The sequence below is a fragment of the Acrocarpospora corrugata genome (genome assembly GCF_009687845.1).
In the GTDB taxonomy this organism is placed as follows: domain Bacteria; phylum Actinomycetota; class Actinomycetes; order Streptosporangiales; family Streptosporangiaceae; genus Acrocarpospora; species Acrocarpospora corrugata.
In genome coordinates this window covers 1-57,671 of record NZ_BLAD01000089.1, presented here as the reverse complement: position 1 = coordinate 57,671, position 57,671 = coordinate 1, and the positions used below count along the sequence as shown (strand labels likewise).

Here is a 57,671-nt window from a genome sequence, read left to right as displayed (position 1 = left end):
CCCGGGTCTCCGAGCTGACTTCCGAACGGCCGTTGACAACCTTGGAGACGGTGGCCATTGAAACCCCGGCCAGCTCAGCGAGCTGAGCGAGGGTCAGCGCTTCAGAAGGAGCCGGATCGGCCAGGGGGACATCCTCGGTCGAGGTCATGCAGGAATTCTATCCAGGGCGCTTTCGGCCTTTGATCTCCCGTTTCTGCTGCTCCCCCGGCTTTCCGGCCGATCTTCCAGCGGAAGGAGCGCCCCCGGACTGAAATATATCGGAAGTTGATCAGAAACTATCTGGCTGATCGGCTAGGCCCCTTGACCGATGACGGCCGCACGGCCGCGAGGAAGTTAGCTGGATTCGGTCAGAAATTTGTGATTGCCAACAGGTAACTTCTGTGAAATTTTCACATGCGCGGGCAACAAGACGTGATCTCCGCGGGGACGAACGTCCAGGCCGGGAAACGTGCCAGGAGCACCGCCCAGGTCAGCGGGGGTTGTGACTCGTTGACGCCAGATCGGACAGTCGGATTTACTCCGCGACACACACCCACGGGAGCAGGCCATGGTGAGCCGAGATCAAGAATGTTAGCGATAACAGCTTCGGTGGATGCCGCCCTTCGACTGGCCAAGGAGCGTTGGAATGCCCCCTGCAGCACGACGGCTCCCGCCGCCTTCATTCTCAGGGTTACCTCATGGCCCTGATGTTAGCGCTAACAGTACGAACGTCCTGACCAGGTGCCGCGGTGACCACGACCGGTCACCTCACCCCCGCCTCCAAGGAGCTCCCCGATGTCCTTACGCCGTCACTTCCAGGTTCATCTGAGACGCGTGCTCGCCGTTCTCTCGTCATTGCTGCTCGTGGCCGCGTTTCTCACCGCCCAGGCCGCGAACGCGGCCACGGTCGACGTCAACGCGTGGTACGTGCTGGTCAACCGCACCAGCGGCAAGGCTTTGGACGTCTACAACCTGTCCACCGCCGACGGCGGGCGCATCACCCAGTGGACCCGTAACAACGGCAACCAGCAGCAGTGGCAGTTCGTCGACTCCGGCGGCGGCTACTACCGCGTCAAGTCCCGCCACTCCGGCAAGGTCCTGGACGTCCAGAACGCATCCACCGCCAACGGCGGCGCGGTCATCCAGTGGACCGACGGCAACGGCACCAACCAGCAGTGGCGGCTGACCGACAGCTCCGGCGGCTATGTGCGGTTGATCAACCGCAACAGCAACAAGGCGCTGGAAGTGCAGAACGCCTCCACCGCCGACGGCGCCAACATCGTCCAGTACGACGACTGGGGCGGCAACAACCAGCAGTGGCAGTTCGTCCAGGTCGGCGGCGGCAACCCCAGCCCCACGCCGACGCCCAGCCCTGGTGGCAACTACACCAACCCCGTGGTCTGGCAGGACTTCGCCGACGGCGACATCATCCGGGTCGGCGACGCCTACTACTACTCGGCCTCGACCATGCACTACTCGCCGGGCGCGCCGATCCTGCGCTCCTACAACCTGGCCGACTGGGAGTACGCGGGCCACTCGGTGCCGAGGCTGGACTTCAACTCCAACGCCTACGACCTGAACGGCGGCCGGGCCTACGTGAAAGGCATCTGGGCCTCGACGCTCAACTACCGGCCGAGCAACAGCACCTATTACTGGATGGGCTGCGTCGAGTTCAACCGCACCTACGTCTACACCGCCTCCGCCGTGGACGGCACGTGGACCAAGCGATCGCAGATCAACAACTGCTACTACGACGCCGGCCTGCTGATCGACACCAACGACACCATGTACGTCGCGTACGGCAACAGCACCATCAGCGTCGCCCAGCTCTCGGCCGACGGCCTCAGCCAGGTACGCGCCCAGCAGGTCTTCCAGACGCCGAGCAGCGTCGGCACCCTGGAGGGCGCCCGCTTCTACAAGCGCGGCAACTACTACTACATCTGGCTCACCCGCCCGGCCAACGGCCAGTACGTGCTCCGGTCCACGTCGCCGTGGGGCCCGTACGAGATGCGCCAGGTCCTGCTGAACATGCCGGGGCCGATCTCCGGAGGCGGCGTCCCGCACCAGGGCGGACTGGTGCAGACCCAGGCCGGTGACTGGTACTACATGTCGTTCGTCGACGCCTACCCCGGCGGCCGGGTTCCCGCACTCGCACCGATCACCTGGGCCGGCGACTGGCCGGCCGTCCAGACGGTCAACGGCGGCTGGGGGGTGAACTACCCGAGGCCGAACATCCAGACCAACCGCACGGTGGCCTCGATGATCGGCCCGGACACCTTCACCGCGGGCAGCCTCGGCCACCGGTGGGAATGGAACCACAACCCCGACACGAGCCGCTTCTCCACCGGCAACGGCCTGCGCCTGCAGACCGCGACGGTCACCAACGACCTCTACAACGCCCGCAACACCCTGACCCACCGCATCCAGGGGCCATCTTCCACAGCGACGATCGAGCTGGACTACGCGCAGCTGGCCAACGGTGACCGCGCGGGGCTGGCGATGTTGCGTGACCAGTCGGCCTGGGTCGGCGTCAGACGCGACAACGGCACGACGCGGGTCGTGATGACCAGCGGACTGACCATGAACAGCAGCTGGGCCACCACCGGCACGGGAGCCGAACAAGCGGGCGCGAACATCTCCGGCGGCCGTATCTGGCTGCGGGTCAACGCCGACATCCGGCCCGGCTCCGGCCGGCAGGCCCGCTTCTCCTACAGCACCGACGGCAGCAACTTCATCAGCCTCGGCCCGGCCTTCACGTTGAACAACGCCTGGCAGTTCTTCATGGGCTACCGCTTCGGGATCTTCAACTACGCCACCCAGGCCCTCGGCGGAGCGGTGACCGTGCGCCGCTTCGACCTCACCACTCCCTGACCGATGTCGGCTGTCCGGGCAACCGGCACCCCCAACGCAGAAAGGCAACCGAGCCGGCCGGCGCTCGGCTGATCAGCCGACACAGCGACAACCCTCCATGGAATCGGAGCACAACGTGAGATTCAGACCCTTAGCCATCCTCGCGACGGTGGCCACGCTGCTGGTGAGCCTGTTCGTGGCCACCCAGTCGGCGAACGCGGCAACCGTCGACACCAACGCCTGGTACATCCTGGTCAACCGCAACAGCGGCAAGGCTTTGGACGTCTACAACCTGGCGACCAACGACGGCGCCCGGATCACCCAGTGGACGCGTAACGACCAGAACCAGCAGCAGTGGCAGTTCGTCGACTCCGGCGGCGGCTACTACCGGATCAAGTCCCGCCACAGCGGCAAGGTGCTCGACGTCTACAACTTCTCCACCGCCAACGGCGGCGCGATCGTCCAGTGGGCCGACGGCAACGGCAACAACCAGCAGTGGCGGCTGGCCGACAGCTCGGGCGGCTACGTGAGGTTCATCTCGCGCCACAGCAACAAGGCGCTGGAAGTGCAGGGCGCCTCCACCGCCGACAACGCGAACATCGTCCAGTACGACGACTGGGGCGGCAACAACCAGCAGTGGCAACTCGTCCAGGTCGGCGGCGGCAACCCCACTACGACACCGACACCGACGCCGACGCCGACCGGTTCGTGCGCTCTTCCGTCGACGTACCGGTGGACGTCGACGGGCGCGCTGGCGCAGCCGAAGTCGGGATGGGTCTCGCTCAAGGACTTCACCGTCGCCCCCTACAACGGCAGGCAGCTGGTCTACGCCACCACGCACAACACGGGAACAAGCTGGGGCTCGATGAACTTCAGCCTCTTCACCAACTGGTCCGACATGGCCTCGGCCACCCAGAACACGATGTCCAGCGCCACCGTCGCACCCTCGCTGTTCTACTTCGCCCCCCGCAACATCTGGGTGCTCGCCTACCAGTGGGGCAGCACCGCCTTCTCCTACCGGACCTCCAGCGACCCCACCAACGCCAACGGCTGGTCAGCGCAGCAGACCCTATTCACCGGAAGCATCACCAACTCCGGAACCGGCCCCATCGACCAGGCGCTCATCGGCGACAGCAGCAACATGTACCTGTTCTTCGCCGGCGACAACGGCAGGATCTACCGGGCCAGCATGCCCATCGGCAACTTCCCCGGCAGCTTCGGCAGCACCTCCACCGTGGTCATGACCGACTCGACCAACAATCTGTTCGAAGCCGTCCAGGTCTACAAGCTCCAGAACGAGAACCGATACCTCATGATCGTCGAGGCGATCGGCTCACAGGGCCGCTACTTCCGCTCCTTCACCGCCACCAGCCTGGGCGGCTCATGGACACCGCAGGCCGCGACCGAGAGCAACCCCTTCGCCGGCAAGGCCAACAGCGGCGCCACCTGGACCAACGACATCAGCCACGGCGAACTCATCCGCACCAGCGCCGACCAGACCATGACCATCAACCCCTGCAACCTGCAACTGCTCTACCAGGGACGCAGCCCCAGCTCCGGCGGCGACTACGGCCTCCTGCCGTACCGGCCCGGCCTGCTGACACTACAGCGCTGACGACGTGACACAGGTCCGGCCCGAGCGCCCCATCGAACGAGCGCCAGCAGGAACGGGTGGACCTGCCGCGGCGGGCTCGGTGCAAGGCCGAGCCCGCCCGGGTCACGCGGAAATGTCACACAGCGACGAGTGCGGGGTCGGGCAACGCTCCCCAGCCTGAGGCCCAACGTCGAAGGGATCACCATGAGATCTGCACCATCACGCCGCCTGACCTGGATCATGAGCGTGCTCTGCCTCATGACCCTGCTGCCCGCGACAGCGGCCAAGGCCGACAACCCGATCGTCCAGACGATCTACACCGCCGATCCCGCGCCGCTCGTCCACAACGGCCGTGTCTACCTCTACACCGGCCACGACGAGGACAGCTCGACGTACTTCACCATGCGCGACTGGCGCGTCTACTCCTCCACCGACATGGCCAACTGGACCGACCACGGCTCCCCGATGAGCCTGGCCACCTTCGCCTGGGCCGACGCCAACGCCTGGGCCGGTCACGTCGCCTACCGCAACAGCAAGTTCTACTGGTACGTCCCGGTACGGAACCGGGCGACCGGCGGCATGGCCATCGGCGTCGCGGTCGGCGACAGCCCGACCGGGCCGTTCCGTGACGCGCTGGGCCGCCCGCTGGTCGAGAACAGTGAGATCGACCCCAACGTCCTCATCGACGACAACGGCCAGGCTTACCTGTACTGGGGCAACCCCCGCCTCTGGTACGTCCGGCTCAACACCGACATGATCTCCTACTCCGGCGGCCTGACCCAGATCCCGCTCACCACGGCGGGCTTCGGCACCCGCAACGGCAACGCCGGCCGGCCCACCCTGTACGAAGAGGGGCCCTGGGTCTTCAAGCGTAACGGTCTCTACTACAACGTGTTCGCCGCCGAGTGCTGCTCGGAGTTCATCGGCTACTCCACGGCTCCGAGTGCCACCGGGCCGTGGACGTACCGGGGAACGGTCATGCCCCGCCAGGGCGGCAGCTTCACCAACCACGCCGGGATCATCGACTACGCGGGCGGATCGTACTTCTTCTACCACAACGGCGCCCTGCCGGGCGGCGGCGGTTACACCAGGTCAGTGTCCGTGGAGAAGTTCACCTACAACGGCGACGGCACCATCCCGGCCATCAACATGACCACCGCGGGACCGCCCCAGGTCGGCACCCTTGACCCGTTCGTCCGGCAGGAGGCCGAAACCAGCGCCTGGTCGTCCGGGGTGGAGACCGAAGCCTCCAGCGAAGGCGGCATGAACGTCGGCTTCATCGAGAACGGCGACTACGTCAAGGTCAAGGGCGTCGCCTTCGGTAACGGGGCCACCACGTTCACCGCCCGCGTGGCCTCAGGCGCCGGCGGCGGCCGGATCGAAGTCCGCCTCGGCAGCGCCACCGGCACCCTCGTGGGCACCTGCACGGTCAACGGCACCGGCGGCTGGCAGAGCTGGACGACGGTCACCTGCCCGGTCTCCGGAGCGACCGGCACGCGTGACCTGTACCTGCGTTTCGCCGGGGGCGGCGGCTACCTGTTCAACGTCAACTGGTGGCAGTTCGCCGGCGGCGGCAGCGGCGGGAATCTGCTGAGCAACGGCACCATGGAAGACGGCACGACGGGCTGGACCAGCTCCGGCGGCACCTTGTCCGCGGCGACGAATGTGGCCCACGGTGGCAGCCGGTCCCTGCTCAACTCCGGCCGTACCGCTGCCTGGCAGGGTCCGCACCAGAACGTGACCGCGCAGCTCACCAACGGCAGGAGCTACACCACCAGCGTCTGGGTCCGCTCGCAGAGCGGAACCCCCAGCGCGAAGGCGACCCTGACCCTCACCGCCAGCGGCACCACGAGCTACCTCCAGCTCACCCCGGCACAGACGGTCAACGCCAACGGCTGGACCCAGCTCACCGGCGCCGCCACCCTCTCCTGGACCGGCACGCTGACCAGCGCCTCCTTCTACGTCGAGACGGCCGCCGGCACCGACGGCCTCTACCTCGACGACGCCTCCTTCCAATGACAGGACCCGCGCCATGCCAGGACACCGATCACTGCCAGGACACCGATCACTACTGGTCACGATCACGATCGCGGCCGTCATAAACGACCTTCGGCTTCCTCGCCAACGGCGCCCCGCCACCCCCACGGTCACCTGCGCCAGTTCGTGATCCTGGCACGTCCTTTCCGACCGCATAGACGTCGGGTCCACGGTGCGGCTGTGTACCCGCCCCGTGGGCCCGGCCTCCACCCGTCAAGGAGCGATGTCCATGAGAAGGAAACGAACACGCGCACTGCTGATCGCCGCGGTGGCGGCGATGGTGGCGGTCACCCCGGCCGTTCCCGCGCAGGCACTCAACAACGGCGTGGGCCGTACCCCGCCGATGGGGTGGAACACCTGGAACACCTTCGGCTGCAACATCAACGAGACCCTGATCCGGCAGACCGCCGACGCGCTCGTCAGCAACGGCATGCGCGACCTGGGATATCAGTACGTCGTGGTCGATGACTGCTGGTTCGACCCCAATCGCGACTCCGCCGGGAACCTCCAGGCCAACCTGTCGCGATTCCCGAGCGGAATGAAGGCGCTCGGCGACTACCTGCACGCCCGGGGCCTGAAGTTCGGCCTCTACCAGGTGCCGCTGGACCGTACCTGCGCCCAGTACTTCGGCTCCTACCCGGGCGCGACGGGCAGCCTCAACCACGAGGTCCAGGACGCCCGGCAGTTCGCGGCCTGGGGCGTGGACTATCTCAAGTACGACTGGTGCTCCCCCACCGGCACCATCGACGACCAGGTGCGCACCTTCGCCAAGATGCGGGACGCGCTGGCGGCGACCGGGCGGCCGATCCTCTACAGCATCAACCCCAACAGCATCCATGCCAAGACCGGCCCGCAGCGGAATTGGGGCGACGTCGCCAACATCTGGCGGACGACCGAGGACATCACCAACGTCTGGAACTCCGGTCAGACCAACGGTTACCCGATGGGCATCCAGAACATCGTCAACGTCAACGCGCCGTTGTCGGGCTACGCCGCGCCGGGGCAGTTCAACGACCCCGACATGATGGTGGTCGGCCGGGGCGGCATGACCGACACCGAGATGCGCAGCCACTTCGCCCTTTGGGCGATCATGGCCTCTCCCCTGATCGCCGGCAACGACGTCCGGAACATGGACAACGCGACCGCGACGATCATGAAGAACCAGCACCTGATCGCCATCAACCAGGACCCGCTCGGCCTCCAGGCAACCCAGGTCGGCAACGACGGCACCCGCAGGATCCTGGCCAAACGGCTGAACAACGGCGACGTCGCGGTCGCGCTCTTCAACCAGGGCGGCAGCACCGTCACGATCAGCACCACCGCCTCCGCCATCGGCCTGTCGGGCAACTCGTTCAACCTGCGGGACGCCTGGACGAACGCCGTCACCTCGACCACCGGGACGATCGCGGCGAGCGTGCCGTCCCACGGCACAGTCGTGTTCCGGGTCAGCGGCGGCACGCCCAATCCCACCCCCTCCCCCTCCGCCTCCACGAGCCCGATCCGGGGGGTGGGGTCGAACCGGTGCGTCGACGTCACCGGCGCCTCCCAGACCAACGGCACACAGGTGGTGATCTGGGACTGCAATGGCCAGAACAACCAGCAGTGGACCTCCACCACGGCCGGTGAGCTGCGGGTCTACGGCAACAAGTGCCTGGACGTCAACAACAACGGCACCGCCGACGGCAGCGGCGTCATCATCTGGGACTGCAACGGCCAGAACAACCAGAAATGGCGCTTCAACACCGACGGCAGCATCACCGCCATCGGCGCGAACAAGTGCCTGGACGTGGCCGGCAACGCCACGGCCAACAACGCCAGACTCCAGATCTGGACATGTACCAGCGCCGCCAACCAACGGTGGACTCGCTGACGCGCTCAATGTCCGATCTTCGTACCACGTGAGCCACTGGAGCCTGCTCGCCGCCGCCGCGGCCACCGCGGCGGCGAGCCAGTGGCCGGCCGACCGTGATCTCCATGAGAAAGAGAACCGAGATGTCTGATATCTCGCGCAGACAAGTCCTGAAACTCGGCGCCACCGGTGCGGGAGCCGCGCTGCTGCCGCTGCCATGGACGGCGGCGGCGAGGGCCGCCTCGGCGCCCCCGCCAGAAGTGGGCGCCGTCAACGATCTGGCCCTGTGGTACGACGAGAGCGCCGGAACCGACTGGCTGCGTGCGCTGCCGATCGGCAACGGCCGCCTGGGCGCCATGGTGTTCGGCAACGTCGACACCGAAAGACTGCAGCTCAACGAGGACACCGTCTGGGCCGGCGGACCGTACGACCAGAGCAACACCAGGGGCGCGGCGGCGCTCGGACAGATCCGGCAGCTCGTCTTCCAGAACCAGTGGAGCCAGGCCCAGACCCTGATCGACCAGAACATGCTCGGCAGGCCCGCCGGTCAGCTGGCCTACCAGACCGTCGGCAACCTGCGACTCAGCTTCGGCGGCACGACCGGGGTCTCGGAGTACATCCGCTACCTCGACCTGACCACCGCCACCACGGCCGTGTCGTACCTGCAGAACGGCATCCGGTACCGGCGCGAGACGCTCGCGAGCGCTCCGGACCAGGTGATCGCCATCCGCCTGACCGCCGACAGACCCGGCTCGATCACGTTCTCCGCGACCTTCGACAGCCCCCAGCGCGCCACTCGCTCCAGCCCGGACGGCGCCACGGTGGCACTCGACGGCATCTCGGGCGACATGGAAGGCGTGACCGGATCGGTCCGGTTCCTGGCCCTGGCCCGTGCGGTCACCGACGGCGGCACCGTCACCAGTTCCGGCGGCACCCTCCAGGTGAGGTCGGCCAGCAGCGTGACGGTGCTGATCTCCATCGGCTCCAGCTACCGCACCTACCGCGACGTCGGCGGAGACTACCAGGGGATCGCACGCCAGCATCTCAACGCCGCCGCCGGCCGGACCTACGACGACCTGCGGGCCCGGCACGTCACCGACTACCAGCGCCTGTTCGGCCGCACAACGCTCGACCTCGGCCGCACCGCGGCGGCCGACCAGCCGACCGACGTGCGGATCGCGCAGCACAACAGTGTCAACGACCCGCAGTTCTCGGTGCTGCTGTTCCAGTTCGGCCGCTACCTGCTGGTCTCCTCTTCCCGGCCCGGCACGCAACCGGCCAACCTGCAGGGCATCTGGAACGACTCGCTGACACCGAGTTGGGACTCGAAGTACACGATCAACGCCAACCTGCCGATGAACTACTGGCCGGCCGACACGACGAACCTGTCGGAGTGCTACGAACCGGTGTTCAGAATCATCAACGATCTCGCGGTCACCGGCGCCCGCACCGCCCGGGTCCAGTACAACGCCGGTGGCTGGGTGACCCATCACAACACCGACGCGTGGCGGGGCAGCTCCGTCGTCGACGGCGCCCTGTGGGGGATGTGGCAGACCGGCGGCGCGTGGCTGGCCACCCTGATCTGGGAGCACTACACCTTCACCGGTGACCTGGACTTCCTCCGGACGTACTACCCCGCCATGAAGGGCGCGGCGCAGTTCTTCCTGGAGACGCTCGTGCCGGAGCCGAGCCTCGGATATCTGGTCACGAACCCGTCGAACTCCCCGGAACTGGCCCACCACAGCGGCGTCAGCGTCTGCGCCGGCCCCACGATGGACAACCAGATCCTGCGTGACCTGTTCAACGGCTGCGCCAAGGCAGGCCAGGCGCTCGGCGTCGACGCCGAATTCCGCGCGCAGGTCCTGGCCGCCCGGGACCGGCTGCCGCCGATGAAGACCGGATCACGCGGCAACATCCAGGAGTGGTTGTACGACTGGGTCGAGACCGAACCCGCCCACCGGCACGTCTCCCACCTCTACGGCCTGCATCCCAGCAACCAGATCACCAAGCGCGGCACCCCGGCCCTGTACGCCGCCGCGCGGCGTACCCTCGAACTGCGCGGCGACGACGGCACCGGCTGGTCACTCGCCTGGAAGATCAACTACTGGGCGCGGATGGAGGAAGGCGCCCGCGCGCACACCCTGCTCCGGCTGCTGGTGACGACGGCCCGGCTCGCACCGAACATGTTCGACCTGCACCCCCCGTTCCAGATCGACGGCAACTTCGGCGCGACGTCCGGCATCGCGGAGATGCTGCTCCAGAGCCACAACGGCGAGTTGCACGTGCTCCCGGCGCTTCCGTCCGCGTGGCCGACCGGAAAGGTGCAGGGTCTGCGGGGACGCGGCGGATACACCGTGGACACGGCGTGGAGCTCCGGCACGGCCACCGAGATCCTGGTCAGGTTCGACCGCAACGGCACGGTCAACGTCCGCAACCGGATCTTCACCGGCACCTACCAGGTGGTCGACACCACGACCGGCGGCACCGTCACCGTCACCAAACCCGAGTCCGACGTCATCACCCTGACGGGCCAGGCGGGACGCACATACCGTCTGACCGGGACCGGCGCACCACCGGCGACCTACGTCCGGATCGCCAACGGGACCACCGGCCTGGTGCTCGACAGCGGCGGCAACGTCGCCTCCGGCTCGGTGGTCAAGCAGTGGAACTACGACGGCAGCACCAACCTGCAGTGGCAGCTCGTCGACCTGGGCAGCGGCTGGTACCGCATCGTCAACCGCAGCAATGGCATGGTCGTCGACAGCTGGGGCAACACGGCCAACGGCGCGAGCGCCCGGCAGGCCGCCTGGAGCGGCGGCAACAACCAGCAGTGGCGCCTCAACAGCACCGGAAACGGCCGCTACCAGCTCATCAACCGCGGCACCGGCACGGCGCTGGACGGCATGGGCAACGGCACCGCCGGCTCCACCGTGGCCATGTGGGCGCCGAACAACAACACCAATAACCAATGGACGATCACAAACGTGTGACCGCAGCACCCCCGTCCTCGGTCAGCCGGGTACGGGGGCCGTCCAGGCGCAGCCTCAACATCGGGGCCGGCGTCCCGCCGAAATGGGCCCGGTCGACCGGGCCCCGGTAGTCCAGGAAGCTGACCACGCGCAGGTCGCCGAGCACCATCCAGGCATAGGCCTGGTCGGGCTGATCCGCCGGGTTCCCGATGACCAGGCCGGAACCGTTCAAGGGTTCGTAGGGGCCCTCCAGGGTCGGCGAGACGAAGCCGTACAGGCCGGTCGGGGCGGCGCCCGCCGGTTCGAACGACTGGCGGTGGGTGCAGAAGAACAGGTAATGGAGGCCGTCGTGCACCACGACGTGGGGGCGTTCGATCTCACGGTTGATCCCGTCGGCGACCAGGAGCGGCGGGCGCGGCGGCCACCCTTCGGACTCGGGGCCGGTCAGCGCGATGGCGCCCATGTGGCGGTCCTCCCACGGGATCGAGGCCGCGATCAGCAGGCGGCCCCGGAACCAGGCCGGGTCACGGAAGGCCCGGATCCTCCCCGGCCCGCCCTCGACCTCGTCCGCCGGTAGATAGAACCGCCGGTCGGGAAGCACGATCTCCCGATGCTCGGCCGATCTGGATTGGCCGGGCGCGAGTGGCAGCCGGGCCTCGAACACCCGCTGAACGAAGGTGGGCCGCCTCTCGCCGCGATGCCCGGTCGCCGTGTAGAAGACCGAGACCGTGCCGTCCGCACGCCGGATCGCCGTGCCGGACCACTCGCGGCTGCCCGGCGACTCGCCGTCGGGGAAGAGGTTCCCGAGGTCGATCCACTTGCCTTCGTCCAGGGCGAGCAGCCGGATGCGGGCGACGTCGTGGCGGTCCTCCGGATGGCCGGCCGCCGGAGCGGTCAGGCCCATCCAGAGTTCGCGGCCGTCGAAGAGGGCGGTGGCGTTGTCCTCTTCCTGGATCGGCCACATGTCCCACAGGTCCAGTCCGGGCAGCGCCGCCTCGACGGGGCCGAGGATGGGCGGTGCGGTCGTCACGGGGTCCTCGGTGATCAGGTCGAGGTGGCGCCGCGTCCACCGGGTCGTCGTGCTCACTCGTTCTCGATTTCGTTGAGGGCCGCGCGGGCCAGTTCCGCCGCGCCGGTGACGCCGGACAGGTTTCCGAGTGCAGGCGGGATGATGACGGTGTCGAGCGGGTAGCCGCCGGCCAGTTCGGCCGCGCGTGCCCTGACCAGGTCGAGCAGACCGGGCCTGCCGCCGACCCCACCGCCGATGATCACCGCCTGCGGGGACAGGGTCGAGGCCAGATTGTGTACGGCCAGCGCCAGATATTCGGCCTCCAGCTCCCAGGGTTCGCCGTCCCCGAGTTCTGGTGCGGGCCGCCCCCAGCGCTGCCGCATCGACGTCCCCGACGCCAGCCCTTCGAGGCAGTCGCCGTGGAAGGGGCAGACGCCGGGAAAAGGGTCACGGGCGGTGTCGTGGGGGACGCGCATGTGCCCGGCCTCCGGGTGGGCGCGCCCGTGCAGGGGCCGCCCGTGCGCGATGACGCCCACCCCGATTCCGGTGCCGACCGTCATATAGGCGAGCGTGTGCAGTCCTCGCCCGGCGCCATGACGCCATTCGCCGACCGCCGCGCCGTTCACGTCGGTGTCGAGCGCGACCGGCACGCCCAGGCCCGCTCGGAACGGGGTCACGACGTCGGCCCCCGACCAGCCGGGTTTGGGAGTGGCGGTGAGGTGCCCGGTCGCCAGGTCGACGGGTCCGAAGGTGGCGATCCCGACCGCCGCCGGGGCCGGGTGGCGGCGGAAGAACGCGAGGGCCGCCGGGATCGTCTCATCGGGGGTGGTCGTCGGGACCACTTCGGTGGCCACGATCGTTCCTTCGGCGTCGACCAGCGCGCACACCCATTTCGTGCCGCCGGCCTCGACGGCTCCGTACATGTTCATCCCTTCAGTGAACCTTGGAGCAGGGCCGTGACGAAACGGCGCTGGAAGATCAGGAACACGGTGAGCGTCGGCGTCAGGATGAGCAGCGAGCCCGCGCACAGCAGGGGGATGTCGGTGCCCCACTGTCCCTGGAAGGCGCCCAGGGCACCGGACATCGTGCGCTGCAGCGGGTCGTCGACCAGCACGATGGCCAGCAGGAACTGGTTCCACGTCCACAGAAACAGCAGGATCGCCAGCGACGAGGTCGCCGGGGCGGCCAGCGGCACGTGCACCCGCCAGAAGAGCTGCCAGGTCCCGGCGCCGTCGATGCGGGCGCTCTCCGACAATTCCTCGGGCATGTTCACGAAGTGGGCCCGCATCCAGAACACCGAGAACGGCATGAACAGCCCGATCAGCGGCAGGATGATCGCCCATCGGGTGTTCAGCACGCCCATGTCGCGCACCAGGTAGTAGAGCGGCGTGATGATGCCCTCGAACGGCAACGTCAGCCCCAGCGCGAACGCCAGGAAGACGAACCGCCGCCCGGGGATGCGCAGATGCCCGATGGCGAATCCGGCCATGGTGGCCACGACCAGCGAGATCGGCACCACCCCGAGCACGATCAGCACGCTGGACTTCAGCAGTTCGGTCATCCGGGCGGCGGTGAACGCGGTGGCGAAGTTGCCCCACTGCGGGTCGTCGGGCCACTCCAGGCCCAGCGGGTAGCTGCCCGACGGGTGGAGCGCGGTGACGAGGAGGCTGAGGAACGGCATCAGCGTGGCCGCCATCAGCACCAGCAGCAGCACCCGGCCCGTCCATGCCTCACGGCGAGCGATTTTCATGATTCGCGGTCCCTGGTGAGCCACTGGATCGGCAGCGCGCACGCGATCACCAGCACGGTGAGGATCACCGCGAGGGCCGAGGCGAGGCCGACCTGGCGTTCGGAGAAGGCCAGGTAGTAGATCTCCAGGCCGGGCACCATGCTGGCGTTGCCTGGCCCGCCCTGGGTCGAGATGTAGACGATGTCGAAGCTGGCCAGCGCGGCCACGACCGTGACGGTGACGCAGACGCCGATCTCCTGCCGCAGGCTGGGCAGGGTGATCGAGAAGAACTCCCGGAACGCGCCGGCGCCGTCGAGGCGCGCGGCCTCGTACAGTGCCGGGTCGATCTTGCTCATCCCGGCCAGCAGCAGGAGCGTGCACAGTCCCAGGAGCACCCAGGCGCCGATCACCCCGACCGCCGGCAGCGCCGTCGAGAAGTCGCCCAGCCAGGCGCGGGTGATCTTCTCCAGTCCGATGGCCGTGAGGAGCTGGTTCACCAGCCCGGTCGAGGACAGCAGCCAGCTCCAGGTGATCCCGGCCGCGACCAGCGGGATCACCTGCGGCAGGAAGATGACCGTACGGGCCACCAGCGCGAGACGGGTGGCGGCGATGCGCCGGATCGTCGCCGCGATGGCCAGCCCGAGCACGACCGGGACCGCGCTGAAGAACACGATCAGTTTCACCGCGTTGAGGATCGCGGCGAACAGGTCGGGGTCGGTGAAGACCCGCAGGTAGTTCGCGACCCCGGTCCAGGTGGCCACGCCGATGCCGTCCCACTTGTAGAGCGAGTACTGCACCGTCATGACCAGCGGCTGGATCACGAACATGACGTAGAACGCGGCCGCGGGCAGCACGAACAACCAGCCGGCCCATCTCGACTCGTTCCGGCGTTTCACGGCCGCCTTCACCTCAGCCTCCCTTGACCTGGCTCTGGTAGTCGCTCTGCACGCTCTTGAGCAGGCCTTCGGGGGTCTGCTCCCCGGCCACCAGCTTCTGCAGGTTCGGGGTCCAGCTCTTGGCGTAGATCGCGCCGGTGGCGTTGGCGATGAAGTCCATCGCGCCGTTGTCCTGCGCGATCTGCGCGCCCGCCGCGAGGGTGCTCTCGGTGACGGTGCCCGCCGCGACCGGCGGCATCGGCCCGTCGGCCGGGCCCATCGGGTGGGAGCCGCCGACCTGGACGCCGATCGTGCGGGCCTGCGTGTCGGTGGCGACCCAGTCGAGGAACTCGGCGGCGCAGTCGGCGTTCTTGGCGTTCGCGCCGATGCCGAACGTCAGCGGAGCCGACATGGCGGCCCGCTTGCCGCCGGCCTGGGCCGGTGGCATCAGGAAGAAGCCGATGTCGCCCGCCAGCTGCTTGTCGAGATTGCCCGACTCCCAGTCGCCGTCGAACATGAACACACCGTCGCCGCCGATGAAGCGGCTCATCATCGTGGCGTAGTCGACGGCGTTGACGTCCTTCCAGAAGTACCCGGCCTTGATCCACTTCTGCAGGTGCTGAGTCGCCTGGAGGTTGGATGGGGTGTCGATGCTCGCGCCGGGCTTCTGGAAGATCCAGTCGTTGATCGGCGCGGACGGCCCGTAGGAGGCCATCAGGTTCTGGAGCGGGAAGGCCAGGCCGCCGGTCGCGCCGCCGTTGAACTGGGCGATCGGGGCCAGGCCCGCCTCCTTGGCCTTGGCCAGGGCGGCGTCGAGGTCGGCGAGGGTCTCCGGCGGAGCGGTCATGCCGATCTGCTCGGCCAGCTTCTTGTTGTAGAACACGCCGGTCATGGAGAAGTTCAGGCCCATGGCGTAGAGGGAGCCCTCACCTCGCACGGCCCCGCCGGGAGCCAGGCGCATCTGTTCGAGCTGGGAGGCGGGCCACTGGTCCCAGCCGTAGACCTTGGCGTACTCGTCGAGGTTCTTGAGGAGGTTGTTCTTGACCAGTTCGGAGACCTGGGGGAGGCGCATGAGGTCCGGCGGGTCGTCGGCCAGCACGCGCGGGGCGTTCTGGGTGATCACCGCGAACTGGTCTTCGCGGATGTCCCAGGTGACGTTCGGGTGTTGCTTGGTGAACTCGGTGGTGAGCGCCTTCGGCAGGGGGAATCCGGTTTCGAAGTAGCCCTTCAGCGTGACCGGCGCGGTGCCGCAGGTCGGCGCGGCCGACAACGACGACGCCGACGACGCCGGGGCCGTCGGTTGCGCGTTGCCGCTTCCCGGCGCCGCGCAGGCGGCGGCCAGGCTTCCCCCCAGGATGACCACCATCGCCATGCGGCTCCGGCGGGAGTGAACTCGACGAGACATAGCGCGTCTCCCTTTGCTAAATCGGATTAGCGATGCGATAGTCTCACCGTGCGTATCCGACGGTGTCAAGACCCCGTAATTCGGTTGGAATGTTGGAGGCCTCCCCCGTGAGTCGACCCCGGGTCACTTTGGCCGACCTGGCCCAGGCGGCCGGAGTGTCCCGTACCACCGCCTCGCTCGTGATGACGGGCAGGGGCCGTGAGCTGCGCATTTCCCACGACGTCGAGCAGAGGGTACTGCGTGCGGCGGATGAGTTGGGCTATCGCCCCAACGCGGTCTCCGTCGGATTGCGAACAGGAACGAGCCGGACGATCGGCTTCGTCTCCGACACCGTCGCGACGTCCCGCCTCGCCGGAGACATGATCAAGGGCGCCCTGGAGGCCGCCCGCGAACGCGGAGTGATGTTGTTCATCGGTGAGACCGAGGGCGATCCCGCACTGGAGCGCGGCCTGCTGCACGCCATGCAGGACCGCCAGGTAGACGGCATCATCCTGGCCGCCATGTACACCCGGACGATCAAGGTCCCGAAGGACATCGGGCCCGCCGTACTGCTCAACGCGCTGCCAAAGCCGGCCTCCGGCCTGCCCTCGATCGTGCCCGACGAGGTGGGGGCCGGGCGTTCGGCCGCCCGGCTGCTGCTGGAGGCAGGCCACCACGAGGGGGTCTACCTGATCGGGGCGGGTCCTAGGTTGCGCGACGGGCCCGCCGCCAGCGTCGCGGCGGTGGAACGCCTGGTCGGCATCAGAGAGACCGGCCTGAAGATCGCCGGAGCCCGCGCCTGCGCCGAGTGGCAGCCGGAAGAGGGCCTGGCCGCGACCCGGTCCCTGCTGGCCGACCACCGCCCCCGGGCGCTGATCTGCCTCAACGACCGGCTGGCCCTGGGCGCCTACCAGGCGTTGGCCGACGCCGGGCTCTCGGTTCCCGACGACGTGTCGGTGGTGTCGTTCGACGACCACCCCATCGCGTCGTGGATGCGGCCCAAGCTGACGACCGTGGCGTTGCCCCATTACGAGCTGGGGCGCAAGGCGGTGCAGGTGCTGTTCGACCAGATGGGCGAGGAGGCCGAACCCGGCCAGGTGCACCGGGTCGCCATGCCGGTACGGCACCGGGACTCGGTCAAGCCCCGGTGACCCGCGGGCGTCCAGGCAGGGGACGGTTGCGCAGTTCGGCTTTGCGGATCTTGCCCGAGCCTGTCTTCGGCAGCGCGTCGACGATCTCGAAACAGACGGGGATCTTGTACTTCGCGAGCCGAGGACGGAGGAAGGCCGTCAGTTCCCCGGGAGTGACGGCGGCACCGGGCCGGGGGACCACGAAGGCGCGGCCCACCTCGCCCCACTTCTGGTCGGGCATCCCCACCACCGCGGCCTCCGCCACGGCCGGATGCGCGAAGAGCACGCCTTCGACCTCCGCCGGGTAGACGTTCTCCCCGCCGGAGATGTACATGTCCTGGACCCGGTCGACGATGGTCAGATGGCCCTCGTCGTCCACGACCCCGATGTCGCCGGAGTGGAACCAGCCGTCTTCGTTCAGTACCGCGGCGGTCGCCTCCGGGTCCCGCCAGTAGCCGGGCGTGACGTTCGGCCCCTGGATGAGCACCTCGCCGGGCTCCCCGGCCGCCGCGGGAGTGCGGTCGGGACGGAGCACACGCACGTTGGCGAAGAAGACGGGGACTCCGGCCGAGCCCACTTTGCGCACGCTCTCGCCCGCGTCGAGGAAGGTCGCGCCGGGTGCGGTCTCGGTCAGTCCGTAACCCTGGCAGAAGACCAGGCCCCTGTCCTGGTAGGCGCGGATCAGAGTCACCGGGATGGCCGCGCCGCCGGACATGAGGGTGCGCAGCGACGAGAGGTCGGCGTCGGCCCAGCGGGGTGACCGGGCGAAGTCGGCGAACATCGTGGTGACGCCGAACATCCACGTGACGCGGTGCTTCTCGATCAGGTCGTAGCAGAGCCCGGCGTCCCAGGAGGGCATGATCACGGAGGTGCCGCCCTTGAGGAAGGTCGGCAGCAGCGTCTGGTTCAGGGCCGCGACGTGGAAGAGCGGCGCGCTGATCAGCGTCACCTCGGTGCTGGTCACGTCCACGCCGACCATCATGTTCAAGCAGTTCCACACCAGGTTGGCGTGGCTGAGCATGGCGCCCTTGGGACGGCCGGTGGTGCCGGAGGTGTAGAGGATCAGGGCGACGTCGTCGAGCGCCACCGGGACGTCGAGGGGATCGGGATCGCCCTGCGACGCCCAGGTCTCGAAATCGTGCTCCCCTGGGGCGGGCGACCGTAAGGCCACGACCGTGCGGGGACCGGGCAAGCCGCGCACCGCCTCCGCGCAGCCGGGGTCGTAGACGAGGAGGGAGGCGCCCGAGTGCCGAAGCAGGTAGGCGATCTCGGGCGCGGTCAGCCGGAAGTTCAGCGGGACGAAGACGCCGCCCAGCATGTGGGTGGCGAACATGGTCTCGGCGAAGGCGACGTGGTTGGGGCCGAGGTAGGCGACCCGGTCCCCCGCCCGGATCCCGGCCTCGCGCATCCGCGCCGCCAGGCGGGTCGCCCGCTGGTGGACGTCGGCGTAGCTGAACGACCGGTCCGCGAGGACGAACGCGGTGCGGCCGGGGCTCATCTGGGCCCGGCGGGCGGGCCAGCCGCCGAGGCCGGCGTTACGCATCGGTGGCGGCGGGGACCGCCGGGGTGTCCGAGGTGAGGTCGTCGGTGCTGGTCTCGCGCAGGGCCAGCACGCAGACGACGGTCAGCAGGCAGCAGCCGGCGATGATCACCGAGATCGTCGTCGTGCTGCCGCCTCCGGACGACGCGTCCAGCTGGGCGAACAGCAGTGGGCCCAGCCCGGCGCCGAGTCCGGCGAGCTGGTAGCCGAGCGAGGCGCCGGTGTAGCGGTTCCTGGTGGGGAAGAGTTCGGCGTACATCGCCGCGAGCGGGCCGTACATCAGCGGGTGGATGACCGCCTGGCCCAGCACCAGCGCGATGGTGAGCACGGCGACGCTGCCGGTGTTCACCATCGGGAACAGGACGAAGCCGAACCCGGCCATGAGCAGCGCGCCCGCCAGCACGACCGGACGGCGTCCGACCCGGTCCGAGAGGGCCGACCAGCCGATGATGCTCACCACGGCCAGCGCGGAGGAGAGCGTGAGGCCGTTCAGCACCGCCTGCCGGGTGAAACCGGTCCGGACGCCGTACGCGATGAGATAGGTGGTCAGCGTGCCCTGGGCCACGAAGGCGGCCAGTCCGACGCCCACCCCGAGAAGCAGCGTCCTCGGATGGTGGCGGAACACCTCCAGCAGCGGCATCCGGCCGGGACGGCCGGATGCCGCTTCGAACACGGGGGTCTCCTCGACCCGCAGCCGGACGAACAGGCCGACCGCCAGCAGGAGCACGCTCAGCAGGAACGGCACCCGCCAGCCCCAGCTCAGGAACGCCTCCTCGCCCAGGACGGCCGCGGCGCCGCTGAGCACGCCGGTGGAGAGCACCATCCCGAACGGGGCGCCGGCGTTGGTGAAGCTCGCCCAGAGGCCGCGGCGGCTGGTCGCGTGCTCGGCGGACATCAGCACGGCGCCTCCCCATTCGCCGCCGATGGCGACGCCCTGCAGTACGCGAAGGGCGACGAGGGCGATGGGGGCGAGGACGCCGATCTGCTCGTAGGTGGGAAGCACACCGATGAGGAAGCTGGCGAGACCCATCAGGGTCATGGTCAGGATCAGCATGCGCTTGCGGCCGAGCCGGTCGCCGAAGTGACCGAAGATCACTCCGCCGAGCGGCCTGGCGAGGTACCCCGTGGCGAAGGTGCCGAAGCTGGCGACCGTGGCCGTGAGCGGGTCGAGCGAGGAGAAGAAGACCTTGCCGAAGACCACCGCCGAGGCCGTGGCGTACAGCAGGAAGTCGTAGTACTCGATGACGCTGCCCAGGAAACTGGAGGCCACCGCGCGATGGAGCTGAACCTGGTTGGGGGGTGAGACCGGCGGGTTCGTCATGACCGAGCTCCTCAGTCCGAGAGTGAGCCGCTGCGCTTGCCTGCCCGGAGGTTAGGCACATTCATGACGGACGTCAATCCTTTGCCCAGCATTAGGAGGCGCCGAGCCCGAGCAGGCGTACGGCGTTGCCCTTGACGATCTTCGGGCGGACCTCGGGCTTGATGTCGAGGGCGTCGAACTCGGCGAGCCATCGGTCCGGAGTGATCATCGGGTAGTCGGATCCGAAGAGGACTCTGTCCTTCAGCAGCGTGTTGGCGTACCGGATGAGCTGTGGGGGGAAGTACTTCGGCGACCATCCGGACAGGTCGATGTACACGTACGGCTTGTGCGTGGCGACCGCCAGGGCCTCGTCCTGCCAGGGGAAGGACGGATGAGCGAGGATGATCCGCAACTCGGGGAAGTCCACGGCGACGTCGTCGACCAGCATCGGGTTGGAGTACTTCAGCCGGATCCCGCCTCCGCCGGGCAGGCCGGCGCCGATGCCGGTCTGGCCGGTGTGGAACAGTGCCGGTACGCCCATCTCCTCGATCGCCTCGTAGAGGGGGTAGGCCGCCCGGTCGTCGGGCGCCATGCCCTGCACGCTCGGATGGAACTTGAAGCCGCGCACGCCGTACTCGGCCACGAGCCGGCGTGCCTCGCGGACGCCCGCCCTGCCCTTCCACGGATCGACGCTGGCGAAGGGGATGAGCACGTCGGCGTGGGCGGCGCAACTCTCCGCGACCTCCTCGTTGGAGATGCGCGGATGCCCGGTGGCGTGCTCGGCGTCGACGGTGAACACCACCGCCGCCATCCTGCGCTCGCGGTAGTAGGCGGCCATCTCGGGGATGGTGGGCCGGGAGTGCCCTTTGAAGTACTTCGCCGAGGCGCCGGCCAGTCCGTCACTGAGCGAGGCGTGCCCGTCGGCGGAGACCTCCGCGTGCGTGTGCACATCGATGGCGACCAGTTCGTCGACGTTCATGAGCCCTCCTCGGGCATATATCTGACTTCCGTCAATTATGTGCCTGACATATGGCCCGTCTACGCTTTCAATGTGACCATCGGCGGCGAAGACGAACCGGCGGCGCCGTCCACGCGCCCGCAGTCCCTGATATTCAGCTTCCTCGGCATCTACGCGCTGGACCGCGGCACCGCCATCTCCTCGGGCAGCATCATCGACGTGTTCGCCCGCCTCGGCGTCTCAGAAGAGGCCGTCCGGTCCACGCTCGCCCGCATGGTGAAGCGCAATTTCCTGATCCGGTACCGGGTGGGACGCAGGGCGTACCTCGGGCTCACCCCGCACGCGGTGGCGGTGCTCAGGGACGGGCGCAGACGGATCTGGGAGACCGGCGCGGTGAACCGCGACTGGGACGGCACCTGGACGGTCGTCGGATTCTCGCTGCCCGACAGCCGGCGCAGCACCCGCCACGACCTGCGGTCCCGGCTCATCTGGGCCGGATTCGGCCCGCTGCAGAGCGGGCTGTGGATCGCGCCGGGCGCGAAGGAGGTCACCGGCGTGTTCGACGCGCTGGACGTGGACGACCACGTCACGGTCCTGACCGCCAGGGCGTTCAAACCCACCGAGGCCGCCGACCTGGTCGCCAAGGCCTTCGACATCGAGCAGATCGCCCGGCGCTATCGGGCGTTCCTCGCCAGGTGGGACGTCACCCGGCCACTTCCCGACGCACCGGACGATCTCGTACGGCAGCTGTCGCTGCACACCGACTGGCTGCAACTCGTCCGGCAGGATCCCCACCTGCCGGCCGAACACCTCCCCGCGGACTGGCCGGCGATCCGGGCCGAGCAGGTCTTCCACACCCGCGCGGAAGAGTACGAGCGACCCGCCCGGAACGTGGCCGACGGCGTCCTGGACGAACTCACCCCATGACGCAGGCGGTCCCGTTGAGCGCGAACGCGGCCGGAGCCGCGTTGGCGCCGCTGTACGTGCCCTGGAACCCGAAGCCGGTCCCGGCCTGCGGGGCGATGGCGCCGTTGTAGGAGAGGTTGCGCGCGCTGACCTGGGAACCGGACTGGGTAACGGTGGCGTTCCAGGCGCCGGTGACCCGCTGGTTCCCCGGCCATGTCCAGGTCACGGTCCAGCCGTTGACGGGTGTCGCGCCGGTGTTCGTCACAGTGACGTCGGCGGTGAAGCCGTTGTTCCAGGTGGTGGGAAGGTAGGTGACCCTGCACCCGGCCCCGGGGTTGGGAGACGGGGACGGCGAAGGGCTGGGGGACGGCGAAGGGCTCGGTGACGGGCTCGGCCCGCCGGTGAGGCCGAAGAACTGAATCGCGGCGGCGGCCATCCCGCTCATCGGCAGGCTGTGGCCGGCCCCCTGGATGCTGTACGCCTCGACCCGCGCCGTGCCCGATCCGTCGGCGTAGCGGCGGCGGTTCCAGTTCGGTTGCGGCGTGTCCGTGCTGGTGGGCGTCTGGCTCAGGCCGAATACGTTGGTCCACTGATCGATCGCCTGCTGATGGGTGGCGTAGTAGACGAGGTTGTCCGTGGTGCCGTGCCAGAGCTGGACGCGCGGCCTGGCGCCGCTGTACCCGGGGTAGGCGGCACGGACCAGGTCTCCCCACTGCTGGGGCGTCTTGCTGATCCGCCCGGAGGCGCAGTTGCTGGCGCCGGGCGAGGGAATGTAGTCGGACTCGCTCGCGAAGCAGCCGAACGGCACGCCCATGAACGCCGCCCCCGCCTTGAAGACGTCGGGATAGTTGCCGAGCATGATGTTGGTTTCCATACCGCCCGCGGACGTGCCGGTGACGTAAATGCGGCCGGCGTCGCCGTTGTGGCGCTGCCGTGTGTAGGTGATCATGGACAGCAGCGAGACCGGGTCACTGCCGCCGCCGCGTACCTGCGACGCGGCCGACCAGGAGTCGAAGCAGTTGCCCTTCTTGGACGCCGACGGGTAGATGACGATGAAGCCGTACTGGTCGGCGAGGGTCCGGAACTCCGAACCCGAGTAGAAGCCCGGGCCTGACCCTCCGCAACCGTGCATGGCGAGCACGATCGCGGGGCTGGGTTGCACATTGTCCGGCACGTAGAGGTGCATCCGCAGGTTGCCGGGGTTGGCGCCGAAGTTCGTCACCTCGGTCAGAGTGGCCGCGGCGGCGGGCTGTCCGGCCACCAGGATCGTGGCGGCGCACAGCACTGCGGCACCGGCGCCCGCGAGTACGGCGGTCAATCGCTTCATCGGCTCTCCCCTGCTTGATCTTGGCTCGCTACACGAAGCCGCGGCGCCGCCGACTCGTCCTGATGAGAGCCGGTATAGGAGCCCCGGCGGCGGGCGGTCAAGCCGCGCTCGTACGGGATCATGACGCTCCACCGGGGAAAAAGCGGTTCTTGCGCTGGTTATCAAGCATTTTGTTATCAAGTAGCTTGATATTGAGGACGCGAAACTTACATTGCCCGTTATGGTCATCCGGTGACCTCGCGCCGCACTCCTGCAGCCGACCAGCCGGTCAAGCCGGGCCCCCGCCTGAGCTACCTGGTCTACCGACTGGAGCGTCGCATCCGCGCCCGGCTCGACGAGGCGCTCGTCCGGTACGGCATCACGACGACCGAATACATGGCGCTCAGCGAGCTGCGCATGCGCGACGGGCTCTCCTCGGCCGAACTGGCCCGCATCGCCTTCGTCACGCCGCAGGCGATGAACCTGGTCGTCCGCGACCTGGAACAACGCGGCCTGATCCACCGGGACGCACACCCGGACGGCGGCCGGGTGCTCCGCGCCCATCTCACCCGTGAGGGACAGACGGCACTGCGGCGCTGCGACCGTTCGCTCGACGGCATCGAAGCGGACATGCTCGCCGAGATCGACGACGCCACGCGCGGCACGCTGACGGAGAGCCTCACTCTCTGCACGCGAGCCCTGCGCCCGCCCACCTCTGCCCCGCAGGGCGGGCCCGACTCCGTCGCCACGGACCGATAACGCATCCTGACCATTGATCCGTGGCGTCGGACGTCATGTCGCGGTCATACCCGGCTCCATTTCTGGTTCGTGCCGCCGTTGCAGGTCAAGATCTGCGCCTTAGTTCCGTTGGCGGTGCCGGACACGTTCAGGCACTTGCCGGCCCCGATGGCGGTGATGCTGCCGTCGGAGTTGAACCGCCACTTCTGGTTGTTCTGGCCGTTGCAGTCCCAGATGATCACCGCGGTGCCGTCGGCCGTCCCGGCCCCGTTCACATCCAGGCACTTGTTGCCGTACACCCGCAGCTCACTCGCGCCGGTCGAGGTCCACTGCTGGTTGGGCTGCCCGTTGCAGTCCCAGATCTGCGCCAGGGCGCCATTGGCCTGCGAGGCGCCGTTGACATCCAGGCACCGCGCCGACGCCGCGCCCCGCAGCGCACCAGTGCTCGCCGAAGGAGAAGGAGACGGGGAGGGCGAGGGGGTGCCGCCGCCCGCCGCGACGCCCTTGCCGATGAAGGTGATCGAGTCGACGTCGAACGCGTTCGCCGACGGCGCCTTGAACACGACGTAGAGATTGCGGGTGCCCCCGGGGACGGTGACTCGCACAGCGGACAGGGACACGTAGCTGTTCCATCCCCCGGTCGCCGGCACGGAAGTGGAGGCGATGAGCGTCCCGGTCGGCGAGTCGGCGTGCAACTCGATGGACGCCCCGGTGCCGGACGGCGCCGATACGCGGAAGGACACCGTGTCGATCCCGGACAGGTTGACCGGCGTGAAGGAGATCCAGTCGTTGTTGGAGATGTCGCCGACGCGTCTGCCGCCCTCGGCTCCCGGCTCGTCGACGATCCGGACTCCGGCGGAGCCGGTGAAATGCTCGGCCTGCTTGTGCTTGGGCTGCAGCGTGATGCCGGCGTCGCCCTTCAGGCCGCCCCTGTCGGTGTAGTCGGCGGCCAGGACATAGTAGACGTTGGACGCCTCGTCATGGCCGGAGGCGGTGGTCGTCACCGTCCCGGAGCAACCGGTGTACTGACCCGTGTCATGGGCGTGCTGGTCGTGGCCGAGCGCGGTGATCACGTTGACCTTGGTGCAGTCGACGGCGCCGTCCTCGGGGTCGGTGACGTTCATCGTGTAGGCCACCCGGTCGCCGAAGTCGATGAACCCGCCGTCGGGCGGAGCCGCGAAGACGACCTGGGGACGGGTGTTGCCGACGACGACGGGCAACGTGACACTGCCCGTTTTCCCACCTGAGTCCCGTACGGTCAGGCTGGCGGTGTAGGTGCCGTTGCTCTGGTAGGTGTGGGACGGGTTGGCACTGGTGGAGGTTCCGCCGTCGCCGAAGTCCCAGCTGTAGGTGATCGCGTCGCCGTCGGGGTCGGCCGAGCCGGCCGAGGAGAACGCCACCGTCAGCGGCGCACTGCCCGAGTCGGGGTTGGCGCCCGCCTTGGCGACGGGGGCACGGTTCCCGGCCACGTAGTCGACGCGGTAGATACCGTCGTCGGTGTTCGCGTGCCCGAAGCCGTTGCCCCAGTCGGCCAGGTACATGGCGCCGTCCGGGCCGAACTTCATGTCGATCGGCGCACGCGGGGCGAGCTGCGCCACCAAGGGGTTGATCTTCAGGAGGTTGCCGGAGGAGTCCAGGCGGAACTCCTTGACGAAGTTACGGCTCCATTCATAGAAGAACGGCGTGCCGTTGAAGTACTCGGGGAACTTGCGGTCGGAGGTGCTGGCCGGGTCGTAACGGTAGAACGGCCCGCCCATCGCGGCCGCGCCGCCGCAACAGTTGATCTCCGGAAACTCGGCCGAGGCGTGGTAGTTGTACCAGACGGTCGCGGGCTGTGCCGAGGGCAGGCTGGTCAGGCCGGTGTTGTTGGGCGAGTTGTTGACCGGCGCCGAGCAGGAGAACTTGCCCCCCGAGGTGTTGGTGGCGAAGTTGAAGTCGTTGAACGGGATGTTGTTGCCGACGCAGTACGGCCAGCCGTAGAAGCCCGGCTGCTTGATCAGATTCCACTCCACCGTGCCCTCTGGGCCACGGTTGGCATTGGCGCTCCCCGCGTCAGGACCATAGTCCCCCAGTGAGATCCAACCGGTGACCTTGTCGACCGAGAAACGGAACGGGTTGCGGAAACCCATCGCGTAGATCTCCGGCCGTGTCCTGGCGGTGCCCGGCGCGAACAGGTTGCCGGACGGAATCGTGTAGGTGCCGTCGGACTCGGGGTGGATGCGCAGGATCTTGCCGCGCAGGTCGTTGGTGTTCGCCGAGGACCGCTGCGCGTCGTAGTGCTCCCGGCCCTGCCGCTCGTCGATCGGAGCATAGCCGCTGGACCCGTTTGGATTGGTGTCGTCGCCCGGGCCGATGTACAGGTTGCCGCCGGGGCCGAACGCGAGGTAGCCGCCGGTGTGGCCGGGTTCGTCGACGTTGCGGTACGCCGGAACCTCGATGATCTTCTTCTCGTTCGGCAGGTCGAGGCTGGTGCCGTTGAAGGTGAACCGCGACACCCGGTTCACCTCACCGCCGCTGGACGGCGAATAGTTGATGTAGATCCAGCCGTTGGTGGCGAAGTTCGGATCCAGCGCCAGTCCGACCCCGCCGTCCTCACCGCCGTCGTACACCGACAGGGTGCCGATGACCCGGGTGCCTCCGCCATTGGCGGGGATCATGTTCACCTTGCCCGAGCGGGAGATGTAGAAGACCCTGCCGTCGGCGGCCACGTCCAGCTCCATCGGCTGGTCCGGCGCGCCGTCGAGGGTCACCTTCTGGAACCGGGCCGCGACCGTGCCGCCGCAGTCACCCGGCGCCGCGCCCGCCGCCCAGCTCACCGCGCCCAGCAGGTGCTGCTTGAACAGCGGCTCCGAGTAGGAGGACGCCTGGTGGCCCATCGCGGTGGCCCACACCCGGCCGCCCTCCGGGTTGTGACACCAGGAGATCGGGTGGTCGGCGCCCATCTTGCTGGACCCCGCGTCGTAGGTGGTCTCATCCGCGGTCACCAGCACGTGCACCGAGCCACGCAGGTTCTTGTCGAAGTTGTACCACTCCTCCGTGCGCACCCACCGATCAGGCAGCCCCCTGGTGGAGGGGTGAGCCTTTTCGGCCACCTTGGCGGTGCCCTGCACGATCGCCGAATGCGCGGTCATGTGCGCGCCGGCCAGCGCGACCTGGTCCCACCAGGGGAACTGCGCCTCGATGTTCATGTCGGTGGCGTTGTGGATCGCGACGACGCCGCGGCCGCCGCGCACATAGGCCTGGAAGGCCTGACGCTGGGCATCGTTGTCCCACACCATGCCGCTGGTCTGGAACATGATCACCGCGTCGTAGCTGCTCAGCGTCGCGGACGTGAAGACGGCGGAGTCCTCGCTGCGGTCGAGCTGGAAGTTGTTGTCGGTCGCCATCTGCTGGAACATCGCGACGCCGGCGGGGATGGAGTCGTGCCGATAGGCGCCGCTCGCGGTCTCGCTGAACAGCAGCACCTTGAACTGGGGAGCGGCCGCATGCGCCGTGAGCGGCACCGTGGACGGCAACAGCACCGACAGGGCGGCGGCCAGCGCGAACAGTAATCGTGATCGTCGCATGAAGGATCTCCTCGGGGGTCACCGGCAACGGCCGCCGCGGCACTTCGGTGCTTTTGGCGGCTCGCCGGTTATGGCGGATGGGCTCAGACGCGGGTCCATCTCTGGTTGCTCTGGCCGTTGCAGGTCCAGATCTGCGCCCTGGTGCCGTTGGCGGTGCCGGACACGTCCAGGCACTTGCCGGCCCCGATGGCGGTGATGCTGCCGTCGGAGTTGAATTGCCACTTCTGGTTGTTCTGGCCGTTGCAGTCCCAGATGATCACGGCTGCGCCGTTGGCGGTGCCGCCGCCGGACACGTCCAGGCACTTGTTGCCGTACACCCGCAGCTCACTCGCGCTGGTGGAGGTCCACCGCTGGTTGTTCTGGCCGTTGCAGTCCCAGATCTGCGCGAGCGCGCCGTTGGCCTGCGAGGCGCCGCTGACATCCAGGCACCTGCCCGACGCCACGCCCCGCAGCGCGCCGGCGCTCCCCGAGGGCGACGGAGAAGGCGACGGGGAGGGCGAGACGCTGGTCAGTTCCTTGACGCGGATGTTGCGGAAGGACGCCACGTCGCCGGACCCGTGGTTCTGGATGCCGAGGTAGCCCTGCTGGAGCGAGCGGACCGGATCGGTGTTGGTGAAATCGTTGATCCTGGTGCCGTTCAGGAACACCTGCAGCCGCTCACCCTCCACCAGCAGCTCATAGGTATTCCACTGACCCGGCGGATTGAGCGCCGCATCGCGTGCGGTGATGTCCGCCGGCTTGAAGCCGTAGATCGCGCCCGTCGTCTTGTCCGCGCTGTCGGTCGCGTCGATCTGCACTTCATATCCGGTGCTGAGCGCGGCGTTCGCATCGCTGGTGGCCGGGAATCCGACGATCACCCCCGAGTTGGAGTCGCCGGTCAGCCGCCAGTCGAGCTTGAGGGAGTAGGAACGGAACTCCTTGGCGCTGTACCACAGCATGCCCATGCCCCCCTGGGAGGTCAGCGTGGCGGCGCTGTTCGCGAACGACCCGGGCCCGGCCTGCGACCAGCCCGTCGTCGACCCGTTGTACAACGTCGTGTATCCGTTCTCCGGACGGCAGTCGGCGTTGGCCGCCTTGGCCGCGTACCGGATTCCGCCCAGCAGCAGGTTGCGGAAGTTCGAGTCCGCGTACGACTCCTGGGTGTGCCCCAAGCCGGTGTAGAACGCGCGGCCGGAGGACTGGGGATGGCACCACGTGATCGGATGGTCTCCCATGCCGCCGCCGCTGTAGCTGCTTTCGTCCAGGCTCTGCAGCACCCGCGCACTCGAACGGGGGTTGGTGCGGAAGTTGTACCACTCGTCGGTACGCGACCAGGTCGTCCCCAGCTGAGCGGTCGCGGCATGCGCCCGGTCCTCGTTCCGTACGGTGGCCTGCTGGATCGCCGGGTGGTTGTTGAACCAGGCTCCCATCAGCTGCCCGTAGTACGACCAGCCGTACTCCGTGTCGGCGGCCGAGTGCACCCCCACATAACCGCCCCCGCCGTCCACGTACGTCTGGAAGGAGGCCTGCTGGGTGCCGTTCAGCACGTCACCGGTGGTGTTGAGGAACACCACCGCCTTGTACTGGGCGAGGTTGGCCGCGTTGAAGGCGTTCGAGTCCTCGGTCGCGTCCACGGTGAAGTCGTTGGCGCCCCCCAGGTCGCGGATGGCCTGGATTCCGGTGGGGATCGCGTCGTGCCGGAACCCGGCCGTCTTGGAGAACACCAGCACCTTGAAGGCGGCGGCCTGGGCGGGGATGGCGGGGATCACCGTCGCCGCGGCGGCGGTGAGCGCCACCGCGGTCACCGACAGGCGTCGCGGTACCGATGCCCTCCGGTCGTTTCCGGCGGCGCGCCTGAGGGTGGCGGGGATCAGTTGTCGCAGCATGAGTGTCCTTCTGTCATGGCGCCGGGCGCACATCAGTGCGTGGTCGTGGGGTGGGCGAGGTCGTGGGGTGTGGCGGGCGGCCTCAGACGCGGGTCCATTTCTGGTTCGTGCCGCCGTTGCAGGTCAAGATCTGCGCCTTGGTTCCGTTGGCGGTGCCGGACACGTTCAGGCACTTGCCGGCCCCGATCGCGGTGATGCTGCCGTCGGAGTTGAACCGCCACTTCTGGTTGTTCTGGCCGTTGCAGTCCCAGATGATCACCGCGGTGCCGTCGGCGGTCCCGGCGCCGGACACGTCCAGGCACTTGCTGCCGTACACCCGCAGCTCACTCGCGCCGGTGGAGGTCCACCGCTGGTTGGACTGCCCATTGCAGTCCCAGAGCTGCGCGAGCGCGCCGTTGGCCTGCGAAGCGCCGTTGACATCCAGGCACCGCCCCGACGCCGCGCCCCGCAGCGCACTGGCGCTGCCCGAAGGAGATGGGGAGGGTGAGGGGGACGAGCCCGTCGCGAAGGTGAACGCGTCCAGGTCGAACAGGTAGCCCTGGCCGGTCGGGCCGCGGAAGACCAGGTACAGCGCCGTCGCGCCGGTCGGCGCGCCGCCGAGGTTCGCCGCGACTTCGGCGAAGGTGTCCCAGCTACCGGTGCCGGCGACGTTCGCCGTTCCCAGCAGCGTGCCTGTCGCCGAGCCCGCGCGCACCTCGATCCGGCCGCCCGCGCCCGCCGAGGACACCCGCACGGTGATGCTCCCGGCGTTGCTCAGGTTGTACGGCTGGAAGGAGATCCAGTCCCCGTCGTCGACGAAGCCCACGGTCCTGCCACCCTCCGCGGTGGTGTGGTCGGCCGTCTGGACGCCCTGCTGGGCGCCGAAATGTTCACCTTGCCGGTGCCGTGGCTGCAGCGTCCGGATACTCGTGGCGGTCAGACCGCCGCCGTCGACGTAGGACGCCGTGAATACGCCGAAGATGTTCGCCGCGGCGTCGTGCTCGCCGTCGACCGGCACCGCGATGGAGCCGCCGCAGCCGGTTCGCGAGGTGATCTGGTGAGCGTGGCTGTCGTGGCCGAGCGAGTAGGTCACCGTCACCCTCGAACAATCGACGGTGCCGTCCTCCGGATCGCTGACGCCGACCTGGAACGGCACCGTGTCACCGAAGGAGAACAGCTGACCGTCGGCCGGGCTCGTGAGGGCGACCGTGGGAGCGGTGTTGCCCACGGTCACGATGACGCTCGCGCCCCCGGTCAGCCCCTGGGGGTCGCGGACGGTGAGCGTGGCGGTGTACGTGCCGTTGGCGGTGTAGGTCCTGCTCGGGTTGGCGGCGGTCGAGGTGGTGCCGTCGCCGAAGCTCCACGCGTACGACAGCGAGCCGGCCTCCGGGTCGGAGCTGCCCGCCGAGGAGAAGCTCACCGTCAGCGGGGCCGGTCCCGAGGTCTTGTCGGCCATGGCTCTGGCGATCGGGTTGCGGTTGGCCTGACCGACGTACTCGATGCGGTAGAGCGCCTGGTTGTTGTTTCCGGTGCCGTAGTCGAGCACGTACAACGCCCCGTCGGGGCCGAAGGCCATATCCATCACCTGCGTCCCCGACCAGGGGAACGCGGAGATCTCTCCGTACCCGCCGTCGGACTTCACCTCGATGGCCTTGATCCAGCGGCGGCCGTACTCGCCGGCGAAGTATCGTCCGTCGAGCGCCTGGGGGAACTTGACGCTGGAGTTCAGGTTCGGGTCGTACCGGTAGACCGGGCCGCCCATCGGCGACTCCGAGCCGGTGCCGAACTCCGGCGGCGAGCCGGAGTCACCGGCGTATCTGATCCACGCCGGCTTGGCCTGAGGCAGCGTGGTCAGGCCGGTGTTGCGGAAGGAGTTGTTGGCCGGGCCGCCCGCGCAGTTGTACTTCGAGCCGGTGCCGCCGGAGGCGAAATCCCACTCGTTGTAGGTCTCGCTGGTGGTGTTCGCGCCCGTGCAGTACGGCCAGCCGTAGTTGCCGGGACCGGTGATGCGATTGAACTCCACCTGCCCGCTCGGCCCCCGGCTGGAGTTGGTCACCCCCGCGTCCGGTCCGTAGTCGCCCAGGTAGACGATGCCGGTCGCCTTGTCCACGCTCATCCGGAACGGGTTGCGCAAGCCCATGGCGTAGATCTCCGGCCGGGTCTTCGACGTCCCCGGGGCGAACAGGTTGCCGCTGGGAATCGTGTAGCCGCCGTCCGGCTGCGGCTTGATCCGCAGGAGCTTGCCGCGCAGGTCGTTGGTGTTGGCCGCGGTGCGCTGGGCGTCGTACTGCGGGTTGCGGTTGGTCCGCTCGTCCAGCGGGGCGTAGCCACTCGACTCGAAGGGGTTGGTGTCGTCTCCGGTGGTCAGATACAGGTTGCCGGCGGCGTCGAAGTCGATGTCACCGCCCACGTGACAGCACTGGCCGCGGTCGTTGGCGACCCGCAGGACCACCTTCTCGCTGGACATGTCGAGCGTGTCGTCCGACCCGAGAGTGAACCGGGACAGATAGAGCTCACCCTTCCACTGGTCGAACTGCGACTGGTTGCCGGTGGCGGGGGCGTCGCCGCTCGGCGTGCTCAGCCGGGGTGAGTAGTACAGCCAGATGTATCGGTTCGACGCGAAGTTCGGGTCGACCGCCACGCCCTGGAGGCCCTCCTCGTCGTGGCTGTAGACGTTGAGCCTGGCGGCCACCTTCGTGTTGCCGTTGACATCGGTCACGCGCACCGTGCCGTCGCGGGCCGTGTGGACGACCGATCGGTTCGGCATCACGGCCAGCGACATCGCCTCGCCCAGCTCCGAACCGCCCGACGCGAGCGGCACCTGCTGGTAGTCGGACGCCGGGATGGTCAGTGCGCCGGCCGGGGAAGCGGTGAGCGCGGTGGCGCCTGAAGTGATCAGTGCGATCGTGGCCAGAAATGTGAGCCACGGACGTCGGGACATGAGTCTTCCTTTCCTGACGAACCGACCGGTCAGGGCAAGGCGCGCGCCGCCGCGCTGTTGCCAGAGTTGCTGTCAGGCGCGGGTCCATCTCTGGTTGCCGCCGCCGTGGCAGGTCCAGATCTGGAGTTTGACGCCGTTGGCCGTGGAGTTACTGGGTGCGTCCAGGCACTTGCCGGCCCCGATGGCGGTGATGCTGCCGTCGGAGTTGAACCGCCATTTCTGGTTGTTCTGGCCGTTGCAGTCCCAGATGATCACGGCTGCCCCGTCGGCGGTCCCGCCGCCGTTCACGTCCAGGCACTTGCCGCCGTAGACGCGCAGCTCACCGGCCGCGGTGGAGGTCCACTGCTGGTTGGACTGTCCGTTGCAGTCCCAGATCTGCGCGAGCGCGCCGTTGGCCTGGGAGGCGCCGGTCACGTCCAGGCACCGGCCCGACGCCACTCCGCGGATCGGGGTGGCGGTGGACGGGGAAGGCGTGGGACTGGGCGTTCCGCCGGGCTGGCCGATACTGCCGGGGACGGCCTGCAGCGCCGCGTACCAGGCGGCCGCCATCTTGTCGTAACCGCCGGCGGTGGGGTGGATGCCGTCGATCAGATCTGACGTGTTGAGCTTGCTGTGCATGTCGACCAGATGGACGCGTTTGCCGGCGTTGACCTTGTTCTGCACGATGCCGGGAATGGCCGCGTTGAAGGTGCGGACGGCGGCCTCCTGGCTTGCCGACGCCAGGGGGATGATGGTGGCGACGAACACGTCCGCGTTCGGTACGGCCGTGGTGACGCGGTCGATCAGGGTGGACAGCCGCTGTGGCGCGCCCGTCACGTTGTAGTTCTGCAGCACGTCGTTGGTGCCGATGTGCAGCAGCACGGTTCGCGGGTTGTGGCTCCGCGCCCAGCCGTTGATGTTCGCGTCGATCTGATCGATGCGCCAGCCGGGGTGTCCCTCGTGATCGTGATCGCCCAGACCGCTCGGCCCGTTGAACTGGGAGCCGACGAGGTCGATCGTGTACCGGCCGCCGGCGAGGCGCTGCCACAGGCCGATGCGGTAGCCGCCGGGTATCTGGGTGCCCTCGGTGATCGAGTCGCCCAGCGGCATGACACGCACCCCGCCGTTGGATTCCGCGTCGGCGGAGGTTGTCTGTACCGCCACACTCAGGGCGACGGTGATCGCGGTGCCCAGCGCCGCGATGAGTAATCGTCTCCAAGCATGCATGCTCGACCTCTTTGACCGTTGTGAAGTGCCCGCGAGTTCGGCTCGGGTGCGTCAGCGACGCATGTGGTGCGAGGGCCGATGGCCTGATGTGACATGTATCAGTCTGATTGGGCGCATCGATGGCCGAAAAAGCCTCCTCATGTGTCGGGATCGCGTGATGGCGTGCCCCCGAAGAAGGGCCGCCTCCTCGCGAAGCCCAGCTGCGTTTACCAGCTGTTTCTTACAGGAGGAGCGCTATGTTAGCGTTAACATAACTCTGCCGTTGGGCCCGACTCCTTTCTGTCGCGCTCGTGGAGATGTGTAGCGGAGCAAATCTGAGGCAGATCGCGTCGTCAAGAGTATGAAACATTCTCGGGTCGGGGAGTGCCACGATCACCCCCACCCACCTGGGGGTTCGGCGCGTTCTAAAACACCGGGAGAAAGTGATGTGATGAAAATTTCATCCGAAAGCCGACCGCCTCCGGTGCGGCGGGGTTTGCCGCACCGGAGGCGTTCCCACCCCGGAAGGGGAGGGTCAGTGGGTGGTGATCAGGCGCTGGGAGAAGCGGTCATGGTCTGGCCGGCGCGGGTCGTCAGGTCCGGTTCCATCGCTGGTTGTTGCCGCCCCAGCAGGAGTACAGCTGGAGCTGGGCGCCGTTGGCGGAGCCTGCGGCGTCCAGGCACAGCCCGGATTGCACGCCGACGATGGTTCCGTCGCTGTTGAGGCGCCATTTCTGGTTGTTGCCGCCCCAGCAGGAGTAGATCTGCACCGCGGCCCCGTTGCCGGTCCCGGCGGCGTCCAGGCACTTGTTGCCGTACACCCGCAGCTCTTGGGCGGAGGTGGTGGTCCACTGCTGGTTGGCGCCGCTGTGGCAGTCCCACAGCTGGACCCGGGTGCCGTCGGTGGTGCCGGCGTTGGGCACGTCCACACAGCGGCCGGAGCCGACACCCCTGAGCTGCCCCCCACTTCCACCAGTCGGAGTCACCGTCGGAGTCGCCGTCGGCGTGACCGTCGGGGTGGGGCTGGGGTTCGGGCTCGCGGCGTTGAGTGCGTTCAGGACGGAGTTGTACGCCCCCTTCTTGTTGCCGCTACCGTCGAACAGCAGCGGGCTGGCGCTCGATCCGAGCCAGGAGTCGCTGTCGCGGACGCCCCACACGGTGATGCCGGTGCAGCGCGCCACCGCCAGGCAGTCGTTCACCACGCTCGCGTAGGTGCTCGCCGAACCGCCCTGGATGTCCAGCTCGGTGATCTGCACGTCCACCCCGAGGGCGGCGAAGCTGGAGATCGTGGTGCGATAGTTGCTGTTGTACGGGCTGTTGCTGTTGAAGTGCGACTGCAGGCCGACGCAGTCGATCGGGACGCCGCGCTGCTTGAAGTCGCGGACCATGTTGTAGACGCCCTGGGTCTTGGCCCAGGTCCAGTTGTCGATGTTGTAGTCGTTGTAGCAGAGCTTGGCGGCCGGGTCGGCGTTCCGCGCGGTGCGGAAGGCGACCTCGATCCAGTCGTTGCCGGTGCTCTGCAGGTTGGAGCTGCGGCGTCCGCCGGAGTTGCCGTCGGCGAAGGCCTCGTTGACCACGTCCCAGGCGTAGATGTTGCCGCGGTAGTGCGCCATCACACCGTTGATGTGGTCGATCATCGCCTGCCGCAGGGAGCTACCCGACAGGGACTGCATCCAGCCCGGCTGCTGGGAGTGCCAGGCCAGGGTGTGACCCCGTACCCGCTTGCCGTTCTGCCGCGCCCAGTTGAAGACGCGGTCACCGTTGGTGAAGTTGAACTGCCCCCGGTTCGGCTCGGTGGCGTCGATCTTCATCTCGTTCTCGGCCGTCACCATGTCGAACTCACGGTTCGCGATCGAGGTGTACGCCGAATCGCCGAGCTTGCCCGAGGCGATGGCGGTCCCGAAGTACCGGCCGCTCTGCTGAGCCGCCGCACCGAGCGTGCTCGCCGCGGCGTCGGCGGGAAGCGTCACCGCCATGGTCATGCCCAGCACACCGAGGGCGCCGATGACCAGGTTCCGGCGCAGGCCGCTGAAAGGTCGCCGGGATCCGGGCGGGGGTATGGCGTTTGTGCCCATGTTTGTTCAGCCTCCATAGCTGTCAGGGAAGGGGAAGAACGCGGGTACTCCGCGAGCTCGACGCCGCGCTCCATCGTCGGAACGCACACCACGAGGGCGTCGCAAAGACGGATTCCTTGCCATCACCGGTCCTGGCGGCAAGCCGTCTCGGGGACCCAGTGTGGAAACATCCCCGAAATGTGTCAAGGCTTTCAAAAAACTTTCGGTCGTTCCATCCGATTCTTGTGCCTTCCACGGCCCTCAACAGTGGGTCGCTCATGTGAAAGTTTCGGACGCGCAGGCGAGAGTGCGGAATCACCGATGAAACGTTCATCGCATCCCGTTCACACCTTGGGGGACCCCTTCGTAAAACACCAGATGGGCCCGCATTCAGGCTCCCGAGGTTCGCACGAGACGCCGGCGGCCCTTGACGGCGCCCTCCTCCCTCGTATTTGCTCCGCCCCACCACCGCGTCCAACCAGCCGACGGAGAGGGCGTTCGACCAGCCGAAATGTTTGCGTTAACGCCACATAAGTATCGGAAATTTCGCCATTTGGTTGACGTAACTATCACAACGTTCTCGATAGCGCCTGCCAGTTGAACGATCGCGGGCTGCGGCGGGCCTGACGTGGCTGTGCCGGGGCGACCTGATCAGGCACCCCTGGAGAATGGGCAGAACAATGAGACGGCGTACCAGAGAGCTAGTCGGCGTCGACGCCGCGAGCGCGCTCACAGCTGCGGTCACGGCCCTGGCCATGTTCGCGGTGCCCGCGCCTCAGGCGTCGGCGGCGGCCCTGACTCAGGTGTCCAACTTCGGCGCCAATCCCGGCAACATCCAGATGTACCTCTACGTCCCGGACAATGTGTCCGCTCGCCCGGGCATCCTGGTGGCGATGCACGGCTGCAATGGCACGGCCCGGGCCTTCTACCAGAGCACCGAATTCGCGTCATTGGCCGACCGGTACGGCTTCATCGTCGTCTACCCACAGGCCAACAAAAGTGCCAACGGCCTGTCGAACTGCTTTGACGTGTGGTCGGACGCCGCCTTACGCCGCGGGGGCGGCGGCGATCCGGCGTCGATCGTCGCCATGGTGTCCTACGTGCAGCAACGCCACAATGGTGACCCGCAGCGGGTGTTCGCCACCGGCTTCTCGTCGGGCGCGATGGAGACCAACAACCTGCTCGCGGTATATCCGGACGTGTTCAGGGCCGGCGCGCCCTTCGCGGGTGTGCCCTACGGCTGCCTGGGGCCCGCCGGGTGCGGTGACAAGACGCCGCAGCAGTGGGGCGACCTGGTCCGCAACGCCTATCCCGGCTACACCGGGGCCCGGCCGCGCGTGACGTCCTGGCACGGCACCGCCGACGACGTGCTGAACTACGGCATGCTGCAGGAGCAGGTCGACCAATGGACCAACGTGTGGGGAATCAGCCAGACCCCCACGTCCACCAGCAGCCCGCAGTCCGGTTGGACCAGGCGGGTCTTCGGCTCCGGCCAGGTCGAGGCGTACACCGTCAACGGGGCCGGTCACGACCTGCCGCGTCCCGGGATGGCGGCCTACGCGATCCACTTCTTCGGTTTGGACGGCGGCGCCCCCTCCCCCAGCCCGACGGTCACGCCGACGGTCACGCCGACGGCGACTCCGACGGTGACTCCGACTGGTGGAAGTGGGGGGCAGCTCAGGGGTGTCGGCTCCGGCCGCTGTGTGGACGTGCCCAACGCCGGCACCACCGACGGCACCCGGGTCCAGCTGTGGGACTGCCACAGCGGCGCCAACCAGCAGTGGACCACCACCTCCGCCCAAGAGCTGCGGGTGTACGGCAACAAGTGCCTGGACGCCGCCGGGACCGGCAACGGGGCCGCGGTGCAGATCTACTCCTGCTGGGGCGGCAACAACCAGCGATGGAACCGGACCTGACGACCCGCGCCGGCCCGACCAGACCCTGAGACCCTCACCGCTCTCTCGCAGGGCCTGAACCCAGGATCGGCGCCACCTGTGGGGTTGGGGCCTGGCCGGGCACCAACCCCACCCACCGGCCCTCCCCTTCCGGGGTGGGAACGCCTCCGGTGCGGCAGACCCCGCCGCACCGGAGGCGATTCAGCGTCCGGACCCGGCAAGCACAAGAGTATGACTGATCGAGCTTGTCTCCCCGTGGTTGAGCAGAGACAGCCAGAACAGTACTACTCATTTGAACGATTCAAATAGATCGGCTGGTATGGGTAGGTCAGTGGCGGATATAACCGCTGGTAGACGCTATGAGATTACTAACCACGACCAGGTTCCTAGTGTGCATGTCGTGAAATAAGTGGGCTTAAGGTCTTGACGGGCGTCAGTGCTCCGAACGTAATTGGTAGCGAAGCCCCGGAGGCGTGTTCCCGCCGGAATCCCCCGGCCGGATCACATGGGCGCCGCACAGTCGGCCGCCATCGCAACCCGATTCGACGACGGCCTCCACCTCAGGCCGTCTGACGAGGAGGGCGTGACCTGACCCGCACCCTCTACCCCCAAAGGAACCACCGTGCAACCATCCTCGCGCGTCACGGCGCTCAGACCGGTCCTGACCGGCGTCGTCGCGGCGGCTCTGGCCGCGGCGTTCGCCCTCGTCGCCCCGGCCGCCCCCGCCCTCGCGGCCACCACGACCCTGTACGCGTCTCCGTCCGGCACCGGCACCGCCTGCACCTCCGCCCAGCCGTGCTCGCTGCCCGCGGCGCAGACGGCGGTGCGGTCGCTGAACGGCGCCATGTCCGGTGACATCGTCGTACAGCTGGCCGACGGGGTGTACCGGCTCTCCGCGCCGCTCCGGCTGACCGCCGCCGACTCCGGAAACAACGGCTACACCGTCACCTGGCAGGCCGCTCCCTCGGCCCGCCCGGTGATCAGTGGAGCCCGGGCGGTCACCGGCTGGTCCCTGGCCGACTCCGCCAAGAACATCTGGCGGGCCGGCGTCGGTGCGGGAATCGACACCCGGCAGCTGTATGTCAGCGGCGCCCTCGCCACCCGGGCCCGCACCCAGGTCAACCGGGCCGACTTCACCGCCGGCAGCACCGGGATGCGATTCGGCAACAGCGCCCTGAACTATCTGAACAACCTGGCCAACCAGAACCGCGTCGAGATGGAGAGCGTCGGCTCCTTCACCGACCGTTACTCGCCGGTGCAGAACATCAGCGGCAACCTGATCACGATGCAGCAGCCGGCCTGGAACAACAACAACTTCGGCTACGACACCTTCACGCAGCCGCACCGCGCCGGTCCGCTCTACCTGACCAACGCCTACGAGTTCCTGGACTCGCCGGGCGAGTGGTACATCAACCCCGGCACCGGCGTGCTCTCCTACATCCCGCTCGCGGGCCAGAACATGAGCACCACCGGCGTGGAACTGCCGGTGCTGCAGTCTCTGGTGAACATCGGGGGCACCTATGACGCGCCGGCGCACCACATCACCTTCACCGGCATCACCTTCACCGGCACGACCTGGCTCGGCGCCAGCGGCAACCAGGGCTACGCCGACCAGCAGACCGGCGCCTACATCGCGGGCAACTGGAACTGGCCCAGCTTCTCCTCCTGCCACAACGGTTGCACGCAGTTCGAGGCCGCCCGGCCGAACTGGTACCAGATGCCCGCCGCCGTGCAGATCTCCGCCGCCGGCAACATCGCCTTCACCGACTCCCAGTTCGTCAACCTGGGGCAGACCGCCGTGGGCATCGGCAACGACGCCAACGCCCACGCCAGCGGTGTCGGCCTCGGCGCCAGCGACATCACCGTCACCCGATCCGAGATCGCCCGCAGCTCCGCCGGCGGCATCGTGGTCGGCGGCGCGCGCGCCGACGCCCACCACCCCTCCGACCAGCGGATGGTCAACCGCGACATCACCATCAGCAACAACCGCATCCACGACCTGGGGGTGGACCACCGGGGCATTGTCTCGGTCCTGACCACTTACGTCACCAACTCCGACGTGTCCCACAACGAGGTCTACAACATGCCTTACACCGGCATGTCGATCGGGTACGGCTGGGGCGCCAACGACACCGGCGGCAACACCAACTACGCCAATCGCGGCCTGTACAACTACCAGCCGCGCTACACCACGCCCACCACCGCCTCCGGCAACCGGCTTGTCGGCAACTACGTCCACGACGTCATGCAGCAGATGAACGACGGCGGCTGCATCTACACGCTGTCATGGAACCCGAACGCGGTGATCAGCGGCAACTACTGCCTGCGCACCAACGGGTACTTCGGCGTCTACTTCGACGAGGGCTCCAAGTACTACACCGTCACCGGCAACGTCTTCTCCAGTACCGGCACCTGGGCCACCGCCAACTACTGGGGCGGCGAGAACATGGGCAACTGGACCGTCACCGGCAACTGGACCAGCAACAGCTCCACGAACGTGACCAACGGCGACCGCGGCAACGTGGTCAACAACAACGTCACGGTGAGCAACGGCAACTGGCCGACGGGCGCGCAGGCCGTGATGGCCGCGGCCGGTCCCCAGAGCGGCACTCCCGCGCAGACGGTGGAGATCGTCGGAACCCAGTCCGGGCGCTGCATCGACGTGAGCGGCGGCAGCAACGCCAACGGAGCCGCGGTACACCTCTGGGACTGTCATGGCGGGGCGAACCAGCGGTGGACGCGGACGTCGTCCAAGCAGTTGACGGTGTTCGGGAACAAGTGCCTGGACGCGTACGGTCAGGGCACCGCCAACGGAACCCAGGTGGTGATCTGGGACTGCAACGGTCAGGCCAACCAGCAGTGGAACGTCAACGCCAACGGCACCATCAGCGGAGTGCAGTCCGGACTGTGCCTGGACCTGCCCAGCAACGCCACAGCCAACGGCACCCGGCCGCAGCTCTGGACCTGCCACACCGGCGCCAACCAGCGCTGGAGCCTGCGTAGCTGATCCCGCACGACTGAGTTGCCGGAGGGCCGGGCGCCCGGCCCTCCGATCGTTCCGCCGTCGCCACTCGACGCTCGGATCGGGGTCCGTCCTCCTTGGGCCGGGGATGCGATGGTGATCGGCCGTACCCTTGAGGTTGTGGCAGATGGAACAGGCAGAGCGATCGAATCTCCGCGTACGACGAGCACGTACCGGCCGGGTTACGAGGTGGCCGCCGAGCAGGTGCTGACCTTGATCACGCAGCTGGGCCTACGGCCCGGTGACCGAATGCCGACGGAACAGGAACTGGGCCAGCGGCTGGGCACGAGCAGAACCGTGGTACGTGAGGCCGTGAAGATACTCTCGGCGCTCGGCCGCGTTCGCGCCCACAAAGGTCGCGGCCTGTTCGTGGCCGACGACGAGGGGATGCTGGGCACCGGACGCTGGGCGTCGTTCTTTCTCCCCACGGACCTGGAGCACGTCTACATGCTCTTCGAGTTCCGCCGGACTCAGGAGATGGAGACCAGCCGCCTGGCCGCGCACCGCGCCACACCCGCGGAACTGGGTGAGATCGGGAAAGCCGCCGGCGTCTGCCGCTACGGGTTCGAGAGCGGACGCGAGGATCTGTTCAACGAAGGAGACGACGCCTTCCACACCGCCATCGCCATCGCCTCGCACAATATGTTCCTCCAGGCCGCGGTGCGGGAGGCCCGCCGGCTTCAGGCCCAGTCCAACGTCATCGGGCTGCGCGGTTCGATAGGCGGGCACGCGGCCAAGGCGGTCGAGGAACACGACGCCATCCACCAGGCGATACGGATCGGCGACGCGGAGGCCGCCGCCCAGGCCGCGGCGGTGCACATCGACAACACCCTGGACGACTACCGCAGAGAGATCCAGCAGCGCATCTTCGCACCGGCCGACTGATCGCTCCCGCGGCTGGAGGCGAACCGGAACCCCCGTGCGCCACGGTTCAACATCAGAATGAGTCTGACATATTGACGTAAGACGTCATACGAATTACGTTCCCTCTCACGGACGGCCGGGCCAGCCGGTCGCCACCTGGAGAGTGAATTGCAATGAAGCAGCGAACCCTGTGGTCGGCCGTCATGGTGCTGGGGCTGGGCCTGGCGGGCTGCGGAAGCGCCACGCGACCGGCATCCACACCGGCGGAGTCCGCCAAGGCCACCAAGCTCGTGGTCTGGGACTGGAAGTCCGGTGACGCTTCCGCCGCCTCCTACATCCAGAAGGCGAAAGCCGACTTCGCGAAGAAGCATCCGGACGTCACGCTCGAATTCGTGGCCCAGCCCTTCGAGCAGTACTACACCCTGTTAGGCGCGGCCATCCAGTCCAGTACCGGACCCGATGTCATGCTCTTCAACGGAGGCGGCCAGATCCGGGACCGCGTCGGCTCCCTCCTCCCCCTCGACCCGTACGTGACCGAGGACAGGCAGCGGCTGGCCGGCTGGGATGCCTTCACCAAGGACGGCAAGACCTACGCCGCGCCGGTGACCCTGCAGGGTCACCCGATCTACTACAACAAGACGCTGTATGAGAAGGCGGGACTGGACCCCGCGAAACCCGCCAAGACCTGGGACGAGTTCGTCGGCGATTGCGCCACCATCAAGAAGGCGACCGGCGCCACGTGCTTCGCCCTGGGCAACAAGGAGGGCATCGGCATCCAGTTCTTCCTGTCGGGTCTCGGGTCAAGTGTCCTGACACCCAGCGAGTACGACAACTGGATCGCCGGCAAACGCGACTGGACCTCTCCCGGCGTGAAGAAGATCTTCGAGCTGTGGAAGGAGAGCGGCGACTCCGGCCTGAACAACGAGGGCGCCAACTCAACCGCGATGTTCAACGACGCCTTCTCGATCTTCGACGCCGGTAAGGCGGCTCACATCATCGGGCTGATGTCCGACATCGGGCACTGGAAGGACTTCAGCGAGTTCCTGGGGGCGGACAAGGTCGGCGTCATGACCGCCCCGCTGTCCATCACCGGCGCCACCCCGAGCCTCCCCTACGACGGCGGCATCGGATACGCGGTGGCCAAGTGGACCAAGGACCCGGAGCTCGCCTCCGACCTGGTGCGGTCCCTGACGGCGACCGACGCCCTCACCTCCTTCTACGCCGATGCCGGCGCGATCGCCTCCGACACCACGATCGACGTGTCGCAGGGGCCCGTGGCCGTCGGCACGATCGTGTCGCAGCTCAAGTCGGGTAAGCCGGCGCTGCATGTGGCGCTGTCCTCGAAGACCCTGGACCTCATGGGACGGCTTTCCCAGAAGCTCTTGAGCGGATCGGCGAGCGTCGACGACGTGGTGGAGGAGCTGGCCGCCTCGGACCGGGCGAGCTGATCTCGTGCCGCTCAGAAGCTCCTCCTCGTTGGTTCGCCCGGCCGGTTCCGGGCGGGCCAACGGACCGGGGACAAGCCCGGCCCGCCATCCGGCCGGTTCCCGGCAGCACGCCCGGGGGGCACGCGCCGAACGTCTCGCGCCGTACATTCTGCTGGCGCCCGCCATCCTGATCATCGTGGCCCTGCGGCTGTGGCCGCTCCTGCTGGGTGTCAACTTCTCCTTCACCGGCGACGGTGCGGACAACGGGACCACGGTCGGCTGGGCCAACTACCTGGAACTGCTCGAGGATCCGTTGTTCCGCGGCGCGCTGGGCAACGTCGGGCTGCTGGTAGTCCTCCTGCCCGTGGCGGTCGCCATCCCTGGGCTGCTCGCGACGTTCATCTACCTGCGCGTACCCGGGCACCGCGTCTACCGCAGCGTCTACTTCTTCCCCGCGGTGCTCTCCCCCGTGATCATCGGAGCGATCTTCAACCTGATGCTCGCCTTCGACGGCCCTCTGAACGCCGTCCTCGCGGTGATCGGCCTCGGCCCCGTCGACTGGCTGGGCGATCCGGACGTCGCCAAGTTCACCGTGGTCGGCGTGCACATCTGGGCCACGTTCGGGATGGCCCTGGTGGTGTTCCTCGCCGGCTTCGCCAGCTTGAACCCCTCGCTCCTGGACGCGGCCAGGGTCGACGGCGCCTCGCTGCGGCAGAGCATCTGGCATGTGATCATCCCGAGTCTGACCCGGACGATCCAGTTCGTCTTCGTCACCACGATGATCGGGATGCTGACGTCCATGTTCGGCTTGCTGTACGTGATGACCAGCGGCGGACCGGAGGGGTCCACGTACCTGCCGGAGTACTACATCTGGATCCAGCAGGGTCAGATGAACCGCCCCGCGCTCGCCTCGGCGGCCTCGACGGTCCTGTTCCTCATCATGCTGGTGGCAGGGCTGCTGCAGATCAGCGTGCTCCGTCGCGCCGGAAGGGAGAACTGATGCCCGGCAGGCGCCTGAGCAAATGGGTGGTCGCGGTCCCGATGGGTGTCCTCGCCCTGGTCACGATCTACCCCCTCGTGTTCACCGCCAATGTCGCCATGAAGACGCGGCGCGAGTACATCCTCGACCGCTTCTCGCTGACGGATTCGCTGCGCTGGGACAACCTCGTCACCGCGTGGACCAGCATCGGCATGGCCCGGTATTTCGCCAACTCGCTCATCGTGGTGACGGCCTCGGTGGTCACCTTGCTGCTCCTCGGGTCGATGGCGGGCTTCGCGTTAAGTCAGCTGCGTTTCCGCGGCTCCAAGGCGTTCTTTCTGGGCTGCCTCGCGGCGCTGTTCATCCCGTTCCAGGTGATCATGGTGCCGCTCGCGCGTGTCATGGCCGACACGGGCCTCATCGACACCTATCCCGGCCTGGTCCTCGCCTATGTCGCCCAGTTCCTGCCGTTCACCATCTTCCTGATGACCAGCTACTACAAGACCATTCCCGCGGAGATCGTCGATGCGGCGCGGATCGACGGGAACACCGTCTACGGCGTCTACCGGCGGATCATGCTGCCGATGGGCGCTCCCGCGCTGTTGTCGGTCGGCATCCTCAACGCCTTGTTCTGCTGGAATGACGTGCTCATCTCGTTGCTGATGATGCCGTCGGCCGACCACCGCACCCTCATGGTCGGCGTCACCTCGCTGCGCGGCCAGTACTCCGACGACATCCCCACCTTCGCCTCGGGCGTCCTGATCGCCGCCGTACCCGTGCTGCTGACCTATCTCTTCCTCCAGCGCCAGATCGCCGACGGTGTCACCGCCGGTTCCACGAAAGGCTGACATGCGGATCTCGGGGTATCGCACGTTGACGACGATCCAGGAGTGGGGCCGCCCCGTCGGCGATGCCAACGGCCTCTATTCCGACGGCGTCGTCTCAGTGCCGCTCGTCCTGGTGGAGACAGACGAGGGCATCACGGGGGTCGGCATCGGGCCGCACGCGGAAATCGACGCCATCTTCACCGCGCTGGAGGGTGAGGATCCGCGCGGGGTGACGGCGCTGTATGACCGGATGCTCCGGCAAACATTCAAGGCAGGTCATGCCGGCCTCGTGTTCGGAACCATCGGAGCGCTTGACACCGCCCTGTGGGACATCAAGGCCAAAGCGGCCGGCGAACCGCTGTGGCGTCTGCTCGGCGGTCGTGACAGGCGCGTACCCGCCTACGCGTCCGGACTGGACATCGGCCTGAGCGACGACGAACTGGTGTCGCTGTACGAGGTCTACGCGCAGTACGGCCTGCGTGCGGCGAAGCTCAAGGGCGGCCTGGACATCGAACAGGATCGGCGCCGTCTCACCCTGGTCAAGGAGGTGCTGACCCGGGCCGGGCAGGGGGCCCGGCCGAGCCTGATGCTCGACGTGAACGAAGCCTGGTCGCGCAAGCAGGCGGTCCGGCACATCCGCGAACTTGAGCGCACCCTGGATCTGACCTGGATCGAAGAGCCCGTGCGGCGCTGGGACGCCGAGGGCTTGGCCGTCGTCGGCAGCGGGATCCGCGCGGCGGTGGCCACCGGCGAGAACCTCACCGGGCTCGAACAGTACCGTCCGCTGCTGTCCGCCGGCGCCGTCGACATCGTGCAGACGGCCGCCGTGTGGGGAGTCACTCACTTCCTGCGCGTGTCGGCCCTGGCCCACGCCCACGACCTGCCGGTCAGCCCCATCGGCACCACGCCGGTCGCCCTGCTGCACGCGGCGACGTCGGTGCCGAACCACATCGCCAGCGAGCTGCAGGACTTGGAACCGCCGACCGGAATGGCGGTCGATCTGCGCGTCGAAGACGGCGCCTTCATCCTCGGCGACACACCAGGAATCGGCCTCACCGTCGATGAGGCCACGATCGGGGAACTGACCCGGCGGCCCGGCACCCGCACCGCCGACAGCCCCGCCGTCCGGCCCGACCATGCCGGCCGCCAACTGCTGGCGCCGGCGGACCACGGTCACACCGCCCGCCAGCACCAGCTCAACTCCCTCGGTCATGGGCCCGCGCAGCCGAACAACCAGATGGATCCCGCTGTTCGACGCTGAGCGTCCACACACCTCCAGGCCGGAAGAAAGGAATCAACGTGCGTCCCTCCCCCATGCCGCGAAGACGTCGGACCGCGACTCCCTCCCTCCTAGTGATCACCCTCGGACTCATCGCCAGAGCGTTCACCGTGCCAGCCCCCGCCGCCGCGGCGAGCCAGACGATCGTGGTCGCTCCCACCGGAGCGGAGAACGCCGATGACAACGGCCCCGGCAGAAGGAACGAGCCGCTGGCCACCCTGCAAGAGGCGCAGCGCCGGGTCCGCGCCGCCATGGCTCAAGGAGACCGTGACGTCGTCGTCCAGCTCTTGGACGGGACTCACCGGCTCACCGCGCCGCTGCGGTTCGAGGCCGCCGACTCCGGCCGCGACGGCCACACCGTGACCTGGACGGCGGCACGCGACGCCAAACCCGTTATCAGCGGCGCCTTCCCGGTCACCGGCTGGGAACTCGACGATGCCGCCACCGGCATCTACAAGGCCGACGTCGGTACCGGGTTCGACAGCCGCCAGCTCTACGTCGACGACAAACCCGCACAGCGCGCGCGGATCAGGGTGGCGCGCAGCGACATCACGCTGAACGCGACCGGCTTCACCATCAACAACCCCAACCTCGCCTATCTTGCCGACTTAACCGACCATAGGCGCATCGACTTCCAGGCGATGCTGTCCTTCACCAATCGGTTCGCGCCGGTGGAGAGCATCTCCGGCTCGACGGTCGTGATGCAGCAGCCGGCGTGGAACAACAACACCTACGGCTACGACTCCATCCAGGCGCCGTTGCGTACCCCGACGTTCTTCCTGCTCAATTCCAAGAGCTTCCTCAACGAGCCCGGCGAGTGGTATCTGGACGCCACAGCAGGGGTGCTCTACTACAAACCGCTACCGGGGCAGGACATCACACGTACCCGGGTGGAACTGCCGCGGCTGGAGTCGCTGGTCCAGATCGGCGGTACCTACGACTCTCCCGCCCGCGATCTCAGATTCGAGAACCTGACCTTCACCGGCTCGACCTGGCTGCACCCCAGCACCTCCGACGGGTACGCCAACCAGCAGACCGGCGTGTTCATCAGCGGCGTTCAGCCGCACCGACCGGCCGACGCGTTCACCTCCTGCGCGTTCGGTTGTCAGGGCTTCGAGGGCTCTCGCAACGGCTGGGCGCAGGTGGCCGCGGCGATTCAGGTGTCGGCGGCGCAGGACATCACTTTCGCCGGCAGCACGTTCGTCAATCTCGGTTCGGTCGCGCTCGGCATCGGCAACGACGCCAACGCCCACGCCACCGGCGTGGGACTGGGCGCGCAGAAGGTTTCGGTCATAGGCAGCACGTTCACGGCGAACGCCGGCGGCGGCATCATGGTCGGCGGCGTGCGGCCGGGCGCGCACCACCCATCCGACCCCCGGATGATCAACAGCGACATCGTGATCAGCAACAACCGCATCCACTCGAACGCCCTGGAATACCTGGACCAGGACGGGATCTTCGCCAGCTATGTCACGCGGCTGACCATCGAGCACAACTATGTCGCGGACATGCCCTATACCGGCATCGGACTCGGCTACGGCTGGGGGGCCAATGATCCCGGCGGGAGCCCCGAGTACCTCAATCGCGGCCTCTACGATTTCCAGCCGATCTACGACACGCCGACGACCCTGAGCGATGTCCGCGTCGTGGGCAACCATGTCCGCAACGTCGTTCAGACGATGTTCGACGCCAGCTGCATCTACACCCTCTCGGCGATGCCGCGAAGCACCATTGACCAGAACTACTGCGAGAACAGCGGACAGCTGGGCCTCTACTTCGACGAAGGCTCCCGATACGTGAGCGCGAGCCACAACGTCTTCGTCGGAACCGCGGCGCAGTGGGCGCACGCCAACAACCAGAACGGCAACCACACCGGCGATCTCACGCTGATCGAGAACTACACGACAAACCCCGCCATCACCGGCCTGGTCAACGGCAGCCGCGGCAACCTCACACGCGGGAACGTCACCGTCATCGATGGCAACCTCCCCATCGAGGCGAGTCGTGTGGTCTACAACGCCGGTCCCGTCGGGGAGTACCGGACGATCCCCGACCCGCGGCGGGTACCCATCGGCGTCTCCCTCACCGCGGATCCGCCGACCATGCGAGCCGGCGAGTCGACCACCGTGACGGCCACGGTGGAGAACCTGAGCGATCGCCGGGCCGCGGAGCTGGAGGTCGTCGTCACCGTCCCCGACGGCTGGCAGGCCGTACGCGTCGGCAAGCCGATGAGATATGGAATCGACTCCGGCGTATCGGCCACGGAAACATGGAAGATCACAGCGCCCGGATCGTTCTCGGCTCCCGTCAGCCGCGCGCCGGTGCGGGCGTCCGTGCGCGTACGGGCCGACCAAGCCGACTTCACCGTGACCCGATCGCTCACGCTGACGGCGCTCAATCCCCTGACGTCTCTGCAGGGGCACGGCTCGGTGCCCAGCCAGTTCGCCGAGGCCGGCAACCAGTACGCCATCCTGACCTCGGGGGCCGACATCTGGCAGGACGCCGGCGGGTCGTTCGACCAGTACGGCGCCCTGTACCAGGACGACGCCGCCGGAACCTCGGCCACCGTCACCGCCCGCGTCACCCAGATGGACAACACCAACGCGTGGGCCAAGGCCGGCGTGGTCCTGCGCAACGATGTCACCGGCGCCGGTTCCTCGCCCGGCTACGCCGTCGTCGTCGTCACACCCGGCAACGGCGTCGCCTTCCAATGGGACTCCAACGGCAACGGATACCTCGACTCCTTCAGCGGCGTCTCAGGGGTGAGGCCGCCGGCCTGGGTCCGCCTGGTCCGCTCCGGCGCCCAGATCAGCGGTTTCCACTCCACGAACGGCACCACCTGGGCCAAGATCGGCGCGACCGTGACCCTGCCCGGCATCACCGGCAGGCAGGACGCGGGGTTGATAGCCACATCCCACGCGGCCGGCGTGACCGGACAGTTCAGTTTCAGCGATTTCAGCGTCACCTGACGCGAGCACGCACGCGGCCCGCCCGACGAGGGCCGGCTCCAGCCCGTGAGGACTCCGGCACGAGAGGCTCTTGACGCCCTATGACGAACATCGACGCCCACCACCATCTCTGGGACCTGTCCAGCCGGCCCCAGCCATGGCTCACGCCTCCCGAGATGGCACCCCTTCATCGGGACTTCACCGTGTCCGACTACGCCGCGACTGCGGCGCGGGCGCAGATCAGCGGCTCCGTTCTCGTGCAGGTTCTGGCCGATGCCCAGGAAACGCGTGAGTTCCTCGCGCTGGCTGCCCGGTCGGATACCGTCGCGGCGGTGGTGGGGTGGGCTGACCTGACCCGGCCCGATCTTCCCGAGGAACTCGGCGCGCTGAGCGGCTCGCCGGGCGGCGAGTTCTTGCGGGGGATCCGCCACCTGGTGCAGGGCGAGCCCGACCCCCGCTGGCTCGCCCGAGAGGAGGTTCGCGCGGGGCTGCGCCATGTGGCGGCGGCCGGACTCACCTATGACCTGCTCGTGCTGCCTCATCACCTGCCCACCGCGATCGAGACCGTACGTGCCCTGCCCGAACTGGGCTTCGTCCTCGACCACTTGGCCAAACCGCCGATCTCCTCCGGAAAGATGCAACCGTGGGCCGCTCTGATACGGCAACTCGCCGCGGAGCCCAACGTGACCGCCAAGCTCTCCGGCATCATCACCGAAGCCGTCTGGACGAAGTGGGACGCGGCCGTCCTGCGGCCGTACGTGGAGGTCGCGCTTGACGCATTCGGCCCCGAACGTCTCATGTTCGGCTCCGACTGGCCCGTATGCCTTCTCGCCGGCTCCCTGCCCGCATGGAGCGAGACGGCAAGGACGCTGCTCGCCGGCGCCGGGCTGACGCCGGCCGAGCACGAGGCGGTCTTCGGCGGCACAGCGACACGGATCTACCGCCTGACGGAGTGAAGGCCAGGCTGGTTGACGGGCGCGATGGCGATCGAAATCGCGCACTGTCACCGCCTTACCGCTGCAGCCGTACGGGTTCGCTGGGGCCGCTGCGCCGGACGAGCCAAGCCTCCGTGATGTGGGTGAACATCGCCTGGGCGGCACCATGGGGGTCGCGGTCGGCGATGCGTTCGTACACACGCCGGTGGCCGAGATTCGAGGCCACGCACAGTGCTCGCTCCGTGCGGCCCATATAACGCGCGGTGTTGACCACCTGACTCTCCAGCGATCGCACCACTGCCCGCGCGATGCGGTTCCCGGACGCCTGCATGATCGTGTCGTGAAATGCGCGATCATGATCGGCGTACGTGACGGGATCGCCCACCAGTTCGTCCATCTGATCGACCAGCATGCGCAGACGTTCGACGGTCGCCGTCGTGCCCAGACGAGCCGCCATGTGCGCCATGTCGGATTCCAGCAGGCGTCTGGTGACGACCAGATCGTCCAGGACCTCCACGCCGTCGTCTTGCGCGATGGTCGCTCCGAGAACGAGCTCGTCCAGCATGTTCCACGTGGTGGGCGAGGTGACGATGGTGCCGCTGCCCTGCCGAATCTGCACCAGCCCTTTCTCCTGCAGGATTTTCACGGCTTCACGGACCACCGTCCGGCTGACCGAGAAGGTCTCGCACAGCGCGGGCTCCGGAGGCAGCGGGGTGCCCGGGGGGTGGACACCGCGGACGATGCGCTCGACCAGTTCCACGGTTAGCGCCTGGGCCAGGTTGGCGGGCCGCTTCGTCCAGGCCGGGGACGGTGTACTGCGCGCGAGCGCTTCTTGAGATGCCGTCATGTCCCCTCCAGATGACCCGGCGCGATTGGCGGGTTGCGGCCAGTGTAAACCACTTCATTGACATAAGACGTCATACGAGTTACGTATTGAGTCGTAGTTGAAGGAAGGATCCCATTTTTCTAACGGGTGAGCACTCGGCCCTCCCGATCACCCACACCCGGGGACTCTGCGCCTGCCGAAAATGTCGTCCACGCAGGTCACCTGGCTTGCCGGTTCCGCCCGTCGAAGAAAGCCGAGGGCGGCAGGATGACCGTTCGTGCTCCTTCGCCTGACGTATCTGGCCGTCACGACCGCCTTCGCCGCGCTGCGAAGCCGCTAGCCGGGCTGCAACGGCAGATACGGGAACATGCCGGCCAGTTCGACACGGGCGTACCGCAGCCAACGCCGCTCGGAGATGTAACCCAGCAGCGTCGACATCACCGCGAGAGTGACCAGTTCAGCATCGCTCAACATCGGCACGATCCCACAACCGGCCGCCGGCGCCCGAGGTCCGGAGAGCTCCCCAACTCGTCATGGATCTTCACGTACAGTGCCGTAGCGAGGGTGTTCAGGTCTTTCGTCACACATCGACCTTGGACACCCTCTCGCGTTCCCGCAGGCGATCAGCGAACCTCAGCCCTTGGAATCACTCGTCTAGGCCTACGACACCCTGGCCGCAACCCGCGTGATCCTGCGCATCGCCTGGGCGGTCATGTCCAGGCAGGAGGAGGACTATCGCCAGGACGGCGGCGACCTCCACGACCGGCGTGAGGCCCGGCGTGGCCAGCATCTGGCCGAGCGCTACCAGAAGACCCTGGAACACCTGGGATACCGGGTCACCTTGATCTCGCCTGGTCCAGACCCCACCGGCGTTGCCGATCTCACGCACCCGAAGGAACCGGCAGGCTGATAACCCCGCAGGCCAGCGGCCGGACACGGCATCACGTCCGAGCCGCTGATCTTGCCTGCCCAGCTACAGTTCGCTGCCGCGCTGTGCTGAGGCCCAAGTTTCGTCAGAGCGGATTCCCGTACGCGTTGGAGAAGGCGATCTCCTCGACCGGAATTCTGGACAGCCGCGTCGGGAACGGCTCGGCCGGGTATCCAACCGCGATGTGGGCGGCCGTGATGACCCCGTCCGGAATGCCGAGCAGCTCCTTGACCTGCGGCTCGTAGTGGCACAGCAGGGTCGTGATCGCGCTGGCGACGCCGTGGGAGCGCAGCGCGAGGCAGAAGTTCTGGGCGGTCGGGTAGATCGACGCGCCGCCCACCACGCTCAGCCGCCCGAGTTCGGTGTCGGTCGGGTGCAGGCCGTCGAGCTGGGCGCAGCAGACCACGATGGCGGGGGCCTCGTCGAGGTGCTCGGCGAAGTGGTCGGCGTCGGCGACGACCTTGGGTAGCGCGCCCACGGCGATGTCACCGGCCCCGACCGCGCCGAGGTATGCCTTCCACGGCTCCAGATACCACTCCTTGAGCTGCCGTTTCATGGCGGCATCGGTCACCACCACCCAGCGCACCGGCTGCCGGTTGCCGCCCTGGGGCGCGAAGCGGGCCGCGTCGAACGCGGTCAGCAGCACCTTTTCCGGTACGGGATCGCCGCGGAAATAGCGGCACGTTCCCGTTGTCGTCATTGCCTCTATGACATCCATGACACGCCTTTTGGGTGGCCCGAAAAATAGCAGCGGGCGGGATTTTTACTTCTTCTGGGCTACTCCGCCGTACATCCAGATACGGTTGAGTTCGCCGATGAACGGATGGTCCGGCCGCCATAGCGGCGTCTGCACCAGACCTGGCTCCACCGGCTCGAAATCCCCGAACAGCGCCTCGATCTCCGCTTTCCGCCGGGGTACGGCAGGCGCGTTCGCCCGCACATACGTGGCGGCGACCTGAAGCACCTGCTCCGACCGGAAATCCTGGGTGGGGTGGGAGATCACCAGGAAGCTGCCCGGGGCCATCACCTTGCGCAGCGGCGCCACGAGATCCTCCGGGTCGCGGTCCGGAATGAACTGCAGCACGGACACCAGCATGATCGCGACAGGCTCCCGGAAGTCGAGAAAGCCCTGCACCTCGGGCCGGGACAAGATCTCGTCCGGGTCGCGCAGGTCGGCGGTGAAGACGCGCGTCCCACCCCGGCCGGGGCTGGCCAGCAGCGCCCTGGCGTGCGCCAGCACGATGGGGTCGTTGTCGACGTAAACGACGTGCGCGTCCGGGGCGACCTCCTGCGCCACCTCGTGAACGTTGCGCTGGGTGGGCAGACCGGTGCCGATGTCGAGGAACTGCCGGATACCGGCATCCACCATGAACCGCACCGCACGCTGCATGAACGCCCGGTTCTCGCGGGCGATGTCCCGCAGCTCCGGAGCTGCCAGCAGCGATTCTTCCGCGGCCTTACGATCGGCCGCGAAGTTGTCCTTTCCACCCAGGTAGTAGTCGTACATCCGGGCTGGGTGCGCGATGTGAACCTTGAGCTCGACAGGCGCGCTGTCCTCTCTCAATGCATTCCCCCATCGCGACATGCCGGACAAACGCCTCAACCATGGCGCCGTTTGTGGATCATAACCACAAACGGCGGACTTCCAAGCGCATCGTCATCAATCATTCATCAATCTCACCCGACATCAACAAATATCATAACTTCTAGCACTCTTGTCCATTTCATACCACTCTGGACAACACTGGCACATCCGCACCGGAAACAGAGCGAGTATCCCTATTACAGCAGTTCGGGGTGTCAGAGAAGATCGCGCGTGGGGTGCGGAAACTCGACCTGGGGCTGCTACCTGCGATTATGCGGTGATCAAAGGTGGGGTCTGTCATGGTTACCGGCCATGATGTGGTCCCTGCTCTACCTGATCGTCCGGCATCTCACCGCGGGCCTGGTTCTCCTTGCGCGTGGAGACGGGGCCAAGGAGGCCGAGATCCTGGTGTTGCGGCATGAGGTCGCCGTGCTGCGCCGGCAGATCGCCCGTCCACTGCTGCAGCCCGCCGATCGGATGTGGCTGGCTGCGCTGTCCCGCCTGCTGCCCCGGGACCGCTGGAGCGCCTTCTTCGTCACGCCCGCGACGCTGCTGGCCTGGCATCGTGACCTGATCCGGCGACGCTGGAGACATCCTCACCGCAGGCCAGGCCGACCGCGCACCGCCGCCACCGTGCGCGAACTGGTGATCCGCTGGCGCGAGAGAATCCGAATTGGGGCTACCGGCGCATCCACGGCGAACTGAAAGGTCTGGGCCACCGGGTCTCGGCCACCACCGTGCGGACGATCTTGGCTCGGGCGGGTCTTAGCCCCGCGCCCCGCCGCTCGGGCCCGACCTGGAAGCAGTTCCTCACCGCCCAGGCCCAGAGCATCATCGCCACCGACTTCTTCCACGTCGAGACGGTGTCCGGCGTCCGGCTGTACGCGCTGTTCTTCATCGAACACGCCACCCGCCGAGTCCATCTGCCGGCGTGACCGCCCACCCGAGCGGCGCATGGTCGTGCAACAGGCCAGAAACCTCCTCACGGACATCGGCAAGCGGGCCGCGACGCTGACCTTCCTCATCCCCGATCGTGACACCAAGTTCACCGCCGCCTTCGACCAGGTATTCACCGACGAAGGACTGAAGATCATCACCACACCGATCCACTCCCCTCAGGCCAACGCGATCTGCGAGCGATGGGTGGGCAGCGCCCGCCGGGAGTACCTGGACCGGATGCTGATTCTCGGTGAGCGGCATTGCGCGGCGGTGCCGCGCGTCTACGTTGACCACTACAACCGGAAACGTCCGCACCGGTCACTGGACCAATTCCCCCCGGACCCACCGCCTGAGCCCGCCGATCTGACCAAGCATCGAATCCAACGCCACAAAATCCTAGGCGGCATCATCAACGAGTACCACCACGCCGCGTAGAAGATCCATAATCCCAGTCGGCTCGGATGGCGAAGCCGCAGCTCAGCCTGGATCCACCGTGTAATTCCTGGTGCTCATTTCCAGGTCCAATTTCTCCACGAGGCCCGTCGCCGCAGTTGAAGACCCTATTTCCGGGTGTGGGAGGGCTGACGCGCGCGAGTCGCGGCTTGTCCACATGTGCATGGGCTCGGAACTCTGGGGCGCCGAAGGCGCAGGGTGACCGGCGAGGTCGTCGGTTGGGCGGTGACCAGATGTTTGCGGGCGGGTCAGGCCACGCGGCGGCGGGGTGGCCCGGGGCCGGCGTCGAAGGCGTTCAGCCAGGCGCTCTGCCGGCGCCAGTGCTCGGGCAGGTGCAGCGTGATATGCCCGTTCCCGCCCGCACGGCCGTGCCGGGCCAGGCGCGCGGGGACCGCGATCAGCTGACGGCGCAGCGTCGCCGTGCCGCAGCGCGTCCAGATCGGCGATGCTGGCGGCCCCCGCGGCCATCCCGGCCACGATCGAGGCCACCTTCTCGGGCGCGTTCACCCCGAGCCGGTCGCCGATCGCCACGTGCTCGCCGACCAGGGCGGCCAGGCCACAGCGCTCGGCCAGTCGCATCACCGGCTCCAGCCCGGCATAGGCGATGACGTGCTCCTCATCGAAGATCGCATGAGTCCTGGCCAGAGCATGAAACAATCGCACGTGAGAGGTGTCCTTTGGATCCGGTTGCTGGAAGCGTCAAGAACTCCCATCGTGACTATTCACCTCATGCCATGAGAGCGGGCGTCCAGGGGTTGCCGAGAAGCGCGTCATGAAGCGCGCGGGCAGCGTTTTGGCCGTTCTTGCGGACGGTGGAGATGTAGCCGCGGATGGCCAGGAAGACCTGAGCGCCTTTGAGCGTGCGGAAGCCGCCGCTGACCTTGGTCTTGGTTTTGATCATGCGGATGGCCCGCTCGGCGATGTTGTTGGAATACGCCACGTTGAAGTCCGTGGCGAACCGCAGGACCTCGTCTTTGCGCTGACGTAGCCGCAGGGCCAGGTTGCGGGCCGGGCTCTGCTTGCCGGCCCCGCGTGGCGGATGGGCGGCAAGCGCACGTTCCACCAGGTCGTCCAAGCGCCGCGAGAGATCGTCGCGTTTGAAGTCCGGCAGCCGGTCGTGTCCCTTCTCCTGCCAGGCGGCCACCCAGCGGTAGCCGTCGCCGAGCAGGTTGACCAGGGCCCGCGCCCAGCCATCGGCCCCGGCGGCCGGGTCCGCCGGCGCCTGTGCTCTGGTAATGGTCCCGCAGGCCAACGCGTGCAACTCGTGTGCGGTCACCTCGACGACCACCTCGGGAACGTCGAAGACCTGCCGGATCACCGGCTCTCCGGCTCGGGTTGCGCCGCTCAGGTCACCGCCGCAACCGTCGCAGGCGGCCGGGAGATGAGGTATCCGCCGAGTCGGGTCAGCGACCTGCATCAACGCGTTCCCCTGGGTCCCCGGCTGCTTGCCGGGCCGACGTCCGCTCTTGCCCCGCATCGACCGTGGCGGCGGCTTGGCCAGCCCATCGGCCGAAGGCGGCTGCGAGGAGTTCCGCGACGTTCGCCCCAGTTGTCGCCGTAGCTCGGCGTTCTCCTCACGCAAAGCCGCGTTCTCTGCCTTGAGCTGGGCATTTTCCGTCTCCAGCGCGTCCAGCCGCGCGGCCACGAGTTCGCCGTAAGACGGTTGCTCAACCTCGGCCGATGTCACTCAAAAATCATCCACCAAGCGGATCATGCCCAGACCGTCGAGCGAGCCATACGCAAAGGTAGGACGTGAATAGTCACTTGGCAGGACGTTCTGGGCACCAGTTTCAAGGCGGCGACATGATCAGCTACACCTACGCCGAGACCTTCACGCGAGTCCACGCGCGCCGCCTCGCCGGCCGGGTCACCACCGATCTCCGGCAGAGCTCCATCCTCTACGACAGCCCCAGTAGCGGAAGCCTTGAGGACTACCAGGTCGAACTCGAAGAACTCCTCGTCGGGGGATATGTCGACAAGTACCAGTTCGGGTTCAAGAAGGACGGCCGAGTCGTCTGGTCGCTGCGCTACACCGTCGGCCCGGATGGGGCGCTCACCGGCGGCGCTGGCGGTGTCCCCTCTGGGGTCGATGTCCGTCAGGCGAGCTGGTTCAACTTCCTCATGTAAGGCAAGTGGGGTGGCCCGTCCGATCCGCTGGTCAGCAGGGCGGGACCTGGGGCGGTCGGATTCGTTTGCTCCCATTGCCTTGCGATGTAATTCTGGTCGGCACGCGCGTCGATGGTTCTCCTCCGCGGTCAGTTCCCGGGTCGTGCGCTGTTCGGCCAAGGCGAGCAAGCGCGCGACGGGGGACACAAACCTAGCACCGCCAGATCCGGATGGTCCCGTCTCTCCGTAGACGGGGGAAGGCCCGCCGGTCCGAAGACCGGCGGGCGCGGTGGTCAGTGGTCAGTTCTGGATGAGTCCGGCGCTGTCGGTGGCGGCCTCCAGGGCGGGGGTTCCGGCGAAGGTCGCGGTGTAGGACAGGTGGAGGAGGATCGTGGCCAACGGGACCAGCCCGTAGCAGGAGGCGACGCCGCTGCTGTTGGTGGTGGCGGTGCAGACGGTGCGGGTGCCGACCTTGAAGGAGACGCTCTGGCCTGCGAGGGGCTGGCTCGTGGTGGTGTCGGTGAGCGTTGCCGAGGGATGCAGATTGATGTTGAGCGTGCCGCTGGTGAGGGACAACAGCAGCGGCTGGGCTTCGAGCTCGGTGGTGTCCTTGGTGTAGGTGAAGGTGCTGGCGCCGCTGGTGGGGCTGGTTCCGCTGGGGGTGGTGATCTTCACGTCGACCGCTCCGGCGGCGGTGGTGGCGGGGCTGGTGGCGGTGATCTGGGTGTCGGAGTCGACGGTGAACGAGGCCGCGGCAGTTCCGCCGAAGGCGACCGCGTCGGCGCCGGTCAGGTTGGTACCGGTGATGGTCACGCTCGTGCCGCCGGCGGCGGGGCCGGTGGCCGGGTTGACGGCGGTGATGGTGGGTTCGGGGTTGATGTAGGTGAAGGTGCTGGCGCCGCTGGGGGGGCTGGT

General features: G+C 67.7%; 43 protein-coding genes and 1 pseudogene (1 of these 44 running past the window's edge). 22 read left to right on the top strand and 22 right to left on the bottom strand.

Going from position 1 to position 57,671, the window contains the following annotated elements; genetic code table 11:
- A protein-coding gene (locus tag Acor_RS34555; protein WP_155340977.1) for a LacI family DNA-binding transcriptional regulator crosses the window boundary here: on the bottom strand, positions 1–148 show its start. It extends 896 nt beyond the left edge of the window; 148 of the gene's 1,044 nt are visible here — the first part of the coding sequence; it begins with the start codon at positions 146–148; its stop codon lies beyond the left edge, outside the window.
- 626 nt (positions 149–774) lie between these two features.
- Here Acor_RS34555 and Acor_RS34550 point away from each other — a divergent pair.
- The 5 genes from Acor_RS34550 (at position 775) to Acor_RS34530 (ending at position 11,299) form a co-directional block, all read left to right on the top strand.
- Positions 775–2,850, top strand: a complete 2,076-nt coding sequence (locus Acor_RS34550; protein WP_155340976.1) for an RICIN domain-containing protein — start codon at positions 775–777, stop codon at positions 2,848–2,850.
- Between the two features lie 148 nt (positions 2,851–2,998).
- The gene (locus Acor_RS34545; RefSeq protein WP_422664853.1) at positions 2,999–4,444 is read left to right on the top strand and encodes a non-reducing end alpha-L-arabinofuranosidase family hydrolase; all 1,446 of its coding nucleotides are present in this window, start codon (positions 2,999–3,001) and stop codon (positions 4,442–4,444) included.
- 183 nt (positions 4,445–4,627) lie between these two features.
- Entirely contained in the window at positions 4,628–6,442 is a 1,815-nt protein-coding gene (locus Acor_RS34540) for a family 43 glycosylhydrolase (RefSeq protein WP_155340974.1), read from the top strand.
- 247 nt (positions 6,443–6,689) lie between these two features.
- Positions 6,690–8,330: a glycoside hydrolase family 27 protein gene (locus Acor_RS34535; protein ID WP_155340973.1), complete on the top strand. Its 1,641-nt coding sequence runs from the start codon at positions 6,690–6,692 to the stop codon at positions 8,328–8,330.
- A gap of 122 nt (positions 8,331–8,452) precedes the next feature.
- Positions 8,453–11,299 (top strand): glycosyl hydrolase family 95 catalytic domain-containing protein, encoded by a 2,847-nt coding sequence (locus Acor_RS34530; RefSeq protein WP_155340972.1) that lies wholly within the window; start codon positions 8,453–8,455, stop codon positions 11,297–11,299.
- Here Acor_RS34530 and Acor_RS34525 read toward each other — a convergent pair.
- From Acor_RS34525 to Acor_RS34505, 5 genes are read right to left on the bottom strand one after another with little or no spacing between them, the layout of a single operon-like run.
- Positions 11,286–12,365, bottom strand: coding sequence for a glycoside hydrolase family 68 protein (locus Acor_RS34525; RefSeq protein WP_155340971.1), 1,080 nt, complete (start codon positions 12,363–12,365; stop codon positions 11,286–11,288). The two genes, Acor_RS34530 and Acor_RS34525, sit on opposite strands and share 14 nt — an antisense overlap.
- A complete protein-coding gene (locus Acor_RS34520; protein WP_155340970.1) occupies positions 12,362–13,216 on the bottom strand; it encodes an ROK family protein in 855 nt (284 codons plus the stop codon). The genes Acor_RS34525 and Acor_RS34520 overlap by 4 nt, the downstream gene beginning before the upstream one ends.
- On the bottom strand, positions 13,213–14,037 hold the full coding sequence (locus Acor_RS34515; protein ID WP_155340969.1) for a carbohydrate ABC transporter permease: 825 nt from the start codon (positions 14,035–14,037) through the stop codon (positions 13,213–13,215). The genes Acor_RS34520 and Acor_RS34515 overlap by 4 nt, the downstream gene beginning before the upstream one ends.
- Positions 14,034–14,924, bottom strand: a complete 891-nt coding sequence (locus Acor_RS34510) for a carbohydrate ABC transporter permease (RefSeq protein ID WP_218034659.1) — start codon at positions 14,922–14,924, stop codon at positions 14,034–14,036. Before Acor_RS34510 ends, Acor_RS34515 begins: the two co-directional genes overlap by 4 nt.
- A 1-nt stretch (position 14,925) precedes the next feature.
- Positions 14,926–16,296: an ABC transporter substrate-binding protein gene (locus tag Acor_RS34505; protein ID WP_155340968.1), complete on the bottom strand. Its 1,371-nt coding sequence runs from the start codon at positions 16,294–16,296 to the stop codon at positions 14,926–14,928.
- 107 nt (positions 16,297–16,403) lie between these two features.
- Between Acor_RS34505 and Acor_RS34500 the strand changes: the two genes are divergently transcribed.
- Entirely contained in the window at positions 16,404–17,426 is a 1,023-nt protein-coding gene (locus tag Acor_RS34500) for a LacI family DNA-binding transcriptional regulator (RefSeq protein WP_218034658.1), read from the top strand.
- On the opposite strand, the gene Acor_RS34495 is transcribed toward Acor_RS34500, so the two are convergent.
- From Acor_RS34495 to Acor_RS34485, 3 genes are all read right to left on the bottom strand, one after another.
- On the bottom strand, positions 17,413–18,948 hold the full coding sequence (locus Acor_RS34495; protein ID WP_155340966.1) for an acyl-CoA synthetase: 1,536 nt from the start codon (positions 18,946–18,948) through the stop codon (positions 17,413–17,415). The genes Acor_RS34500 and Acor_RS34495 overlap by 14 nt on opposite strands.
- Entirely contained in the window at positions 18,941–20,266 is a 1,326-nt protein-coding gene (locus Acor_RS34490) for an MFS transporter (RefSeq protein ID WP_155340965.1), read from the bottom strand. The genes Acor_RS34495 and Acor_RS34490 overlap by 8 nt, the downstream gene beginning before the upstream one ends.
- Before the next feature lie 91 nt (positions 20,267–20,357).
- On the bottom strand, positions 20,358–21,224 hold the full coding sequence (locus tag Acor_RS34485; RefSeq protein WP_155340964.1) for an amidohydrolase family protein: 867 nt from the start codon (positions 21,222–21,224) through the stop codon (positions 20,358–20,360).
- Between the two features lie 72 nt (positions 21,225–21,296).
- Between Acor_RS34485 and Acor_RS34480 the strand changes: the two genes are divergently transcribed.
- On the top strand, positions 21,297–22,130 hold the full coding sequence (locus Acor_RS34480) for a PaaX family transcriptional regulator (protein WP_246239517.1): 834 nt from the start codon (positions 21,297–21,299) through the stop codon (positions 22,128–22,130).
- Here the strand turns inward: Acor_RS34480 and Acor_RS34475 are convergent.
- On the bottom strand, positions 22,120–23,436 hold the full coding sequence (locus Acor_RS34475) for an extracellular catalytic domain type 1 short-chain-length polyhydroxyalkanoate depolymerase (RefSeq protein WP_155340963.1): 1,317 nt from the start codon (positions 23,434–23,436) through the stop codon (positions 22,120–22,122). The genes Acor_RS34480 and Acor_RS34475 overlap by 11 nt on opposite strands.
- A 231-nt stretch (positions 23,437–23,667) precedes the next feature.
- Here Acor_RS34475 and Acor_RS34470 point away from each other — a divergent pair, with 231 nt between their 5' ends.
- Positions 23,668–24,174, top strand: a complete 507-nt coding sequence (locus Acor_RS34470) for a MarR family winged helix-turn-helix transcriptional regulator (protein WP_246239515.1) — start codon at positions 23,668–23,670, stop codon at positions 24,172–24,174.
- Between the two features lie 44 nt (positions 24,175–24,218).
- On the opposite strand, the gene Acor_RS34465 is transcribed toward Acor_RS34470, so the two are convergent.
- The 5 genes from Acor_RS34465 to Acor_RS34445 form a co-directional block, all read right to left on the bottom strand.
- Positions 24,219–27,719, bottom strand: a complete 3,501-nt coding sequence (locus tag Acor_RS34465; RefSeq protein WP_155340962.1) for a ThuA domain-containing protein — start codon at positions 27,717–27,719, stop codon at positions 24,219–24,221.
- A gap of 83 nt (positions 27,720–27,802) precedes the next feature.
- Positions 27,803–29,584 carry a lectin gene (locus Acor_RS34460; protein WP_155340961.1) on the bottom strand — a complete coding sequence of 594 codons (1,782 nt, stop codon included), beginning with the start codon at positions 29,582–29,584 and terminating at the stop codon, positions 27,803–27,805.
- Between the two features lie 82 nt (positions 29,585–29,666).
- Positions 29,667–32,504 carry a PQQ-dependent sugar dehydrogenase gene (locus Acor_RS34455; protein WP_155340960.1) on the bottom strand — a complete coding sequence of 946 codons (2,838 nt, stop codon included), beginning with the start codon at positions 32,502–32,504 and terminating at the stop codon, positions 29,667–29,669.
- Between the two features lie 72 nt (positions 32,505–32,576).
- Positions 32,577–33,710: a lectin gene (locus Acor_RS44985; protein ID WP_155340959.1), complete on the bottom strand. Its 1,134-nt coding sequence runs from the start codon at positions 33,708–33,710 to the stop codon at positions 32,577–32,579.
- A gap of 572 nt (positions 33,711–34,282) precedes the next feature.
- Positions 34,283–35,764: an endo-1,4-beta-xylanase gene (locus tag Acor_RS34445; protein ID WP_155340958.1), complete on the bottom strand. Its 1,482-nt coding sequence runs from the start codon at positions 35,762–35,764 to the stop codon at positions 34,283–34,285.
- A gap of 659 nt (positions 35,765–36,423) precedes the next feature.
- Here Acor_RS34445 and Acor_RS34440 point away from each other — a divergent pair.
- The 9 genes from Acor_RS34440 to Acor_RS34400 all read left to right on the top strand — a co-directional run bounded on the left by Acor_RS34440 (position 36,424) and on the right by Acor_RS34400 (position 49,940).
- Positions 36,424–37,659 (top strand): extracellular catalytic domain type 1 short-chain-length polyhydroxyalkanoate depolymerase, encoded by a 1,236-nt coding sequence (locus tag Acor_RS34440; protein WP_155340957.1) that lies wholly within the window; start codon positions 36,424–36,426, stop codon positions 37,657–37,659.
- 601 nt (positions 37,660–38,260) lie between these two features.
- The gene (locus tag Acor_RS44980) at positions 38,261–40,645 is read left to right on the top strand and encodes an RICIN domain-containing protein (RefSeq protein WP_155340956.1); all 2,385 of its coding nucleotides are present in this window, start codon (positions 38,261–38,263) and stop codon (positions 40,643–40,645) included.
- A 135-nt stretch (positions 40,646–40,780) separates the two neighbouring features.
- Positions 40,781–41,545 carry a FadR/GntR family transcriptional regulator gene (locus tag Acor_RS34430; RefSeq protein ID WP_218034657.1) on the top strand — a complete coding sequence of 255 codons (765 nt, stop codon included), beginning with the start codon at positions 40,781–40,783 and terminating at the stop codon, positions 41,543–41,545.
- Between the two features lie 152 nt (positions 41,546–41,697).
- Positions 41,698–42,972, top strand: coding sequence for an ABC transporter substrate-binding protein (locus tag Acor_RS34425; RefSeq protein ID WP_155340954.1), 1,275 nt, complete (start codon positions 41,698–41,700; stop codon positions 42,970–42,972).
- Positions 42,973–42,976: 4 nt separating this feature from the next.
- Positions 42,977–43,951, top strand: coding sequence for a carbohydrate ABC transporter permease (locus Acor_RS34420; RefSeq protein ID WP_170317225.1), 975 nt, complete (start codon positions 42,977–42,979; stop codon positions 43,949–43,951).
- On the top strand, positions 43,951–44,778 hold the full coding sequence (locus Acor_RS34415) for a carbohydrate ABC transporter permease (protein ID WP_155340953.1): 828 nt from the start codon (positions 43,951–43,953) through the stop codon (positions 44,776–44,778). The genes Acor_RS34420 and Acor_RS34415 overlap by 1 nt, the downstream gene beginning before the upstream one ends.
- Before the next feature lies 1 nt (position 44,779).
- On the top strand, positions 44,780–46,018 hold the full coding sequence (locus Acor_RS34410; RefSeq protein ID WP_155340952.1) for a mandelate racemase/muconate lactonizing enzyme family protein: 1,239 nt from the start codon (positions 44,780–44,782) through the stop codon (positions 46,016–46,018).
- Positions 46,019–46,110: 92 nt separating this feature from the next.
- Positions 46,111–49,005: a right-handed parallel beta-helix repeat-containing protein gene (locus tag Acor_RS34405; protein WP_170317224.1), complete on the top strand. Its 2,895-nt coding sequence runs from the start codon at positions 46,111–46,113 to the stop codon at positions 49,003–49,005.
- Between the two features lie 80 nt (positions 49,006–49,085).
- Positions 49,086–49,940, top strand: coding sequence for an amidohydrolase family protein (locus Acor_RS34400; RefSeq protein ID WP_155340950.1), 855 nt, complete (start codon positions 49,086–49,088; stop codon positions 49,938–49,940).
- A 55-nt stretch (positions 49,941–49,995) separates the two neighbouring features.
- Here the strand turns inward: Acor_RS34400 and Acor_RS34395 are convergent, their stop codons facing one another.
- Together Acor_RS34395 and Acor_RS46505 are read right to left on the bottom strand one after the other, a co-directional pair.
- Positions 49,996–50,679 (bottom strand): FadR/GntR family transcriptional regulator, encoded by a 684-nt coding sequence (locus Acor_RS34395; protein WP_246239513.1) that lies wholly within the window; start codon positions 50,677–50,679, stop codon positions 49,996–49,998.
- A gap of 405 nt (positions 50,680–51,084) precedes the next feature.
- Positions 51,085–51,329 (bottom strand): annotated as a pseudogene (locus Acor_RS46505) (IS982 family transposase); the annotation flags it as partial.
- A 101-nt stretch (positions 51,330–51,430) separates the two neighbouring features.
- Between Acor_RS46505 and Acor_RS34385 the strand changes: the two are divergent.
- Entirely contained in the window at positions 51,431–51,655 is a 225-nt protein-coding gene (locus tag Acor_RS34385; RefSeq protein ID WP_155340948.1) for a hypothetical protein, read from the top strand.
- Positions 51,656–51,758: 103 nt separating this feature from the next.
- Here Acor_RS34385 and Acor_RS34380 read toward each other — a convergent pair whose 3' ends face one another.
- Together Acor_RS34380 and Acor_RS34375 are read right to left on the bottom strand one after the other, a co-directional pair.
- Positions 51,759–52,373, bottom strand: a complete 615-nt coding sequence (locus Acor_RS34380; RefSeq protein WP_218034656.1) for a nitroreductase family protein — start codon at positions 52,371–52,373, stop codon at positions 51,759–51,761.
- Between the two features lie 63 nt (positions 52,374–52,436).
- Complete coding sequence (locus Acor_RS34375) at positions 52,437–53,258, bottom strand: SAM-dependent methyltransferase (RefSeq protein ID WP_155340946.1); 822 nt, start codon at positions 53,256–53,258, stop codon at positions 52,437–52,439.
- Between the two features lie 312 nt (positions 53,259–53,570).
- Between Acor_RS34375 and Acor_RS43610 the strand changes: the two genes are divergently transcribed.
- Genes Acor_RS43610 through Acor_RS43600 form a run of 3 tightly spaced genes read left to right on the top strand, consistent with a single transcriptional unit; the run spans position 53,571 to position 54,632 of the window.
- The gene (locus tag Acor_RS43610) at positions 53,571–53,963 is read left to right on the top strand and encodes a hypothetical protein (protein WP_218034655.1); all 393 of its coding nucleotides are present in this window, start codon (positions 53,571–53,573) and stop codon (positions 53,961–53,963) included.
- Between the two features lie 32 nt (positions 53,964–53,995).
- The gene (locus tag Acor_RS43605) at positions 53,996–54,193 is read left to right on the top strand and encodes a hypothetical protein (RefSeq protein ID WP_218034654.1); all 198 of its coding nucleotides are present in this window, start codon (positions 53,996–53,998) and stop codon (positions 54,191–54,193) included.
- A gap of 19 nt (positions 54,194–54,212) precedes the next feature.
- Positions 54,213–54,632, top strand: coding sequence for an integrase core domain-containing protein (locus tag Acor_RS43600; protein WP_218034653.1), 420 nt, complete (start codon positions 54,213–54,215; stop codon positions 54,630–54,632).
- 42 nt (positions 54,633–54,674) lie between these two features.
- Here the strand turns inward: Acor_RS43600 and Acor_RS34365 are convergent, their stop codons facing one another.
- Together Acor_RS34365 and Acor_RS34360 are read right to left on the bottom strand one after the other, a co-directional pair.
- Positions 54,675–55,313 carry a hypothetical protein gene (locus tag Acor_RS34365; RefSeq protein ID WP_155340945.1) on the bottom strand — a complete coding sequence of 213 codons (639 nt, stop codon included), beginning with the start codon at positions 55,311–55,313 and terminating at the stop codon, positions 54,675–54,677.
- 64 nt (positions 55,314–55,377) lie between these two features.
- Positions 55,378–56,337: a DUF6444 domain-containing protein gene (locus Acor_RS34360; RefSeq protein ID WP_155340944.1), complete on the bottom strand. Its 960-nt coding sequence runs from the start codon at positions 56,335–56,337 to the stop codon at positions 55,378–55,380.
- 116 nt (positions 56,338–56,453) lie between these two features.
- On the opposite strand from Acor_RS34360, the gene Acor_RS34355 reads away from it, so the two are divergent.
- Positions 56,454–56,777: an HORMA-1 domain-containing protein gene (locus Acor_RS34355; RefSeq protein ID WP_155340943.1), complete on the top strand. Its 324-nt coding sequence runs from the start codon at positions 56,454–56,456 to the stop codon at positions 56,775–56,777.
- 279 nt (positions 56,778–57,056) lie between these two features.
- On the opposite strand, the gene Acor_RS34350 is transcribed toward Acor_RS34355, so the two are convergent.
- Positions 57,057–57,671, bottom strand: a 615-nt coding sequence (locus Acor_RS34350) for an IPT/TIG domain-containing protein (protein ID WP_174876236.1), incomplete at its 5' end; no start/stop codon positions are given.

What these genes read in the sequence shown, in the direction of transcription:
- Acor_RS34550 (WP_155340976.1), top strand. Translation starts at nt 775, where the DNA reads ATGTCCTTACGCCGTCACTTCCAGGTTCATCTGAGACGCGTGCTCGCC.
- Acor_RS34540 (WP_155340974.1), top strand. Translation starts at nt 4,628, where the DNA reads ATGAGATCTGCACCATCACGCCGCCTGACCTGGATCATGAGCGTGCTC.
- Acor_RS34535 (WP_155340973.1), top strand. Translation starts at nt 6,690, where the DNA reads ATGAGAAGGAAACGAACACGCGCACTGCTGATCGCCGCGGTGGCGGCG.
- Acor_RS34530 (WP_155340972.1), top strand. Translation starts at nt 8,453, where the DNA reads ATGTCTGATATCTCGCGCAGACAAGTCCTGAAACTCGGCGCCACCGGT.
- Acor_RS34520 (WP_155340970.1), bottom strand. Translation starts at nt 13,216, where the DNA reads ATGAACATGTACGGAGCCGTCGAGGCCGGCGGCACGAAATGGGTGTGC.
- Acor_RS34515 (WP_155340969.1), bottom strand. Translation starts at nt 14,037, where the DNA reads ATGAAAATCGCTCGCCGTGAGGCATGGACGGGCCGGGTGCTGCTGCTG.
- Acor_RS34505 (WP_155340968.1), bottom strand. Translation starts at nt 16,296, where the DNA reads ATGTCTCGTCGAGTTCACTCCCGCCGGAGCCGCATGGCGATGGTGGTC.
- Acor_RS34495 (WP_155340966.1), bottom strand. Translation starts at nt 18,948, where the DNA reads ATGCGTAACGCCGGCCTCGGCGGCTGGCCCGCCCGCCGGGCCCAGATG.
- Acor_RS34490 (WP_155340965.1), bottom strand. Translation starts at nt 20,266, where the DNA reads ATGACGAACCCGCCGGTCTCACCCCCCAACCAGGTTCAGCTCCATCGC.
- Acor_RS34485 (WP_155340964.1), bottom strand. Translation starts at nt 21,224, where the DNA reads ATGAACGTCGACGAACTGGTCGCCATCGATGTGCACACGCACGCGGAG.
- Acor_RS34475 (WP_155340963.1), bottom strand. Translation starts at nt 23,436, where the DNA reads ATGAAGCGATTGACCGCCGTACTCGCGGGCGCCGGTGCCGCAGTGCTG.
- Acor_RS34465 (WP_155340962.1), bottom strand. Translation starts at nt 27,719, where the DNA reads ATGCGACGATCACGATTACTGTTCGCGCTGGCCGCCGCCCTGTCGGTG.
- Acor_RS34460 (WP_155340961.1), bottom strand. Translation starts at nt 29,584, where the DNA reads ATGCTGCGACAACTGATCCCCGCCACCCTCAGGCGCGCCGCCGGAAAC.
- Acor_RS34455 (WP_155340960.1), bottom strand. Translation starts at nt 32,504, where the DNA reads ATGTCCCGACGTCCGTGGCTCACATTTCTGGCCACGATCGCACTGATC.
- Acor_RS44985 (WP_155340959.1), bottom strand. Translation starts at nt 33,710, where the DNA reads ATGCATGCTTGGAGACGATTACTCATCGCGGCGCTGGGCACCGCGATC.
- Acor_RS34445 (WP_155340958.1), bottom strand. Translation starts at nt 35,764, where the DNA reads ATGGGCACAAACGCCATACCCCCGCCCGGATCCCGGCGACCTTTCAGC.
- Acor_RS34440 (WP_155340957.1), top strand. Translation starts at nt 36,424, where the DNA reads ATGAGACGGCGTACCAGAGAGCTAGTCGGCGTCGACGCCGCGAGCGCG.
- Acor_RS34425 (WP_155340954.1), top strand. Translation starts at nt 41,698, where the DNA reads ATGAAGCAGCGAACCCTGTGGTCGGCCGTCATGGTGCTGGGGCTGGGC.
- Acor_RS34415 (WP_155340953.1), top strand. Translation starts at nt 43,951, where the DNA reads ATGCCCGGCAGGCGCCTGAGCAAATGGGTGGTCGCGGTCCCGATGGGT.
- Acor_RS34410 (WP_155340952.1), top strand. Translation starts at nt 44,780, where the DNA reads ATGCGGATCTCGGGGTATCGCACGTTGACGACGATCCAGGAGTGGGGC.
- Acor_RS34400 (WP_155340950.1), top strand. Translation starts at nt 49,086, where the DNA reads ATGACGAACATCGACGCCCACCACCATCTCTGGGACCTGTCCAGCCGG.
- Acor_RS34380 (WP_218034656.1), bottom strand. Translation starts at nt 52,373, where the DNA reads ATGACGACAACGGGAACGTGCCGCTATTTCCGCGGCGATCCCGTACCG.
- Acor_RS34375 (WP_155340946.1), bottom strand. Translation starts at nt 53,258, where the DNA reads ATGTCGCGATGGGGGAATGCATTGAGAGAGGACAGCGCGCCTGTCGAG.
- Acor_RS43610 (WP_218034655.1), top strand. Translation starts at nt 53,571, where the DNA reads ATGATGTGGTCCCTGCTCTACCTGATCGTCCGGCATCTCACCGCGGGC.
- Acor_RS43600 (WP_218034653.1), top strand. Translation starts at nt 54,213, where the DNA reads ATGGTCGTGCAACAGGCCAGAAACCTCCTCACGGACATCGGCAAGCGG.
- Acor_RS34355 (WP_155340943.1), top strand. Translation starts at nt 56,454, where the DNA reads ATGATCAGCTACACCTACGCCGAGACCTTCACGCGAGTCCACGCGCGC.